The organism is Streptomyces sp. NPDC044984 (assembly GCF_040646935.1).
Lineage (GTDB): Bacteria > Actinomycetota > Actinomycetes > Streptomycetales > Streptomycetaceae > Streptomyces.
Map to the genome: position 1 here is coordinate 167,277 of NZ_JBEZBE010000008.1, position 56,704 is coordinate 223,980.

Genomic DNA, 56,704 nt, shown 5'->3' on the forward strand with positions numbered 1-56,704 from the left:
GCACCGAGCCCTGCACCACGGCCCCCGGATCGACGACCACGCCCGGCGACAGCACGGATCGGGTGACCTGGCCCCGGATCAGGCAGCCGGCGCTGATGATCGACTCGCTCGCCATGCCGCCCGCGTTGAAGCGGGCCGGCGAGAGCTGGCCGGAGTGGGTGTAGACGGGCCACTGCCGGTTGTAGAGGTTGAACGCGGGACGTTCGGCGATCAGGTCCATGTGCGCCTCGTAGTACGCGTCCAGCGTGCCGACGTCCCGCCAGTAGCCCTGGTCCCGGCTGGTCTCGCCGGGCACGTGGTTGGAGCTGAAGTCGTACAGCGCGGCCTCGCCCCGCTCGGTGAGCTGGGGCAGGATCGAACCGCCCATGTCGTGCACCGAGTTCCCGTCCTCGGCGTCCCGGTGGAGGGCCTCGACGAGCGCCTTGGTGGTGAAGACGTAGTTGCCCATGGAGGCGAACACGCACTCGGGGTCGTCGTCGAGTCCGGGCGGGTCGGCGGGCTTCTCCAGGAAGCGGTCCACGGACCGTCCGTCCGAGCCCGGGGTGATCACGCCGAAGGCGGAGGACTCCGAGCGCGGCACCCGGATCCCGGCCACCGTGACACCGGCCCCGCTCTCGATGTGCTGGGCGAGCATCTGGCGCGGATCCATGCGGTACACGTGGTCGGCGCCGAACACCGCCACGTACTCCGGCCGTTCGTCGTGGATCAGGTTCAGCGACTGCAGGATCGCGTCGGCGCTGCCCAGGTACCAGCGCGGGCCGAGGCGCTGCTGGGCGGGGACGGGGGTGACGTAGTTGCCGAGCAGGCTGGACATCCGCCACGTGGTGGTGATGTGCCGGTCCAGCGAGTGCGACTTGTACTGCGTGAGCACGCAGATGCGCAGGATGTCGCCGTTGACCAGGTTGGACAGCACGAAGTCGACCAGACGGTAGGTGCCGCCGAAGGTGACCGCCGGTTTGGCGCGGTCCGCCGTGAGGGGCATCAGGCGCTTGCCCTCGCCGCCCGCCAGCACGATTCCCAGGACCGAAGGACCTCCACGACGCATGGCCGCTCCCCTCACGCCGGATTTCCCCAAGACTGCCCCGGACGGGCGGTACTAAGCCTGTTCGAGGATCTCCTCGTACAGCAGGGCCGTACGGCGGGCCACCGCGTCCCAGCCGAACTCGGTGACGGCCCGCTCCCTCCCCGCCGCGCCCATCCGCCGGGCCGTGGCCGGGTCGCCGAGGACCGAGTCGAGCGCCCGCGCGAGGCCCGTCTCGAAGTCGTCGTCCGCTTCCACCAGCACCCCCGTCGAGCCGTCCGCCACGACCTCGGGAATCCCGCCGACCCGGGAGGCGACCACCGCCGTGCCGCACGCCATGGCCTCCAGGTTGACGATGCCGAGCGGCTCGTACACCGAGGGGCAGACGAACACCGCCGCGTGTGTCAGCAGCTGGATCACCTCGGGCCGCGGCAGCATCCGGGGGATCCAGTGCACTCCCTCGCGGACCCGGCTCAGTTCCTCGTACAGCTCGCGGAACTCCCGGTCGATCCCGGGCGTGTCCGGGGCACCGGCGCAGAGCACGACCTGGGCGGCCGGGTCGATGCCGCGCACCGCCCGCAGCAGCTGGGGCACGCCCTTCTGCCGGGTGATCCGGCCGACGAACAGCACGTACGGGCGGGAACGGTCGAGGCCGATCCGGTCCAGGGCGCCGGTGCCGGGGTCGGGGCGGTACAGGTCCGTGTCGATGCCGTTGTGCACGACGTGCACCCGGGCGGGGTCGAGGGCCGGATAGGAGGCGAGGATGTCCTCGCGCATGGCACCGGAGACGGCGATCACGCCGTCGGCCGCCTCGACGGCGGTGCGCTCGGCCCAGCTCGACAGGGCGTAGCCGCCACCGAGCTGCTCGGCCTTCCAGGGGCGCAGCGGCTCCAGGGAGTGGGCGGTCATCACGTGCGGGATGCCGTACAGCAGTTTGGCCAGGTGACCGCCGAGGCCCGCGTACCAGGTGTGGGAGTGGACCAGCTCGCGGTCCTGGAGCGCGGCGGCCATGGCGAGGTCCACGGAGAAGGTGCGCAGCGCGTCGTTGGCGCCGTCGAGCGCGCTCCAGGGGCGGTGGCGCAGCACGCCGTCCGCCTTGCCCTCGCCCCAGCAGTGCACCTCCAGGTCCACCAGGGGCCGCAGCTCCCGGGCGAGGAACTCCACGTGGACTCCCGCGCCGCCGTACACGTCCGGGGGGTACTCCCGGGTCAGCAGTCCCACTCGCACCCGTGAACCCCCTGTCTGAGCGGACGTCGACCTTCATGGTCACCCAGACGGGGCGCGTGGGGAAGAGCGGGGCGGTTGTGCGAAGCAGCAGTCGCCGCAGACGCCCCCGCCGGGCACCCGGTAGTACAGGCAGCAGCTGCGGCGCCGGAAGGAGGTGCCCGTGAGGGTTCCGGTCCCGGCGAGCCGGGGGTGCGTGAGGAGTTCGGCCGTCAGGGAAGCGGCGCGAACGGCGACGTCCGTACGGCCGTGGCGGCGCCCCCAGCGGTCCAGTTCCCGGGCGGCGCCCGCGAGCGCGGAGGCCGCGTTGCCGCGCAGCAGGCCCGGTGCGAGGCGGTGGCGGGAGCGCAGGGCCGCGGCGAGGGGTTCGAGGTGGCCGTGCAGCACCAGCTCCGCGATCGTCGCCGCGTCGCCGGGCAGCGGCCGCACTCCGGTCAGCCACAGGTCGTCGGGGGCGCTGCCCTCCGGGTCCCAGCGCAGCAGCGGCGGGGAGAGGTCCGGGACGGCGCCGTGGAGGGCGGCGGACCCCAGGGCCACGGACCACAGGCGGGCGGCGATCCCCTGCTGGGCCACCGAGGCGGCGACCCGCGCCTCGGGGGTGCGCAGGGCGCCGGCGACCCGGCGGACCCGCGAGGCCAGGGGGTCGCCCTGAACGTCCGGGGGCCGCGGCCCGTATGCCTGGGCGAGCGTGGGTAGGGGACGGCCGGCCGTTCCCGCCGTGCGCAGGACGAAGAAACCACCGAGGCGGTGAAGGGCGGTGAGAGACGGATCGAGGTCCACGACGTGCAGTACTACCAAGGCCCCTAGGGGTGGCGACCAGGGGCCCTCCACCCCGGGGCACCCACCCTGGGGATGACGGGGGCGTCGTCGTACTCCATCGGCAGTAGGACTCATTGAGTGCTCAGGGACGACGACGGGAACACTTTGACACGGCATCGTGTTGGTCATGGAAGCCGACCGTTCGCCGCGCCGGGTGCACCGCCCCGGCCTCGCGCAGAGGAGCAGCCGATGAGCGCCCTCGCGTTGTCCGTGCTGCTGTCGTTCGTCTCCGCCGTGGCGTACGCCGGAGGAGCGATCGTGCAGGAGCAGGTCGCGGTGGACTCACCCGGCGCGCAGCAGTACGCGCCGCTGCGCCGGCCGGGCTGGTGGGCGGCGGTCGCGCTCAACGGCCTCGGCGGAGTGCTCCACGTGGTGGCGCTCGCCTACGGCCCGTTGAGCCTCGTCCAGCCCCTGGGCGCGCTGACCATCGTCTTCGCCCTGCCCATGGCCGCGCTGTTCGTCGGCCGGAAGGCCGGGGCGACCGCGTGGCGCGGTGCCATCATGGCGACGGTGGGCCTCGCGGGGCTGCTCTCCCTGGTCGGCGCGTCCGACGCGCAGTCGCTGGACACCGCGCAGCGGGTGGCGGCGGCGCTGGGCACGGCCGGGGCGGTCGTGGCGCTGATGATCGCGGCCCGCGCCGTGCACCGTCATCCCGCGGTGCGCAGCATCCTGCTGGCCACCGCGTCCGGTGTCGCGTTCGGCATGTCCTCCGTCTTCACCAAGACCGTCGCGGTCGACTGGACCGGCGGGGTCTCGGCGGCGGACCTGCCGTCCCTGGCGGTGATCGGCGTCCTGGCCACGGCCGGCATGCTGCTCTCCCAGGCCTCCTACCGGGGCGCCGGCCTCGCGGCCCCGCTGGCCACGCTGACGGTGGTGAACCCGATGGTGGCGGCCGCGGTCGGCATCACGATGTTCGGCGAGACCTTCCGCTACGGCACGACGGGCACGGCGCTCGCGCTGAGCTGCGGCGTGGTGGCGGCCGGTGGTCTGATCCTGCTCACGACGGAGCGGCTGGCACGCGAGCACCAGGAGGCGCGGACGGCGGAGGCCCCCGTACCCGGGCCCGCGCCCGAGGCGGTTCCCGCGCGGGCCGACGAGCAGCCGCCCGCCGATCCCGACGACCCCGCCGAGCGGCTGCTGGCCGCACTGGAACTCCCCGAGGACGTACGGCTGCCGGTCCCCGTGCCGACACCGGGCGGCGCGCCGGACGACGCGGATTCCGCCCCGGTGCCACTGGTGTCGTACGCGCCCTTCTACGGCGGCCCGTACGTACCGGTGGCGGTGGCGGACCGGCACAGGACGCGGGTCAGATCCTGACGCCGCCCGCCCTCAGGTAGGCGACCGGGTCGATGTCCGACCCGAAACCGGGCCCCGTCCGCACCTCGAAGTGCAGATGCGGGCCCGAACTGTTCCCGGTCGAACCGGAACGGCCGATGCGCTGGCCCGCGCCGACGGACTGCCCGCTCTTCACGGAGATCGCCGACAGGTGCGCGTACTGGCTGTAGCGGCCGTCGGCGTGCCGGACCACCACCTGGTAGCCGAACGACCCCTCCCAGCCCGCGCTGACGACGGTGCCGGCCCCGACCGACCTCACGGACGTGCCGGTGGGGACGGGGAAGTCGACGCCCGTGTGGTAGCCCTTCGACCAGGCGGATCCGGCCTTGTGGTACGGCGTGCCGAGCGCGGCGCTGACCGGGGCGACCAGATCACCGGCGGCCTTGGTGGCGCGGTCCGCCCGGTCCTCGGTGCGCTGAGGGGGTGCCTTCTTCTCGGTCCTCTTCTCGGTCTTCTTCTCGGTCTTCTTCTCGGTCTTTTCGGCTTTCCCGGCCTTCTTCTCTGCCGACTTGGCCGGTTTCCCGGCCGCCTTCGTCGTCCCGTCGGGCAGGGCGAGCCGCTGGCCCGGAATGATCAGGTCGGGATCGCCGCCTATGGTGGAGCGGTTGGCGTCGTACAGCTTCCGCCAGCCGCCGCCGACCCGTTCGCCCGACGCGATGCCGGAGAGGGTGTCACCGCGGACGACGGTGTACATCTCGGCGCGGCCCGCGCGGGACTGGGGTGTGGTGTGCGGTTTGACGTCCTCGACGGAGGACCCACCGGTCTTCTTGCCGCTCTTGTTGTTCTTGCCGCTCTTTTCGTTTCCGTCCGGCTTGTCGGTGGCCGGCTGGATGTCGGGGGTGTCGCCGCCCCGCGTCAGTCCGGCCCGTACCGAGCACACCGGCCAGGCGCCGGGTCCCTGTCCGTCGAGCACCTTCTCGGCGACGGCGATCTGCTCGTCCTTGGTGGCCAGATCCGCACGCGGCGCGTACCGGGTGCCGCCGTACGCCTCCCAGGTCGACCGGGTGAACTGGAGCCCGCCGTAGTGCCCGTTGCCGGTGTTGATGTCCCAGTCGTTGGTGGACTCGCAGGCGGCGACCTTGTCCCAGGTCTCCACGTCGGCCGCCTGGGCGGCGCCCGTGCCCAGCAGCGGGAGCGCCATTCCGGCGCCGCCCGCGGTGACGGTGAGCGAGGCCCGGTTGATCCTGTTCGGCTGATACCGGCGGTGCCGGCCGCGCACGGCCATGGAAATCCCCCTCGACAATGCGTCAGGAGGGGCAAAAGTAAGCGGTGCGAACCAGCCGTGACAAGACGGCTATCGGCCGCGCGGATGCGCCAAGTGGCCGGGATTTTTCGCCCGTTGCGCCCCCCTTGGCGCTCCGTGGGGAGCGTGCGCGGGCGGTTGTCTCCATCCGCGGGGGCACGCGGGTGCGTGCGCCCGCTGAGTGCGCGAGGGGCATCCGCGCGTATGTGCCTGGGCGGTGTCGTACGGCCCGCGCGTGCACGCGCGAGTGCGGCACGTCAGGATGGTCGCTGGCAGGACTGGCGGGCATCGACCGGCAGCACCGACACCCGGCAGTACCGATACCGAGGTCACTAGGAGCCACCCCAATGAGCAGTTCAGCGCAGATCGGCGTCACGGGACTCGCGGTCATGGGCCGCAACCTCGCGCGCAACTTCGCCCGCAACGGCTACACGGTCGCGGTGCACAACCGGACGGCGGCACGCACGCACGCGCTGGTGGAGGAGTTCGGGCACGAGGGCGGCTTCGTGGCGGCCGAGACGGCCAAGGATTTCGTGGCGGCGCTGGAGCGACCGCGGCGGCTGGTCGTCATGGTGAAGGCCGGCGAGCCGACGGACGCGGTGATCGAGGAGTTCGCCCCGCTCCTCGAGCCCGGTGACATGATCATCGACGGTGGCAACGCGCACTTCGCGGACACCCGCCGTCGGGAGAAGGCGCTGCGCGAGCAGGGCATCCACTTCGTCGGCATGGGCGTCTCCGGCGGCGAGGAGGGCGCGCTGCACGGGCCGAGCATCATGCCGGGCGGCCCGAAGGAGTCGTACGACTCCCTCGGCCCGATGCTGGAGAAGATCTCCGCGAAGGCGAAGGACGGCTCCCCCTGCGTCACGCACGTCGGCCCGGACGGCGCCGGCCACTTCGTGAAGATGGTGCACAACGGCATCGAGTACGCCGACATGCAGCTGATCGGCGAGGCGTACCAGCTGCTGCGCGATGTCGCCGGGTACTCCCCCGCGCAGATCGCGGAGATCTTCCGCACCTGGAACACCGGCCGGCTGGACTCCTATCTGATCGAGATCACGGCCGAGGTGCTGTCGCACGTGGACGCGGCCACGGGCGAGCCGTTCGTGGACGTGGTGGTGGACCAGGCGGAGCAGAAGGGCACGGGCCGCTGGACCGTGCAGATCGCGCTCGACCTGGGCGTGCCGGTGTCCGGCATCGCCGAGGCCGTCTTCGCGCGCTCCCTGTCCGGTCACGCGGCGCTGCGCGAGGCCTCGCGCTCCCTGGCCGGCCCGAAGGCCGCGCCGCTGGGCGAGTCGGAGGCGGCGGCGTTCGCCGACCGGGTGGAGCAGGCGCTGTACGCGTCGAAGATCGTGTCGTACACGCAGGGCTTCCACGAGATCGCGGCCGGCAGCGAGGAGTACGGCTGGGACATCGACCTCGGCGCGGTCTCCGCCCTCTGGCGTGGCGGCTGCATCATCCGCGCGGCCTTCCTGGACCGCATCCGCGCCGCCTACGGCGCCCGCGCGGACCTGCCGAGCCTGCTGTCGGACGAGACGTTCGCCCGCGAGATCGCCGACGCCCAGGACGACTGGCGCGAGGTGCTGGTCGCCGCGACCCGCCAGGGCGTGCCGACCCCCGGCTTCGCCGCGGCCCTCGCCTACTACGACGCCCTGCGCGCCGAGCGCCTGCCGGCCGCTCTCACCCAGGGCCAGCGGGACTACTTCGGCGCGCACACCTACCGGCGCACGGACCGCGACGGCTCGTTCCACACGCTGTGGGGCGGGGACCGGTCGGAGGTCTCGGCGTAGGACGCCTGCGACAGGGCGGTGGACGGCCGGTCGGCCGTCCACCGCCCTGCTTCCTTTCCCGCCCGTGTCAGCTCAGCGGTGGGCCGGGCTCCGGGTTCGGCACCGGTTCGGGGCCCGGCGGGATCGGCGAGGGGGACGGCTCGGGGGGACCCGGGTGCGGCGGGGGCGGCTGCGGTCCCGGTCCCGGGGGCTGCGGGGTCGGCTCCGGACCGGGCCCCGGCGGCGGGGGCGGCGGAGTGGGGTCCGGACCCGGGGTGGGCCCCGGAGTCGGGCCCGGCGGAACGGGGTCCGGGTACGGGTTCGTCATGGCGCGTGTCCTCCGGCCTCTCGCTCGACGTCGGCTCTGGACTACTCCCCCGCCTACCCGACGGCCGCCGCTCCAGTCACCCGCCCGCGTGACGGCGCGGGGCCGGGTGGCGCAGACGGACCGCCGCGGCGAGCCCCGCACGGGGACCGGACAGCACGGGCACCCGGGTCGTGGTGAGCCGCTCGGCCGGCGCCATGGAGGCCCGGGCGAGGACGATCACGTCGGCACCGGTGACCGCGTCGGCGGCGTCCGCGGCCCGGCGTGCGTGTCCCGCCGGGTCGCCCGCCTCGAAGCGTGCCCACGCGTCCTCGACCGGCACGGTCCGCACCTCGACGGACCGTCCGGCGCGAGCGGCTTCCTCCCCGGCCGGCGTCACCGTCGGCCGCAGCGTGCTCTCCGGGCGGCGAGGACGACGACACGCGGCCCTGCGACCACGGCCGCCATCGGCCGGTCGACGCGCAGCACCGGGAGACCGGCCCCGGAGGCGGCCGCCTCCGCGGCCCCGCCGATGGTCGAGCAGGTGCACAGCACGGCCCGGCGCCACGGCCGACGGCCTCACGCACCCTCGCCCGTACGTCGTCGGCGACCGCCGCGGGGCCGTCGGCGCGGGCGCGCTCCAGCAGCTCCCCGGCGACGAGATGCCGCAGCTCCGGCCCGGGACGGTCCTCGTCGCGCAGCGCGTCGAAGACGGGCACGTGCACGGGCGAGGTGTGCAGCGGTGCGAGCACGTGGAGCTCAGAACCGCCCGGGATGCGCCGCCAGCCACTCCTTCGCCGCCCGGATCAGCTCCGGCCCGGCCGCCGGGGCCTGGTCGGGGCGGCGCTCGGCCCACTTGGCGACGTACGGGCAGAGCGGGGCGACGGCGCTGTCCTCACGGGCGGCGACGGCGTAGAGCTCGCGGGCGAGGGAGCCCGCGATGCCCTTGCCCTCGTGGGCGGGCTCGACGATGGTGTGCACGGGCACGAGCGCGCGCTCGGGGTCGTCGAGCGGGAAGTACTCGATCCGCCCGACGACCTCGCCGTCCGCCACCGCCTCGAGCCGGCCCGCCGCCCGGTCGTCACGGATCTCGATGTCACCCACGGCCACGTCACGCTCCTGCCTCGGTCTGCGCCGGTCAGGCCGTGGTGACGGCCCCCGGGCTGCGCTCCTGGTCCGACCCCGGCACCGGCTCGGACGGGTCGGCGCCCAGGGCCACGATGCGGTTGTCGCCGTCCACGTGCACCACCCGGGGTTCCAGCGCCCGCGCCTCGGCGTCGGTCACCTGAGCGTAACTGATGATGATCACCAGATCACCGGGCTGGACGAGATGGGCGGCGGCCCCGTTGATCCCGATCACCCCGGACCCGCGCTCGCCCTCGATGACGTACGTCTCCAGCCGGGCCCCGTTGGTGATGTCGACGATGTGCACCAGCTCCCCGGGCAGCAGATCGGCGGCGTCGAGCAGCTCGGCGTCGATCGTCACGGATCCGACGTAGTGCAGGTCGGCCTGGGTGACGGTGGCGCGGTGGATCTTGGACTTGAACATGGTGCGCAGCATGTTGGACTCCTGGAGGACGGCTCCCTGCCTGCTTTGTGCAGGTCAAGGGCGGTGTCGACAGTACACCGGAACACGCCGGTCGAGAATTGTGAGGAACATCGCTCCGCTCGGGCGAGACGGCTTCACGCCTGGGCTTTCGCGCCGCACCGGTGCCTGTTCAAGCAATCCTTCAGGAAAGGCCGGCGGCTCATGCTGACCGGATGCTGACTTGCCTGACGACGCTTCAGGTAGACAGGCGCTGCCTCGAGCACTGGGCCATCCTCGGCACCGGGTCCCGAAAATGTTCAAGCCACCCCGCCGCCTCGCGCCACCAGGTACCAGTGTCTGACTGCCCGTGTAGAACTGGCGCTCTCGGAGAGCACACGGGAGGACCTTGCTCAGTAGCAGGCAGACAAGGCACGGGTACGGCGGCTGCGGTTCTTGCGCACGAACCTGTACGAGCAGCCTGGCCTCTTCGTGCCCGACCGGATCGAGCGGCAGGGCGATTGGCCGGGCGCTGCGCAGATTGCCGAAACTCGTTGAGTCAGGCCGGGAGGAGTGGTGATCAGCGTGGAGGACTGGGCGGAGATCCGCCGGCTTCACCGGGCCGAGCGGATGCCGGTGCGGGCGACCGCGAGGAAGCCGGGGATCTCGAGGAACATCGTCTGCAGGGCGATCGCGGACGACGCGCCGCCGAAGTACAGCGGGCGCCGAAGGGCTCGATCGTGGACGCGGTCGAGCCGCAGGTCCGTGAACCGCTCGAGCAGTGACCCGATATGCCGGCGACGGTGATCGTTGAGCGGATCGGCTGGGACTGCAGCCTGACCGTGCTCAAGGACCGGGTCCGAGATCTGCGGCCGGCCTATCGGCCCGCGGATCCGGCTTCGCGGACAGTCTTTGGGAGCGAGAGCGGGAGCGGGATGCAGTGTTTGACCGTTACCGCAGCCCAGCTTCGCCGTGAGTCCACTGCGGGGCATCGCTCAGCTGCCCCGCGCGATGCCCCCTTCTCAGGCGTTCTCGTTATGGATCCGCGCACCCAGATCCTCCGCCCACTCCAGTGCCCACGCCTTGAGTTCGTCGATCTGCCGGGAGGTGAGCCCGTACGCGGTGTAGTCCTCGTCCTCGTACCACTCCGCGCCGACGAGCCGGTCCCGGAGTCCTTCGAGGCCGAACTCGTCGTGGGCACGACGACGGCCCAGGGATTCGAGGTCGGCGGTGGAGCGGTGGCGGGAGGCAGCTTGGACGTCGATGAGGTCACGGACGGTGCCGCGGTCGGCGAGGGCACGGACCTTGGTGCCGATCACGTCGTCGAGGGAAAGAACGGGGCCGTAGGGGGTCTGAGCAGGAGGGGCCCAGAACGCCTCCTTGAGGACGTCGACCTCGCACTCCTCGCCGGTGTCCGGATCGGTGACGAGGAAACGGCCGCTGAGCGGATCGGTCTGGACGTGCGTGGTCCGCCATCCGCGCGCGCTGAGGCCTGCTGTGAGTGAGGCGACGATCTCCTGCATCGGAGCGGGGTTCTCGGTGGCGACGTCGAGGTCGCGGCTGAAGCGTTCGACCAGGCCGTGGGCCTGCACGGCGTATCCGCCGGTGAGGACCAGAGGGTAGGGGGAGCCGATGTCGAGGATGTCGGCGAGGAGACGCTCGTGGAGCGGAGTGAGCCTCACGCGGTGGTCGCATCGGCCGGAGCGGTGCGGAGCAGTTCGGGGAAGGCGTCCTCCCACACCTCGCGGATGTAGGGGCTGATCAAGCGCCGCAGCACGGGCCACTGCTCGGTGAGCAGCCGGTGCTGCAGGAGTGCCACCAGGTCCTCGCGCAGTCCTTCGGCGAGGACGGTCCGGTAGAGCGTCATGCGGGACTTCGGACGGTCCAGGCTGTAGCTGGTCCGCCCGGACCAGACGATGTGGAGCGGCAGGTCCACGTTGCCCTCGACGGGGCCGGCCAGCTCCTGCAAGCGCTCGGGCAGTCGGCTGCGGTAGCGGTCCCGCAGCACCTCGGCGCGGGGGGCGGTGATCGTCGAGTCCATGTATCCAGTATCGCTGCTGGGAGGCGGCGGCATGGCGGAAACGGAGCTCCCCTGCCGTATGTACGGGTCGGGCGTCGCCCGCCCCTCCCCCGGACGCTCATCATGGCCTAACCCGTACAACCCCAGGTGGCGTAGCAACCGGCTGCCCTGCCGACCTGGGACCAGCCCCGCTCGCGGGCGCGGGTGATCGTGGCACAGCAGGTCACGCGGAGGACCGCCGCGATGGAGTCGGCTGCGGCTTCCGTCTCGGCGTCGGGAATGACGACGGTCTCGAGGAGGCCCACGGCGCCGGCGCAGCGGACGAGAGGGCACCCGGCGGGCGACGGTCAGGGCATCCCGCGGGTAGCGGGACCGGTCGGCCGCCCGCACCGACGGCCTGATGCCCTGCTCGCGGACCGCGGCTGCGACCATGACAAGTACCGCCGTCTTGTGCGGGCTCTCGGCATCACACCGGTGATCGCCGAGCGTGGCGAGGACCACGGCAGTGGCCTGGACGTCATCCGGTGGGTGGTCGAGCGCACGATCGCCTCCCTTTTCGCCACAACTTCCAGATAGTCCGTTTCTCCGGTCCTCCCTGCCGCGCATGTCGCGTTCCCATGTCGGAGAAGGAAACGGGAAACAGCATCGATCGTCTTGTCCGCCCCGGCCAGACTGCCGCACGCTACGTGCAGCGCCGACTCGGCCGATGGCGGGAGGGGTTGGAGGTTTCCGTGCCACAGCCGTCCACCGGGTTCGGCGAGGAGTTGAGGAAGCGGCGTCTGGAAGCAGGGCTCAGCCTTACCGCCCTGTCCGGCTCCGTGCACTACAGCAAGGCGCAGTTGAGCAAGGTGGAGCGGGGTCTGAAGGCCCCCAGCCGTGACCTCGCCCGCCTGTGTGACGCCGCCCTCGGGGCCGGCGGGGCCCTGCTGTCCCTGCTCGCACCAGAGACCACCGACCCGCCCGTCGATCCGGCGCCGGGCTTTGTCCACGAGGAGGACTGGATCATGCAGTTGTCGCCGGACGGCCCGAACACCTTCCAGCCCTTAAGCCGACGGGATGCCATAGGCGCCGGTGCCGCTTCGCTGATGGCATGGCGGTCCGACAGCGCGGGCCCGGCCTCGCCAGCCGCGGGCGCGGACATGGTGGAAGCCTCCCGCTCGCTGTTCACCCACTACCGCAGACTCGGCCAGACGGTGGCGCCCGGTCTACTCCTGCCCGTTCTGATCGCACAGACCCACACCCTGCGGGAACTGTCCGCCCACTGTGACAGCAGCACCCGTCGCCACCTGCTGGCCCTTGGGTCCCGGTACGCCGAATACGTCGGCTGGCTGGTGCAGGAGACCGGGGACGAGCAGGCGGCTCTGTGGTGGACGCAGCGCGCGGTCGATCTGGCGGCCGCCGGCGGCGACCGGGCACTGGCGGGTTACGCGCTGGTCCGCCGGGCCCTGATCACGCTGTACCGGGACGACGCCGAGCAGACAGTCGCTCTGGCCCGTCGCGCGCAGAGCAGGGCCCTGCCCCCGCGGATACGCGGGCTCGCTGCACAGCGCGAAGCCCAGGGCCACGCCCTGGCGGGTGACCGCCGGGCTTGTCTGGACGCGCTGGACCGCGCGCGTGCGCTTCTTTCTCTCCAGGACGAAGGGACCGACGAGCCGGTGATCGGCACCATGCACCTTCCCGATCCGGTCGGCATGGTCACCGGCTGGTGCCTGGTCGATCTCGGACAGCCGCGGGAGGCGAGCGAGGAACTGGACCGACAACTCGCCCTGGTCGGCGAGGACGCGGTTCGCACCCAGGTCAGGTACGGCGTCCGCCGCGCACTCGCCTACGCGTCGGCCGGCGAGATCGACCACGCCTGCGACCTGGCGGCGCCCCTGCTCGACGGAGTGGAGGCCGTGGGTTCCGCCACGGTCACGACCGACCTGAGACGGCTCACCCGCGCCCTGGCGCGCCACGCGAACCATTCCTCCGTACGCCGGCTGGGACCGCGACTCGGCACGTTGTCGCGCCCCTCCACCATCTGAAGGAGTCACTGGCATGCCCCACGTGTTCATCAACTACCGCACCGGCGACGGCGAGCGGACCGCGGCCCTCCTCGACCAGGAGCTGTCACGTCGCTTCGGCCAGGACCGTGTCTTCCGCGCGTCCAGGTCCATCACCCCAGGGGAGGCCTACTCCGAGGTTCTCCTGACCGCGTTACGCCACAGCTGCGTGCTGCTGGCCGTCATAGGACCGGACTGGGCGAACTTCCGCAGTCGGTTGCAAGATCCCGACGACTGGGTGCGCAAGGAGATCGAGGCCGCGTTCGAGTGCGGGCTCGTCGTCGTTCCCGTGCTGGACGGCCGCAAGACCGACCGGCTGGACAAAGCGGCCATGCCCCCCGAGCTGGCGCGGCTCGCCGATCTGCAGTCCGTACCGTTCGACAGCACCCACGACACCGAGGCCGGCGTCCGGCGTATCGGCGATTTGGTCGCCGAGCTGGTGCCCGAGCTGCGGGACCTGATCGAGCCCAGCGAGCCGTCGCCGACGTCGACCAGCGTGCACAACTCGATCGAGGACGTGAGTGGAACGTCCGTCCAAGCGGGCGACTTCAGCGGTGACGTCGGCGGCACGATCGTGAAGAACTCCCACGGCACGGTCCACACGGGCAGCGGCAGCATCTACAACAACTCACGCCATGTGTCGGGCGACCGCTACATCTCGGGCACCGGGACGACGTACACCGAGGGCGACCACCACGGGGACGTCCACCAGCGGTTCGGGGAGCCGGAGCGGCCCCAGGACGACCGACGGTGAGCACAGAACACACCACCCGGGTCGAGAGCACGCGGGGCGTCACGCACACGGGCGACGGCCACATCTACGTCAACCTCGGCTCCGCTGCCCACGAACCCCGAAAGCCGGTCTTCCGGCAGCTTCCCGATGACCAACTGCGGTGGACCCGGAGGGTGTTAGTCGCTCCGGTCAACATGGGAAGGGCACGCGACACGCTCGAGGAGACGGGCACCGTCATCCTCGACGGTGCTCCCGGCAGCGGCCGCTCGGCCACGGCTCGCGTACTGTTGCGCGAACACCACCGTCCCGGCGGTGCCTTCCGCGAACTCCTGCCCGCCGAGCGGGACGAGCTGCCGCTGTACGACCCGGCTTTCGTCGACCCGGGCGACCGGCTGCTGCTCGATCTGTCCACCGCGGAGGCCGGTCTGTGGCATGCGGCCCGGGGCGGCCTTCCCGCCCTGCGCCAGACGGTGCGCGAGCGGCGGGCCCATCTCGTCGTCGTCATACCGCACGAAGGGGCTCTCGATCCCGACCTGCAGCACTTCCGTGTCGAGATCGGACCGCCAGCTTTCCCCATGGAGGTTCTCAGACGACACCTGCGCGCCCACGGCGTGCCGTGTGAGCAGTTTCTCCGGAGCGACGTCACTGTCGACGAGTTCCTGAGCGAACGCAAACCCATGCGGGAGATCGCCGACTTCGCCGACCGCATACGCCGTGCCCGCGAAACGGCCGGGCCCGGCGAGGGATTCCCCGAGTGGTGCGCGGCCGCGAAACGTGCGCGCGCCGGGCGCCGCGCCGAAGTCGCCGACCGCGTCGCCGGTTTGCCCGGTTCCTCCCAACGCGCCCTGATGGTCGCCGTGTCCATGCTCCACGGCGCGCACGCCGACGTCGTCCACCGGGCGGCCGCACTTCTGCTGAGCACGGTCGGGGCCCCCGAGGAGGAGACTCCGCTCCTCCAGCGCAAGGACCTCGCCCAGCGGCTGTCGGAGATCTCGGCCCGCCCCGGGCCGGACGGTCGCGTGCGGTTCACCGAGCTGGACTACGACTCCGCCGTCCGCGCCCACTTCTGGGACCACATGCCCGACCTGCGGCCGCACCTCGGCGCGTGGGCCGCGCGGGTCGTCGAGTCGAGCGACCCGCATCTCGTGCCGGATGTCCGCGACGGCCTGGTGGCCCGGCTGGCGGGTGAGTATCTGCGAACCGGGCGGCCCGACGCGCTCGCCGCGCTCGCCGAGCGGTGGAGCGCACAGGGAGCGGGCAGAGCCCGGTCGGAGGCCGCGGTCCAGGCGCTCACCTGCGGTCTCGCGGACCCTGCCCATGGCAGGGACTTCCGCGAGCGGATCTACCAGTGGTGCGCGTACCGCCGGCTGACCGGTGAGTTCGCCCAGGTGCTGGTCCAGGTCTGCGCCGACGTCCTCGCGCTGGACCATCCGGATCACGCCCTGATCCGGCTGCACCATCTCGCCCGGCGTGAGCGCGGCACGGCCCATGCGCTGCAGGCCCTGTGCCACCTGGTGGCCGGCAGCCGACGGCTACGCCGAAGGCTGCTCGACCGGCTGGCACGCGGCGACCTCGCACCGACCGACCTGGCCATCTTTCTGCGTGTCAGCGATCCGGAGCCGCTCACGGACCGCTCCGTCACCACTCGCGCCCTGGTCGACGAGGACGGGGTACGACGCTCGCTGATCACATGCTGGCGTGCCGTGCTGACCCACGCGGTGTCGCGGCCGGAAGGCCGACGCGTGGCACCACGGGCAGAGATACAGAGCTGGCTGCACTGGGCGGCCGAGGGCGCCGGTGACCGGGGGGAGGTCCTCCTCGACCTGCTGGTCGCTGCCGCCGACCGATGCGGGGAGGACCGGGGCGCGGCGTTCGCCGCGTTGTACGCGTCCGCACGCCAGGCGGAGTTCACTTCTCCGGGCGCCGGCGCCCACTCCACCGAGACGACCGATCTGTTGCTCCACAAAATCGGCGTGGCACAGAACCTCGGTCCTGCCGCCCCGTCGGCATCGGCCAGAAGGGGGCGATCATGACGACCGGACGCAAGACGACGGCCGTGTTCCTCACTGTTATGTGCGGCCTGCTGCTGACCATCGTCGGCCTGGTGCAGCGATGGCCCGGCTGGACCTGGCCGGCGCTGGCCGCGCTTCTTCTCGTGCTGCCCGCGGTGACCTTCCGGGTGGCCTCGCAGCGCCGCGGCCCGGTGACGGTCAGCTTCGAGGAGCAGCTCACGGCTGCCCCGGTGGAGCGAACCGAGTACCGCGTCAACCGAGTCGCGCTCCCGAGCCTCTGGGACGACTACCACTTCGTCTTCTCAGCGACCGTACGGTGGTGCTTCGCCGACGGTCCGGGGCGCGGCACGGTCGTCAACCCGGCCGGCCTCGCCGTCGACGCGGTCCTCAGCCGGGCCCGCGCGATTGCCGAGAAGCGGGAACCCGGCCACGCCTCGCTCCTTCAGCACGAACTCGGTGGCGCCCTCAGCCGCATGTGCCCGGATTCCACGGGCCACCTCCGGGCGATGGCGGAGGACATCAACCTCACGTTGCCCGACGAGGACCAGGAGCGTCTGAATCGGCTCGCCGGCGTGCGCAAGGACGAGGCGGTCTGGGAGCACCAGCGCAAGTACGAGCAGAGCAAGCGCCGGTATCTGGGCGAGGACGCCCTCAAGGACACCGGCAGCGCCGTCGTGTGGTGGCTCACCAGGAACGACGAGCACGTGGCCAAGACCGTGGCCGACCTCCCCTTGCTGGCGCAGCTGACCTCCGCCGCCAACGACGCCGACATCCCCGAGCGCCTGCTCGAGATGCTGCCGAACCGGCCAGGAGGACCCTGGACGCCGGACATCGGCACGGAGGCCGCCGATCTCCCAGCCCGTGAGCCCTCGGCTGCAGACCACCTGTCGGGGTTCTTCGAAGCTATGGGCTTCACGGAGGACGACGACCGGCGGGCGATGCTGGCCCGACAGTTCTCGCAGCTCGTCGAGCAGCACAACCGCCACGAGACAGCGGAGGACCTCCTACGCCGATTCGATCCGCCGACACCTCCCGCTCCCGAGACCGGAGCGGAACCGGCGTCCGACCCCGGGCCGCCGACCGACACGGTCTGACCGTCGACCGGAAGATTTCATCCCTGCGCATCCAGGAGGACGCGATGGACGCAGAACTGGCCGCGATGGCGGCATCGGGGGCCACCACCCTGGTCTCCCTCATGGTCACCGATTCCTGGACTCACGCCCGCGCACTGATGGGCCGGTTCCTGGCACGTGCGGGCGCGGACACCGTCGCGATCACCGGCCTGGACGACGCGCGTGCGCGGCTGCTCCTCACGGGCACCGCGGCGGACGGGCGCGCCGCGTCCGGCATCGCGGCCGAGTGGCAGACTCGTCTCTGCGGGCTGGTGGAAGCCGGGGCGCTCACCGGCGAGGAACTGAGTGCTCTCGGGGCGTCGCTGCGCCGACTGGCGGCCGCAGCGGGCCGCCCAGCAACGGTGCACAACACCGTCTCCGGCGGCACCCAGCACGGCCCGATCGTCCAGGCCGGCAACGTCACCGGCCTGGCCTTCCCGCCGGATCCGTCCCCGCGCCGGGAATAGTCGCAGGGCAGGGCAGCAGGCCCCCTGCCGCAGTGCAGGTCAGCAAGCCGGAAACCGTCCGGCCCGATGCTGACCGTTTGCTGACCTGGAGGCCGCGATCAGGGCTCTGACCTGCGTAAACACCCAAACGCTAGATCTTGGACTTGAACAGAGTACGCAGCACTTTGGACTCCTGTAAGACGGCTCCCTGCCTGCTTTGTGCAGGTCAAGGGCGTTCTCGACCTTACACCGACATCTCCGTTCGATGTTTGTGAGGAACATCGCTCCGGTCAGGCGAGACGGCTTCCTCCCTGGGCTTTCGCGCCGTGGCCGACACCTGTTCAGGCAATCCTCCGGGAACGCCCGGCTACTCATGCTGACCGGATGCTGACTTACCTGATGAGCCATCAGGCACTCAAGAGCCCCCTCTACATACGGACGACGTACGTCCACGCACCACCGCCCGCCCGAGGCCCCTCAGCAGCGTGGAACTCGCGAGCGAGGCGGGGCCAAGGCGCCCACACCGGTCCGCCCAGGCCGAAGTCCAGGTCACGCGCCTCTGCGCACTTGCGTGCGCCACTCCTCCCTTCCGTACGGTCCGGCCGATGGTGAACCGCCCTCGCCCACTGTGAAGGAGAGCTGTTGAAGCCGACCGAGGAAGTGCTCCAGGACCTGACCCAGCCCTCGAATGTCCCCGTCCACTCCGACGACGCGCTCGTCGGGAAGGTGAAGGCCGCCATCGCGGCGGACGACAAGAAACGGAAGGAGAACGAGGACGAGCCGCTCCGCCGGAAGCCCACCCTCGTCCCGATCCCGCAGACGGAGCTGCCCCGGCAGTTCGAAGTGACCCTCTGGGACGTGCTCCACACCCTCGCCCGGGCTACTGCCCTGTCGTGGCGCGGTGCGGGCCGGGGGCTGGCGGAGCACTGGGGCTCACTCAAGTACGCCCAGGCCCTGACCGGTGGTCGCGACTCCTTCCTCGGTCTCACCGACGAAGGCCACCGCATCGCGGACCACTACAAGTCGCTGCAGTCCAGCGAGCTCGGCATCGGCTTCGCCCTCACGCTCGCCGAGCACATGCTGCGCAGCCGTTTCCCCGACCATTCGGTCACGATCGTCCCCGCCGACACGGCGTTACGCGCGGGCTGGGCCCTCACCAGCAGAGACAAGGGCGAGAAGGTGAAGTACCGCTACCGCCCCCAGTACTTCGCCGAGGTCTGGCGGCCGGGCGGGCCGTCCCTCTCCATCCCCCTCGCCTGCAAGGGCAACCACGGCGACTCCGCCACCTCCGCCGAGCAGCTGGCCTCCGCCTCGGCCCACGCCGAAGCGGTCCACATCGGCGCGTGGAACGAGACCCCCGGCCTGCTGTTCAGCACGCAACTCCCGACGGACGGCGGAACGATGACCGTCCACGCCCTCCAAGCACCCGGCAGCGGAGGTCGGCTGTCCCCGGCGGAAGGCCGTGAGCCGAACCTGAACGCCCCACCGTTCCAGGCGAACATGATGCCGGACATCCACCCGCCGGCCGAGGGCCTGGTGGCACCGGAGCCTGTACGGGGCTGCCACGTGCAGCCGAAGGACTACGCCTGGTTCCAGGAGTCCCTGGCCCACACCACCGCGGCGGGCCTCATGGCCTTCACCGGCTCCGGCCACGCCACCGCCCGCCACCTGACCGACCGGCAGGGCCGCAAACGCTTCACCGGCCTCGAACACGCGGCCAGCATGAGCATCCAGGACGCCGCCCACATCCTCTTCGGCAACGAGTACGTCGGCACCGACCACGTCTTCCGCCTCAACGGCCCCCGCGTCGAGGCGTTCTCCGGCGTGGACAAGGAAGTCTTCCGACTCCTCACCAGAGGCGACAGCGAGGAGTACCGCGCTCTCGTCCACGCGAGCCGCGGCGTCCGCCCCCGCCTCACCTTCGATAAGAACTGGGGCGGCCCCGTCTCCGTCCACGCCGACGGCTCCGTCTTCGCCCTGCGACTGCTGCCGGGGCAGGACGAGGAGCCTCGCCCGGGCTCGGGCCGGTGGACCCGCCCCTGAGGACAAGGTCGTGGCCGGAGCTCGCCCTGCCAGGCGCCCTGCACGTATTGGGCCTCCGATACCGCGTGAACCTGCCCATTCCTGGAATGTCGCAGCGCCGTGCCGACGTCAGCTTCACTCGAAGGCGGACCGCGGTGTTCGTGGCCAAGGCTGTTTCTGGCACGCGTGCCAGAAACACCTACGCGCTCCGAAGCACAACGCCGAGTGGTGGAGCCAGATGCTCCGGGCAACACCCCCCGAAACGGGGAAACCGATGCACATCTCCTGCCCCTGGATTGGCTGCCGCTGCGCATCCGGGAGCACGAAAGCGTGGATGGTGCCGTTGGCAAAGTAGCGGCAGCCCTTGCCACCCGTGACCATCCTCTGGCCCTGCGGCTGCAGAACCCGAAGCGCTCCATGGAACCAGGCCCCTGAGCAATCCGATCGAACGGCCCGGATTCACTTGCGTGCTGTGAGCTCGGCGAGCAGGGCCACAACCGTGGCGGCTCCCACGACGGCGGCACCCGCTTCTGGTGCGTACAGAGCCAGGATGGTCACGAGCACACCGACCAGCAGGTCGTCCCGGCGCCGGGTTGGCGCCGGGTGTGCGGCCCCGGACGGAGGCCCGGCCCGGCTGCTGACCGTCACGGTCGCGCCGGGCTCCGGGGCCACTCCGTCCGTGTGCCGTCTGCTGTCCGCTCAGGGGCAGGGCATGCTCATGTAGAGCGCCTGCTCGCCTTCGGAGGGGGTGCCGTCATAGAGGGCGGTGTCCAGCCCGCAGAAGGCGAAGCCCATCCGCCGGTACGCGTGAATCGCGGGTGCGTTGATGTTGGTGACCTCCAGCCAGAGGTGTCCGGCGCCCTGCTCGCGGGCGAACTCCACCGCGACCCCCATCAGCGCCCGGCCGACGCCCCGTCCCCGGTGCTCCGGGGCGATCTCGATGTCCTCCACGGTCAGCCGGCGGTTCCACCCGGAGTACGAGACGGTGACGAACCCGGCCAGGTCGCCGGCGGCTCCGTGGGCGACGAAGGTATGGGAGTCCGCGTCGTCGCCGTCGTACTCGTCCTCGGGAAACACCTTGGTCAGGGGCGGGTCCACCTTGACCTCCCGCAAGGCGAACCCGTCGTCGGCGACGGTCACCTGGAAGACCGTGCCGGTGGTGAAAGAGCCGTCCAGGGCCTCGATGGCCTCGGCGTCCTCGGGGACGGCGGTGCGGTACCGGTAAGCGGTGTTGTCAACGGTGGTCACGGCACGACGTTAAGGCCGCTCGGACCACGACAGGACGGCTTTGGACGTCGTTTCTTTTGGCGCTTCACAGGTCGAGCTATGCAGGGATACTGCTGTGGTGCTGTTGACGTGTTAGGTGGGGGAACGGAAGAGGATCAGGCAACGCCAGGGTCGTCGACGTCCACACCCGACCAGCCGCAGGCCGGCGTCGGCTTCACGCGCGACCAGGCCGCGCCGGGCAACGAGGCGTTCCAGCGGCACACCGTGCGGGACGTCACACCGACGTGTAGGCGGCGGACATCCGCCACGTGCCCGCCCACCGCGGCACGCTGCGCGCATCCTTGCCACGAGGGGTGAGCGTGAGCGTGCCGGCTGCCCCGGGCCTGCCGTGCGAGTCCCCCGCCGCTGCCCCGGGTCGTCGTCCTGCGGGACCACCGCACCCGATGCCGGCCCGGCATGCCAACATCGTCCGCATGACCGACAGCTACCCACACGACAGCCATGAAGACGCCGTCCACACGGTGGCCGAACTGCTGGAAGCCGACTTCGGAGACTGGGAGTTGGCCTCAGTGCAGGAATGGGCGGCTGCCCGCCCCGGCTGGGAGTGCGGCGGGGCAGGCGACGGCCGGGTGACGCTCGTCTCGGGCCGTGCGGGTATCTCGTTGGCCCTTGAGGCGGGCAAGCTCGGCTTCGAGTCCACCCGGTACACCACCGGCCAGGTCCACCTGCTGACCCACGCCTACCGGTCCCGGCCGGGAGGCGCCGCCGGCGACCGGATAGCCGGGCTGGCTCGTGCCCTCGCCGCGGTTGGGAACCCGGTGCGCTACGAAGACTGCGGCGGCGCCCCCGGTCTGCGCTGGCGCGGCGAGCGCCACACCCTGATCTTCCAGAGCAGCCGACGTGCCAGCTGGCTGGCCCTGCATCCCGTCCCGCCCCGCCACGCCGACGCCGCGGACACGGCCGAGTCACTGCACGACACCGGCAAGCCCGGCGAGCGAGCACGGGTGCTGTCCTACGAGCCGGGAGCCACCCTCGCCCAGCGCAGGACCGCCTTCGGCGACCTCTTCGACGCCGTCGTCGGCCGCATCGGCAGCCCCACCCTGTTCGGCGGCTCCGCCGAAGGGCCGAACATCCGCTGGCGCAACGAGCGGCGACTGCTGATCCTCAGCGGCGACCGCCACGGAGCCCTGCTCGAGGTGCACGACACCGGGGAACTGGAAGAAGAGGAACACCGCGCCTTCAAGTGGGGCGGGTCGTGGAGTGCCGACGAGCCGTCGGACTTCCATTCTCTGCCCTACCTGTGGCAGCTCGACCGCGGCGGTTCCGGCTGGGGGCCCGACGTATACCCCGGCGGTCGGCTGGCCCTGGGTCCGGACCACCTCCAGGACGCTCTCGGGCTGATGCTCCACTCGTTCGTGGAACACCTCCCCGCCCAGGTCGGCGAGAACTGGGCCGGCTTCGTGATCACCCACCGCGGCCGGGACACCGTGCAGATCGCCTTCGAGCCGGACAGCGGTCTGCGGCTCTTTCGTTACGACCGTGCCGAGCACGACTCCGCCGAAAAGACCGCGGCGATGCACGAGATCGGCTGGCAGCAACGCGAACGCTGGCGGTGGGCGGCCGTGTTCCCTCAGGACGGCGAGGACTCCGCGGCACGGGCCGCCCGCCTCATCGTCACCCAACTGCGGTCGGACGGCGTGAACAACCCGGGCGAGGAGTGCGCCCTGCGCGACGTCACGTGCAACGACATGGGCACCTTCGACCTCTACGGGACGGGCATCGGCCGCTGAAGGCGGCAGGCGCCACTGCCGAGGCCGGGAGGGCAGGGCTGGGCGGTCCGAGGCCCAGGGGCGACGGAGCAGGGCCGTGGTGCCGGTACTCGGCCACCGCCTCTCCCCCTTCTCCGCTCCGTGTTCTACGGATGGGCCGCTTCGTCCAGGGGGCCGGGCGCTGCGGTGGCAGTTCCATGCCGACGTGAACACGAGCATCCGGACCGGGACTTGACGCCCCCTGAGCGGGGGCAGGCCGGGGGCCCGCCCTTCTCAGCGCCGGCGACGACTGGCGAGTACCGCGAGAGTGAGCATGCCCGTCACCACGGGTAGTCCGGCCAGCAGGGTGACGGGGTGAAGCACCGTATCGGCGTACGGGTTCGGCTCGGGGTCGAGGCGTGTCGGGATCTCGCCCATGGCCAGCGCGGTGAAGAAGATCACGACCCCTAGGAAGAAGCCCAGCAGCCCCACGAGAACGGTCATCTGCAGCATCGAGGCGAGTCCCTGCCACCTTCGGCCGTCCGTCCCACCCGTCTCGCCCTCGGCCCAGCGGACTTCGCGGACGGGTCTCCAGTACCTCCCGTACACGAAGAACAAGGTGACGCAGCCGCTTGAGCTCGTCCCGCTCGACCGAGGTCAGCTCGCCGGGCCGGCCCTGGCCGCGGTCGGCCTCCGCCTGCTTCACCCAGCCCCGCAGACCCTCAGCACTCACGCCGAGATCCCGGGCGACCTCGGTCACCGTCTTGTCGGAGGCCAGCGCCAACTCGACGGCATCACGCTTGAACTCCTCCGTGTACTGCTTGCTGCGGTTGCTCTTGCTCAACCTGAACTACTTCCCCTGAGACCCATCCGTCCCAGTGTTCACGTGTTCAGGTCAACGGGGGAGCTTCACCTCCCGCCCCGCCGAGGTCGTGGTCCGCTGGGTTCCCGGCCGTTGGGAGGGCGATCTCGTGAGGGGCACCCGGCCCTCGGCCGTCGCCGCGCTCGTCGAGCGCACCAGCCGCTACACGGCCATCGTTGCGCTGCCGGACGGCATCAGGGCTGAACAGGTCACCCCGCACCTCACCAGGAGTCTCCTCAGTATCCCGCCGCAGCTGCGGCGGACGCTCACCGGGGACCGGGGCCGGGAGACGGCCAAGCACCAGGCCATCACCGCCGAGACCGGAATGCCGGTCCACCTCTGCAAGCCGCGCGACCCGTGACAGCGCGGCACCGACGAGAACACCAACCGGCTGCTGAGGCAGTACCTGTCCAAGGGCACGGACCTCCGCACGTTCGGCCAGGCCGACCTGGACGCCATCGCCCACGAGCTCAACCATCGTCCGCGTAAGACCCACAGCTACCGCACTCCGGCAGAGGATTACTCCGACCTTCTGAACAGCAGTGATGCATGACCGCTCGAACTCGTCTTGCGGTTCGTCATATCTCATGACCACGGCCAGGTGCGTCCGGGGCGATTGATCCCGCATGCCGCATGGGACGTGCGCTCCGGTCCTCGAAGGGAAAAGGCCGTCACCTCCGCTCGGACGACAGCCGCGGCGTCCGCCGTACGGGGCGGCGTTCAGGGCAGGAGTTGCTGCTCCATGGCGAAAACTGCCACTCCGGCCCGGGTCCGCCGCCCGGTCTTGTCGTAGATGTGCCCGAGGTGATGGCCCACGGTGCGGCTCGAAATGGATAGTTCGGCACCTATCTGCTGGTTGGTCAGCCCCCGGGCGGCCAGTCGCAGCACTTCGATCTCCCGCGCCGTGAGCCCCGCCGGACGGCGGGGCCGGGGCGGCCGTCCGCCCGCTGCCTGGATCACCAGGTCGCAGGCGGCGCGGTCCAGGGTGCCCGAGTCCGCCTCGCGCGTCAGGCGTCCGACGGCTTCGTCGACGCTGAGGGCCTCCCGGTGTGCGCGCGGTTCGGTCAGTGCGGCGAACACGTCGGCGGCGGCGAGGACGAGGGCCGCCACAGGGAGGCGGGCCCCCGCGTCACCACGGTGGTAGCCACTGCCGTCGAGGCGCTCATGGTGTGCGGCCGCGATCGGTGCCAGCGGAACGAGAGCGGGCACGCGTTCCAGCACTCGCTGGGTCCAGTACGTGTGCATCCTCACCCGCTCCGTCTCGGCGGTGCTCAACGGCCCGGGACGGTCCCACACATCGGCAGAGATCCCGGCCCGCCCGAGGTCGTGCAGCAGGGCCGCGCAGCGCAGCCGCGTCACCTCATCGGCAGCCAGGCCGGCCAGCCGACCGGCGCTCACCGCCAGACGCGCGACGTGTTCGCTGTGTCCGATCAGCCACTTGCTCTTGAGGTCCACGAACCTGCCGAGAACCGCGCACAGGTCGGGGACCTTCTCTGCGGACACCGTGATGTACGGCGGTGGTTCGCAGGCCACCACCGATGCGAGTGCGTCGGGCTCACGGAGCGGAGCGAACACCCTCACCGCGTCGGCCGCGAACGCATGCGCCAGATCAGGATCGAGATGGCCGCCGGCCCGACCGGCCACCTCCGAGACGGCGGCCGGCTCACCGCCTCGCGCATGGGCCAGGACGGCCTGTTCGGCCACGTGGACGACACGAGCGGCGAAAGAGAGACGCCCGCCCGTGATGCCGAGGGGGATTCCCCGCCCGTCCCACCGCTCGTACACGTCGTCCAGCGCCGCGAGGGTCTCCGGCCGCAGACCGAGACCCGCACCGAGTGCCCGGCCGGCCTCGCAACCGTTGCGCATGGCCTCCGCACCGACCGTGGGCAGCACCTCGGTCAGCGTGTCCGTCAGCCGCCGCCCCTCCTCGTGCGTCCAGCCCCCGGTCCGGACCAACTGCTCGGCCAGGGGGACGTCGCCGCCCGGATCGAGGTGCTTCATCGCACTCTGGAACGCCACCTCGTCGCCGAAGACCGCTGCGAGCTCGGGGGCGAACGACGTACAGCCGACCGAACGCAGCAACGCCGTCTCGTAGACCACCCGGCACGTCTCCCGGTCGACGGCGAGGACGTCGCGGGCGAACACGGTGGCGACCACACAGGTCCGCAGCCCTTTCTCGAAGGACATCCCCGCGGCCAAGTCCGTCGTCAGGGACAGCGCTGCCAGCACTTCGGCCAACCGAACCTCTTCCACCACCACAGGGTAACCACCCCGCCCTGGTGCCTCGGACGTATGCGCGCTCCGCCCCTCGCACGCGGGACGCGCAGCGGAAACCGTGAGGTGAGGGAAGCGAACACTCCCTGGGACACGAGCCGATCAGCGACATAGGTCGATCAGCCGATGTCCGCCGGCCGGTCCGCGAGGAGTATCTGCGGAGGCGGAGCGCGAGCCCGGCCGTCGCGCTCGGAACCACGTTCCGAGCGCGGCCTGACGGCGGGCTGTCACGCGTGGCAAGCCGCCCATCGCCAACAGCACGGAGCACGGAGGTTTTACATGATCACGCAGCAGCACCAGCACCAGCACGACGAGCACGCAACCGCGGGGAGCGCAGTGGTGGAGGCGTTGTACGGCTCCCTCGCCCAGGGTGACGTCACCGCGCTGCTCGCCGGACTCGACGAGCGGATCGAATGGGTCGTTCCGCCGGGTCTGCACTACGGAGGCACGTACCGGGGACGTGAGGAGGTCCTGAAGAACGTGTTCTCCCGTTTCGCCACCGAGTGGCAGGACTTCACCGTCACTCCCGAGGAGATCGTGGACGCCGACGGCCTCGTCGTCGCACTCGGCCACTACAGCGGCACGGGTCTGGCGTCCGGGAAGCCGATGAAGACACGCTTCGTGCACGTGTGGCGACTGCGGGACGGCGTCCCCGTGCACTTCGAGACCGTCCTCGACACCCACACCATGGTCGTCGCCATGTGAACCGGCTCTCCCGTCCGCGTCACACTCCGGGCGGCACCGCGGCGGCCACGGCACGCCGGGTGTCCTCGGTGATGAGGTCGAGGTTCAGAGCGGCCGCCGCCTTCAGTCCGGCGGCCGCCGAGCCGATGACGGTTTCTGTGAGGCTGGTGATGTTGCCGGCCGCGTACACGCCGGCCACGCTCGTCGCTCCCTGCGGGTCCGTCACCACGTAGCTGCCCGCGACCTGTCCGAAGAGCCGCAGTTCCGCGGTCTCCAGGTCCAGGCCGGCGAGTCCGTCGAGCCGGGCGGTGAAGCGCGGGGCGACCACCAGGTGGCGTACGGCCGACCGGCGCCCGTCGGCCAGTACGACGCCGTCGAGCCCGTCCGCGCCGACGTCGAGATGCGCCACCCGCCCCTCCACCACCCGCACGTCCCGCGCGGCGAGCCGGGCGCGCGCCGGGTCGTCGAGTCGCGGCCCGGTGTGGGTGAACAGGGTGATGTCGTCGCTCCACTGGCTCCACAGCAGCGCCTGCTCCACGCCGACCGGGCCGGTGGCCAGCACTCCGATCGCCCGGTCCCGCACCTCCCAGCCGTGGCAGTACGGGCAGTGGAGCACCTCTCGCGCCCAACGCTCGGCGACCCCCGGGACGTCGGGGAGTTCGTCCACCAGGCCGGTGGCCAGGAGCAGGCGGCGCGCCCGTACGACGGTGCCGTCGTCGAGTGCGACCTCGAAGTTCCCGTCCGCGGCGCGCTGCGCGGCGACGACCGATGCCTCGGCCGTGCGCGTCCCGAAACGGGTGACCTCCCGCCGGGCGAGGGCGAGGAAGTCGGCGGGAGCGATGCCCTCGTGGCCGAGGTAGTTGTGCATGCTGTGCGCGGGTGCGTTGCGCTGCCGTCCGGCGTCGATCAGCAGGACGGTGCGGCGAGCACGTCCGAGGGTGAGCGCCGCGTTCAGACCGGCCGCGCCGCCACCGACCACGACGGCGTCGTGGACCTGGCCGCCGTGTCCGTCGGCCGATCGTGACTCGGTGCTGCGGGTGTGTGTGGTCATGGTGTTCCCTTCTCCGGTCTTCCGGCGGTGATCGTGCACCCGGCCGCCGGCGGCACCCAAGGCGTCTTGCCGGTTTGGCAAGATGCGGGTGTGAACCACGATGACCTGCAGGAAGTACTGCGCGCGGTCGGAGGACGGCTGCGGACACTGCGGCAGCAGCGGCACGCGACACTGGACGACATCAGCGAGCGCAGCGGCATCTCCCCGAGCACGCTGTCGCGGCTGGAGTCCGGACAGCGCAAGTACACCCTCGATCTGCTGCTGCCGCTCGCCGCCGCCTACGGCCTGCCGCTCGACGAACTCGTCGGCGCGCCGCCGACCGGCGACCCGCGCGTCCACCTGCGCCCCGTCGCCGTACCCGGTCAGGATCAGACGGTCCTCCCCCTGGTCCGTCACTACGGCGGTCCCCACGCCCACAAGCACGTGCTGCCGACGGGGGCGACGACCGCCTCGGGCCAGGGCCTGCACACCCATCAGGGCCACAGCTGGATCTACGTCCTGCACGGACGGCTGCGCATCACCGCCGGCACCCGGCAGGTGGTCCTGGCGGCCGGGGAGGCAGCGGAGTTCGACACCCGGCTGCCCCATGCGTTGGGCAACGCGGGTGACCGGCCCGTCGAGTTCCTCAGTCTCTTCGGCCCCCAGGGCGAACGGATGCGCGTCGTCACGTCGTGGGAGTCGTGGAAGTCGTGGGAGTCGTCGGAGGAGATGCCCGGCGGCCGGGCGCCGGACAGCGTCGACAACCCCGGAGTGCGAGGGTGACAGCACGTCTTGCCAGGTCGGCAAGGTGGCTTGGCCGTGCCGTGCGCGACCACACATGATCCCGCTGCCCGGCACACCGACCGAACCCGTGGAGCACCCATGCCCGGCACACCGCCGCCCGTCGACCCGGAACTCGCCGCAGCGGTCGACCTCGACGCCCTGCGCATCACCCTTACCCACGAGGTCATCAAGAAGGTCCGGGCGGCATCCGCGCACACGCCGGACCTGGACGAGCTGCGGCGCGACGGTGTCTTCACCGTCGAGGAGCACCTCGCCCGTCCGGCCGACGACGCCGCCGGCCTACCCCTGCTGCTGTGCCGACCCACCGGGGTCGTGGGACGGCTCCCCGTCCTGTACTACCTGCACGGCGGCGGCATGGTCATGGGCCACGCCCGGCAGAACCTGGACTACGTCCTCGGGTGGGCGGAGGAACTCCGGGCGGCCGTGGTGTCGGTCGAGTACCGCCTGGCCCCGGAACACCCCTACCCCGCGGCGCTCGACGACGGCATGGCCGGCATCGATTGGATCGCCGCACACGCGGCGGAGCTGGGGATCGATCCCCGACGTGTTCTCGTCGTCGGGTTCAGTGGGGGCGGCGCCCTGGCCGCCGGCCTGACGCTGCGCCTGCGGGACGGGACGGGACTGCGCCCGGTGGGACAGATGCTGGTCTGCCCCATGCTCGACGACCGCAACGACACGCTCTCCGCCGTCCAGCTCGCGGAACGCGGCGGGTGGAACCGCGCCACGAACGAGGCCGCCTGGACCCATGTGCTCGGCGCGCGCCGGGGCACTTCTGACGTGCCCGCGTACGCCGCGCCCGCCCGCGCCGAGGATCTGTCCGGGCTGCCGCCGACGTACCTCGAAGCCGGTTCCGCCGAGACGTTCCGGGACGAGGTGGTCGCCTACGCCTCGGGGATCTGGGCGGCCGGCGGTGACGCCGAGCTGCATGTGTTCCCCGGCGGTTTCCACGGGTTCGACTTCCTCGTCCCCGAGGCCGCCGTGTCCCGCGACGCCCGGGACGCCCGGCTCAAGTGGCTGCGCCGGACCCTGATGGCCCTGTCCTAGGAGGACGCTCTCCGGCGGCAGGAGCGGGTCACCGGGCCGGGACCGGGCCGGGTGGCGGAGGGCTGCCGAAGACGCTGCGGATCCAGACTTCGGCGAGGGCGGCCACCCGCTGTTCGTCGGAGACGCGCGGCTCCATGCCGAGGAGGGCCGCGTAGAGGTTGCGCTCGCTCATCCAGACCAGCGTGGTGGCGAGCGTGGCCGCGTCGACGCCGGCCGGGGCCCGTCCGTTCGCACGCTCCTGCTCGATCCACGCGGTGGCGGGCCGGACGAACAGGTCGAGCAGATCGGTGTAGACCGCGCGCAGCTCGGCGTCGGAGGCCATGGCGTCGGACGCGGCGAGGACCACGGCGGCATGCTCGCGCCACAGGGCCAGGATCTCGGTGTAGTTGCCGGCGAAGGTCCGCTGGGGCGTGGGGTCCGCGTCCATGGTGGTGAAGCCGCGCAGGGCGATCTCCAGCTTGTCGTGCATGACGCGTTCCAGCAGCGCGGCCAGCAGGGAGTGCTTGGTGTCGAAGTAGAAGTAGAAGGTCGGCCGCGAGATGCCGGCCCTGGCGGCCAGCTCACCGACGGAGATGTCCGCGAAGGGCTTCTCGGCGATCAGCGCCTCGGCGGCGGTGAGCAGCGCTTCCAGACGACGGTCGCCCCGGCTGGCGGGACGCGTCCAGCTACGGGCCGGGGACTCGGCCCGGTCGTGGGTCGCGCTGATGTCGCTGTCGGGGCGTCGTGCCGCCACGCGGTGTTCCTTTCGTCTGCCGCTCGGACCGTTCCGGCCGTTCGGACCGTTCGGACGGTTCAGACCGCTTCGGCGTGGACGTGATCCATCGTATCGGCCACCTGCATTCAACAGGTGTTGGTTTAAGCTGACACTTGTTGGCGACAGGCGACTGGTCGGCGCCGCATCCCGGGCGGGTGTGGTGCGACGCGGTCGCGCCCCCTCCCGAAAGGCACTCGCATGGCAACCGTCCTGATCACCGGAGCCTCCGACGGACTCGGCCGCGCGCTGGCCGAGGACCTCGCCGCGGACGGACACCGTCTGCTGTTGCACGGCAGGAACCCGGTGCGGCTGGCGCGGGTCGCCGCCACGACCGGCGGGGAGGTCTTCACCGCCGACCTCTCCTCACTGGCCGCGGTGAAGCGCCTCGCGGCGGAGGTCACCGCCCGCCACAGCCGGCTCGACGTCCTCGTGAACAACGCCGGTGTGGGCTTCGAGGCCGGCGCCACCGTCCGCGACACCTCGGCCGACGGCTACGAGCTGCGGCTGGCCGTCAACTACCTGGCCCCGGTCCTCCTCACCCGCGAGCTGCTCCCCCTGCTGCGCCGGGCGGCACCCGCCCGTGTCGTCAACGTGGCCTCCGTCGGGCAGCAGTTGTTCGACTTCGACGATCCGCAGCATGAGCGCGACTTCACCCAGGCCGACGCCTACTGCCGCTCCAAACTGGCGCTGATCAGCCACACGGCGGACCTCGCCGCACGGCTGGCCGGGACCGGTGTCACGGTCAACGCCGTCCACCCGGCGACGTTCATGGCGACGACGATGACCAAGGCGTCCGGCCTGCCCGCGCAGGAGCCGCTGGAGAAGGGCGTCGCGGCCACCCGCCGCCTCGTGGACCACCCCGCTCTCGACACGGTGACCGGAGCCTACTTCCACAGCGAGGAGCAGACCCTTCCCTCGGAGCCCCAGGCACTCGACGCCGAGTACGTCGCCCGTCTGTCCGCGCTCACCAGTCGGCTGATCGACGACGTGACCGTCTGACGCGGGGCGCGCCCTCCCACTCCGCACCACTGCCCCACACCGCCCAACCCCCGCCTCACTCCACCCCATCGACAGTCGTCACGCACCAGGAGCACTCTCATGGCACACACCTTCACCAGCGCCGTCGTCCCCGCCACCGCGGACACCGTCTGGCAGACCGTCCGTCCCTTCGGCGGACTCGACGTCTGGCACCCGGCCGTCGAGTCCAGCGTCCTGGAGGAAGGCGGACCGACCACGGTCGGTTCCCTGCGACGGCTGCGGTTCGCGGACGGCGTCACCGTGGTGACCGAGCGCCTGACCGCCCTCGACGACACCGCCCGCACCTTCTCCTACGAACTGGTCGAGCATCCCTTCCCGGTACGCCGCAGCGTCTCGACCCTTCGCGTCACCCCCGTCACCGACACCGACGAGGCGCTCGTCGAGTGGTGGGCCGACTCCGTGGAGGACGCGGCGGACTCCGCCGGCGCCCGGGCTCTCGTGAGGGAGCTGTACGGCAGCGGCCTGTCCGCTCTGCAGCGGCGCTTCGCCCCGGTGCGGGACACCGTCACCGGCTGACCCCCGGCCCGCCGACGTTCCCCACCGCTCGCACCGCTCGCGGATGCGCGTCACCGGCATGGCCCGGACGGCCCGCCGGTGACGCGCATCCGTCATCCGTCGTCTCACTCCTTCGTCCCGATGGCGTCCACCGGACCGGCACGGAGCATCAGCCGGGTGGGCGGCATCGCACCCGCCACCGCCAGCAGCGCCGTCGACCCGACGATCGCGAGCCAGCCCGGCACCGGCACCGTCGGCCACGGTTCGCCGGCCAGCGCCAGCGCGACCAGGGCCGGCGGCGGGACCGGCAGCAGGGTGCCCAGGACGCCTCCGACGGCCGCCACCGTGAAGCTCTCCCTCCGTACCGTTCCCCGCACCTGCGAACGGCTGCTGCCGGTCAGCCTCAGCAGTGCGAACTCGCGGCGGCGGCTCGCGGTGTCCATCGCCTGGTGTTGACGACGGTGAGAGCGGTGCAGGCGATGATGACGCCGACCACCACGTAGTCGACCCAGGCCGTCGCCCGCTGTTCCGCCACCTGCGGGGGCAAGGCCCGATCACTTCTCAAAGACCCTGGCTCGGCGGGCAGCCGGAGATGCCCCTGCGGCACGGCTTGGCCGAGGTCATCTCGTCGTTCAGGGACCTGCGGGCGGCGGCGCGACTCGACGCAGTCGACTGAGCGGCGCGCGTCGGCCCGGGCCCTCTGTGCCGCTTCCCGTCCGGGCGGCTGCCGTGCAACCCGAGCCACCGCGTCCCGCCCGAGTGTGCGGGGGCTCGTGCGCCGGCGGTGCGGCGGACCGCCGTGCGCGGCCACTGATCCGGTGCGCTCCGGAAACCGGCATGCGCGTTAGCGTGATCCTCTGCCGCATGGAGTGTCCATGGGCCGGGTCGGCCCGCACGAGGGTCTGCGACGGAGAGTGACGGAACTGCGATGAGTGAACTGACGAAGCCAGAGGTCGACGTCCCGGAGGGTGCTGCGCCTGCCGAGCTGACCGTCCGGGACCTGGTCGTCGGGGACGGGGCCGAGGTGAAGCCGGGCACGGTGGTCAGGGTCCACTACGTCGGGGTGACCTTCGAGACGGGGAAGGAGTTCGACTCCTCCTGGGACCGTGACCAGCCGTTCAAGTTCGCCCTGGGCAGCGGCAGGGTCATCAAGGGCTGGGACCGGGGGTTGAGGGGGATGAAGGTCGGCGGTCGGCGTGAGATCGTCGTTCCCCCGCGTCTCGGCTACGGCAACCAGTCGCCCTCGCCGTTGATCCCGGCGGGCTCGACCCTGGTCTTCGTGGTGGACCTGCTCGACTCGTACTCCGCCGGCACAGGCGGCTGGAGCAACGCCCGCTGACCCGGACCGTTCCTGTTTCCGCGCCCTCGCCCCAGGCGTTCTCGTCGTGGATCCGCGCACCCAGATCCTCCGCCCACTCCAGTGCCCACGCCTTGAGTTCGTCGATCTGCCGGGAGGTGAGCCCGTACGCGGTGTAGTCCTCGTCCTCGTACCGGTCCGCGCCGACGAGCCGGTCCCGGAGGCCTTCGAGGCCGAACTCGTCGTGGGCACGACGACGGCCCAGGGATTCGAGGTCGGCGGTGGAGCGGTGGCGGGAGGCGGCCTGGACGTCGATGAGGTCGCGGACAGTGCCGCGGTCGGCGAGGACACGGACCTTGGTGCCGATCACGTCGTCGGGGGGAAAGAACGGGGCCGTAGGGGGTCTGGGCGGGCGGAGCCCAGAACGCCTCCTGGAGGACGTCGACCTCGCACTCCTCGCCGTGTCCGGATCGGTGACGAGGAACCGGCCGCTGAGCGGATCGGTCTGGACGTGTGTGGTCCGCCATCCGCGCGCGCTGAGCCCTGCGGTGAGTGAGGCGACGATCTCCTGCATCGGAGCGGGGTTCTCGGTGGCGACGTCGAGGTCGCGGCTGAAGCGTTCGACCAGGCCGTGCGCCTGCACGGCGTGTCCGCCGGTGATGACCGGAGGATAGGGGGAGCCGAGGTCGAGGATGTCGGCGAGGAGACGCTCGTGGAGCGGAATGAGCCTCACGCTGCGGTCGTGTCGGCCCGAGCGGTACGGAGCAGCTCGGGGAAGGCGTCCTCCCAGACCTCGCGGATGCAGGGACTGACCAAGCGACGATCACCCCCGCAGTGATCATGATGCTGACTGGCAGGAGTCCGTCACTCCCGGACCGCACCAACCCCACCTCCAGCCCTACGAGCTGCGGAATCAGGATGAAACGATCCCCTTGCCGACCGTACCGACCGCTCTCCGGCCGTCGTTCCCGAACGGTCCTCGGCCGACGGTCCCTCACTCGCACCTGAAACAATGGCGATCAGTCACAGCGGGGCGGCGCGATCGGTTGCGCACCGTGCTTGCCGCGGCTGGGGACGACGGTGCTCGGTGACGGTGTGGCTGAGGGCGGCGATGCCGTCGGAAGACGGGCTGAGGATACGGAGTGCTGCTGTTCATGCGGTTTCGAAAGAGCGCTGTCATCGCGGTTGTGTGTGCCTTGGTCGCTGGTGTCTCGGGGGACCGTGCCGGCACCTCCGCGCCCGCGGGAGGAGCTGTGGAGGACCTCCTGAACGGCAGGGACTGGGCTCACTTCGCCGGCGGGAAGCCCACGCGCACAGGGGTACGGATCACACCCCTCGACCGGCGCATCACACGCCAGGACGGTACCGGCGGACAGCCGAACCCACCGGTGAACCTGCGCGGTCCCCACATGGTGTTCCGAGGGGATGTCCGGATCGAAGCCGGCCTGCGGCGCAGGGACGACACGGGTGCCTACCTGCATCTGTACGGTGAGACGCCGGTCATCTACGACGAATGGCGCTACGAACGGCGCGGCGTGCGCATCGGCGTGGCCGGCGGGAGGCTCCGGATCGACCGCTGGGACGGGGACTCCGACAGACCTGCGATGACCCGGACCTTCGGGAGCGGCCTGGGGCTCGAAGTCCGCCTCGCCGTCGAAGTCCGCGCAGACAGGCTCGTGCTGGAGGCCGACGGCAGGGTCGTGGGAACCGTTCCCGCGCGGGACGTCTTCGGCAGTGGCCGCATCTGGTTCGGCGCGGACGCGGGAGCCCGCGGGAAGGGCTGGACCCTCAGCGATCTCCACGCGCGGTCACTGGGACGAGGCCGGATGTCCGTCGTGGACGCGCCCGGCCTGCGAGTGCCCCGGTCCAGCGATGCGATGCGTGATCTGGCGGCGGTTCTCCCACGCCCGATCCGCATGGGAACCGCCCTGGCCGCGGGCCCCTTGCTGACCGACAGCGCCTACCGCCGGACGGCGGGTGAGGAGTTCTCCATGCTGACGCCGGAGAACGACTTCAAGCCGCAGTTCGTCCAGCCTCGACGCGGTGTGTTCGCGTTCGCGGAAGGCGATACCTTGGTGGACTTCGCCGAGGCCAACAGGATGAAGGTGCACGGCCACACCCTCGTCTGGTTCGAAGCCCTGCCCGCATGGATGCGCGCCGAGATGACGCACGAGCAACGCAGGCGCGTCATGGTGGAGCACATACGCGCGGTAGCGGGCCACTTCCGGGGGAAGGTGGCGGAATGGGACGTGGTGAACGAGCCCATGTCCGACGAGGACGATGACTACTCCAACGGCAACCGGGGCGTGCGGCCACAGTTGTGGTTCGAAGCGATGGGTGAGCAGTACATCGACATCGCCTTCCATGCTGCCCGCGAGGCCGACCCGCACGCGGTGCTGTACCTCAACGAGTACGGGGTGGAGGAGGACGGTCCACGCTGGGATGCCCTCTACGCGTTGCTGATCCGGTTGAAGGAGCGGGGCGTTCCGATCGATGGCGTCGGTTTCCAGGACCACGAATACGCCGTCGGCGACCGTACCGACCCCGAGGTCTTCCGACGCAAGGTCCGGGCTTTGGCCGGGCTCGGCCTGAAGGCCCGGGTCTCGGAGGCGGACGTCCTCGTCGACGAGGACGAAGAGGACATCCAGGCCCGCCAGTTGGCGGGGAAACTCGCAGTCTGCGGTGAAGAACCCAACTGCACCTCGTTCTCGACCTGGGGTTTCACCGACAAGTACGGCTCCACGGCTGACCTGCGACACTATCCCCCGAGTCCGGGAAACGCCCTCCCCTGGGACGCGACGTACGAGGCGAAACCCGCCTACTGGGCACTGCGTGACGTCCTGGACGAGGCTCGCCGCTCAGGTGCTGGATAGGTACGGCGAACACCGCGAACGACCAGTGGGATCGTTTCATCCTGATTCCGCAGCTCGCGAGGCTGGTGTGGTCCGGGAGTGACGGACTCCTGCCGGTCAGCATCATGATCACTGCGGGGGTGATCGTCGGTCACCTCTGCACCGGTGTTCGCGAGGACGAGGTGGGCCCGCAGGAGGGTGGTCGCGTGGCGGGCGTTCGTGCGGACCTCGGTCAGGATGCGCCAGGACGTGAGGTGGGCGAACCCGTGCTCACCGGCGGCGCGTTCGCGGCTGATCAGCCGGTTCGCTTCCTTCTCGGCATCGGTGAGTTGGTGGTTCCCGGGGGGTCTTGCGGCCGGTGATGATCACGGGGTCGTCGTCGGGCTGGTCGTCCAGGCCGACGAAGCCGAGGTCGGCCAGGGCGCCGAGGCCGGCCTCGCGGAGACGCGCGGTGATCCTGTCGTGGCGGGCGGCGGTGATCTCGCTGGACCGGCCGGGCCGGGCGGAGGAGATCCAGATCAGGTTGCACCAAGGCACAGGGGCCGGCCGACAAGGTGCTCGAACGGGCCGCCCTCCTGCGGGACGGCTGCGAGGATCTCGTACGGGAAGGGCTGATCCGCGCGTACGCATGGAGCACTGACGCCCCGGGGCGCGCGGCCCTCTTCGCCGCGGGCCCGCACTGCGCGGCCGTGCAGCACCGCTGCAACGCCCGCGCCCTGGAGATGCTCTTCGCGCAGCAGAACGGCGTCCTCGACGGCGGCGACCGTTCGGGGCGACCTGAGGACCGCGTGGGCCAGCAGTCTCAGCGGCTCGGGTTCCGAGGCGAAGAACTCGGCGGGCGTGAGGAGCGTACGACCGTGCCGTCGCGGCGCCTGCTCGGGCATGTCGATGTCACCGTCCCAGGGAATCTCCGCAGACCAGCGCGAGCGCCACTCGGCGAGGTCCCGTGCGGGATCACTGGTGCGCGGCTGATGCCGTCTCCACCACCACAGGGCCATCTCCTCCCATGCGGCGGCGTTCCACGACCAGACGGCCGGCTCACCTCAGGTCGCCAGCCGCGAGCGGAGCGCTCGGGCCGCACCCGTCAGGTCGTGGCGGTGCCCGCCCGGAATCAGACGCTCGAGCAGGCGGACAGTCTCCGCCACGGAGCGGGCGCGCGCCTCGTCCGTGGCCACCCTGGCCACGGTGACCGCCGCGGCCAGGCGCCGCTCACCCAGATCGGCCGGCAGCAGCTCGTACAGATCCGGACCGGCGGTCTCGAGCACGTCGGCGAAGTCCTGGATCCTGCTTTCGATCCACTCCTCACGCGCCTGCCGGAACCCCACCACCGAGGGGCCGTCCGCGCGGCTGTCCATCATGTGTCCCCCTCCTCAAATCCTCACCCGTATACGAGGGATCATCTTAGGAAGACGCGCCGTGAGCATTCACAACCCGGCGCGCCGTCGTTGGGCATCGCACCGTCGGACCGGCAGCACCCCGGCCGGGCGGCCGTGCTCCCGGGCGCATGCGGTCAGGGCGAACACCCCGTGCCCGGTGACTTCCCCGTCCGCTCCGAGAGAGCCGAGATCGACCGACAGCCGGGCGGCGATGTCGACGGCGTAGCAGGTGTCGGAGATGGCGAGTTCTTCCTTCACCCGGCGTTGTCCGGCCCGGAACGCTTCGCTGCCCGAGGGGTCTGCGCCGTCGAAGGCATCGTCGGGGAAACCGTTCTGATACGGCAGTAGGTATCCGGTCTCGGCCGGGTGGCCCGGTTGCCGGGCGCCGACCTCGCCTGCGAGGTCGGCGCCGGTGAGTGCGTTGAGGAAGACCCCGTGCCGCGGGCGGCAGTCGGGCCATGGGTCGAACATTCCGAGCTCAAAGTCAGCGATCAGACACCCGCCTCTGCGTAGCTGGTGGGTGGTCGGCGGCGAGGACTCGGCTGCGACACACGCTGACCGTTTACTGACCGAAGGTGAGCCAGCAAGGCCCTGAACTGCACAAATACCCAAACGCTAGATTTTGAACTGAACAGAGTGCGCAGCACTTCGGACTCCTGAAAGACGGCTCCCTGCCTGCGCTTCCGCACGAACCAAGCTGTTGTGACGCCACCGACCAGGCGTCCGTTCGGACAGCCGTCCCGGAATGCGCGGAGACTGATGCTGATCGGATGCCGACTTTCCTGACGACACATCGGGCGCGTGTGGGACGCATGATGACTCGCTCGCCCACGGCGACTGACGCAATATCGGATCCGCCACCGAGGAGCCGCATTCACTATCGGCCTCGCCATGGGATCCCAAGTGGTCACACGTCCATGCTCCCGCACATCAGGGTTGTCGCCCCGCACCGGCGACGACCGCCAAGCGATCAAGGAGCATGGCTGTGACCGTTCCGGGCACCCCGCCGATCCGCTCGGTGAACCACGCCGCCCAACTGCCTGGCTCGGTCCTCCGTCACGGCATCGAGGGCGTCACCGTGGAGTCGGACGAGAAGCTGCGGCCGGTGGTCGACCGCGGCGAGCGCAACCCGATGATCCCGCGCGACCGCGGCCTGCTCGCGCTTGGCCCGGTCCTGCCCGCCGGATCCGCCATGGGCGACCTCCTCCTCGAAGAACGCCGGACTGGCCCTCTCGGCGACACCGCGACCGATCGACAGGACGAACGAGTCACCGTCACTGCCTGAAGCATCCCCCCACCCATTCGCCCGCAAGGAGCCGCACTCATGAGCGAGCCCACGACCGATACGACCCGCCCGGCACTCTCCGCAGGCCACGGGACCCTCACACGCCGCCGCTTCTGGCAGCTCGGCGCCGCCGCGGCGCTCACCGCCGGCGCGACGCCCCTGCTTCCGGGGCGCGCCGCAGCCGCGACCGCACAGGACTACTTCGACACGGCTGCCGAACTGGCCGGTGACAACCCGATCCTCACCAGCCTCATCAGCGCGCTCACCGCGGGCTTCCGCGTTCCGCGGCCCACTGCTCCCGCGCCCCTGAAGATCTTTGACGACGTCGCGGTGCTCAGCGCCGGCTGGGTGTCCGCCACGGCGATCCTCACCTCGGGCGGGATCATCCTCATCGACGCCCTGAACAATCCGACGGAGGCCCAGCGGTACATCGTCTCGGGTTTGCGCGCCCCGGGGGCCGACCCGTCGACGATCAAGTACGTCGTCGTCACCCACGGCCACGGCGACCACTTCGGCGGCGCCCAGTACCTCGCCGACACCTACGGCGCCCGCGTCATGATGGCCCCGGCCGACTGGAACACCCTCGCCGCCAGCCGGCCGGCCAACGCACCCACCCGCGACCTGGACATCACCGACGGCCAGAGCCTGACCCTGGGCGGGACCACCGTCCGGCTCCACCACACGCCGGGCCACACCCGCGGCAGCGTCTCACCGATCTTCCCCGTCCGCTGGCAGGGCGGCGCGCACACCGCAATGCTGTGGGGCGGCACCAACCCGCCCACCCCCACCGCGGACAAGCAGACCTACCTCAACTCGGTCCTTGGCTTCGCCTCCAAGATGAGCCAGGCCGGAGTCGACGTCGAACTGAGAAACCACGCGTTCTGCGACTACGGCCTGGAACGCATGGCACAGCTGCGCAGGACGCCGAACACCACTGCCAACCCGTTCGTCGTGGGCACCTCCGGCGCACAGCTCAGGACTCGCACCGAGCCGTTGCCGACCTTGCTGACGCACCGCCGTCGTCCGGCTCGTCGGGGCGGACCCGGCCCAGCATGAAACGAGTGGACCGAGGCCCGCCGCTTCATGGGCCACGATCTCCTCGCCACAGCCCGGCCCCACCCGATCGAGTCGGAAACCTACTGCACCGCCCTGCCCGCCGAACGCACCGCACAGCCTCGGGACCTGCCGGCTGCACCGCGTCCTCTCCTCGAGCAGCGGTAGCGGGCGCGCCGGTGACGTCGGCGGGGCCTGCCCGGCCGAGGCCGAGTGCGACGGGGTGATCAGTGTGCCCACCGGCACGAGGCGGGCGAGGAGGCCCGCGCGGTCGGCGCCGAGCCGGCGCGGTGCGTCGTACTTCTCGCGGGAGCTCAGGGCCGCTGCCGGAAGGGGGCGAGCGTGGCGCGCACGAGGTCGGCGGCGCCCCAGTCGGGGTCGAACTGGGCGATCACGGCCAGGTGTTGACGTAGTTGGAGGATCGGCATCCGTTCGCGCCAGTCGCGGTCGAGTCCGGTCAGCTCGGCGTACAGCTCGAAGAACACGTGCGCCTCGGGCGGCGGCGCCGTCGTCCACAGGTGGGCCAGGTCGACCTCGGCCCACGTGTACGACACGGCAGGGTCGATCAGCGCGGGCCGCCCGTCGGGGGCGGCCATGACGTTCAGTGCCCACAGATCGCCGTGCGTCAGGCACGCGGGCCTGACCGGAAGCAGCTCGGGCAGCCGGTCGCACAGCCGCTCCAGCGCCGCCCGGTCCGCGGCGTCGAGCGCCTCCCGGACACGTCGCTCGTCGAGCCAGCGCAGCAGACGGTGCCGGGCGAAGAACTCGAACCCGTCGTCGGCCCAGGTATTGACCTGTCGGCGACGGCCCAGCCAGTTGTCCCGGTGCCAGCCGAATCGGGGGTACCGCGTGGTGGTGTGCAGGTGGGCGAGCGCATGTGCGAGCTGTTCCCAGAAGGCCTCGGTGTCCGGCCGGGGCCGCAGCACGGACAGCACGAGCAGGTCGCGGTCCGTGAGGACGACCTCGGGCGTGGCGATGCCGCCCGCCTCGCGCAACACGGTGAGGCCTTCGGCCTCCGCGGCGAAGACGTCGTCCGACGGCGGCTCGCCGAACGCCTTGACGAACACCGACGTGCCGTCGACGCGGCGCGCGAGCCCCGCGGTCGCGGCGAGGCCTCCGGTGGCCGGCTCGATCGCGACGACGTCGGTCAGGTCGGCCGCGTGGAGGCGTTCGAGCAGGAAGGACCTCGCCTCGGTCACGGGTGTGCTCCTCACTGTCGGTCCCGCATCATGACATCAGGGGTGAGCCTGCGACGGCTCGTTCATCGGGCCTGGTGGGTCCGGACCCTCGACGCCGCCCTGCCGAACGCCTGCCTCGCCGCGGGTGACGGTGCCGCGAGCGGACGAGGGACCGGAACGCACGGGGCCCCCGTGCCGCCGGGGAAGGGCTCGACGCCTCGACGCACAGGCGTATGAGCCTCGTTGATCCTCCATCCTGCCGCACCCGGCCTGTCGCACTCCATGGTCGGGTGGGTCACGATGCCAGATCGGTACGACCTCGCCCTCGGCCACGACGCGGGGCCCGATGCCACTCTTCCGGGCGGCGCGGCCGAACCGCTCCACGACGTCGGGCTGTCCGACGCTGGCGGAAGGGTTGCCGAACAGTTCGCGGTGGATGACACAGGCCGCTGTGGCGCCAGGAGCCGCCGCGTCCTCCACCGCCCGCTCGGGTGTCAGGGTGACGGGCACGTTGGCCTCGTCACCCTCGAACCCGGCGACGGTTCCGTCGACGGGCAGGAACGCCACGTCGGACGGGCCATGGCCGCGGGCGATCCCACCGCACCCGTTCGTGATCACCGACAACTGCCACTACGTCAGTAACGATTGCACAACTTGCGAAAACTGTTGGTTGCCTCGCATTCATTTTCGGCGGTACACCTTGCTCCTGCTTCGCGGATGGCCCATTAGTTTGCGCAAACTATCAGTAGTCGGATCACTGACGACAGATCAGGGAGTTCCACGATGACGAGGAAGACCCGCCGCGCGACGGCTGCCGCGACCGGCGTGTGCATCGCACTCGCCGCTGCCGGCTGCGCCGGCGGTGACGACGGCAGCGGTTCGTCCGGCGGCCGGGGCACGGTGACCCTCTGGACGAACGCGATGGAAGGGCGCGGTGTGCAGTTCTGGAAGGACGCCGCGAAGGCGTACCACGAGCTGCATCCGGACGTCACGATCAAGATCCAGTCGGTCCAGAACGAGGACCTCGACGGCAAGTTGCAGAACGCGCTCAACTCGAACTCCGCGCCCGACATCTTCCTGCAGCGCGGTGGCGGCAAGATGCAGGCCATGGTCGACGCCGGCCAGATCCGGGCACTGGAACTGACCGACACCGACAGGGCGAACGTGGGCGACGCGGCCCTCGAGGGCGTCTCGATCGACGGCAAGGTCTACGCGATGCCGCTCGACACGCAGCCCGAGGGCATCTACTACAGCAAGGACCTGTTCGAGAAGGCCGGCATCGCCTCGCCGCCGACGACGATGGACGAGCTCGAGGACGCCGTCGCGAAGCTGAAGGCGATCAAGGTCGCGCCGATCGCGGTCGGCGCCAAGGACGCCTGGCCGGCCGCCCACTGGTACTACAACTTCGCCCTGCGCGAGTGCGGCCAGGAGACCATGCAGGAGGCCGCCAAGTCGCTCACGTTCGACGACCCGTGCTGGACCGAGGCCGGTGAGGACCTCGCCGGACTCCTGGAGACCGAACCCTTCCAGAAGGGTTTCCTGACGGCGACGTCGCAGCAGGGCGCCGGGTCCTCGGCGGGCATGATCGCCAACCACAAGGCGGCCATGGAGCTCATGGGCAACTGGAATCCCGGTGTGATCGCCGATCTGACCCCGGACAAGAAGCCGCTCCCCGACCTGGGCTGGTTCCCCTTCCCCGCCGTTCCCGGCGGCAAGGGCGACCCGTCCGCCATCATGGGCGGCGCCGGCGGATACTCGCTCTCCAAGAACGCGCCGGACGAGGCCCTGGGCTTCCTCCAGTTCGTCGTGACCAAGGAGCAGCAGGAGGCCTACGCCGAGGACTTCGACACCATTCCGGTGAACAAGCAGGCCCAGGGGGTCGTCACCGAGCCCTACAACATCTCGGCACTGCAGGCCTTCAACAAGGCCGCCTACTCGATGCAGTTCCTCGACACCGTGTACGGCCAGAACGTCGGCAACGCCATGAACATCGCCGTCGTGAACCTGATGGCCGGCAAGGGCTCCGCCGCCGACATCGTCAAGGACGTCAAGGCTGCCGCCGAGAAGGGCTGAGCAAGCAGACATGAGCGACACCCTGGGCACCGACACGGCCGACGGCCGCCGGCCGCAGGGCACGCCCGGAGCCGGGGACGCGGCCACGTCCGTGCCCCCGGCTCCGCCGCGAGCGGCTGCGCACCGCCGAGGCCGTGCCAGGACGCGACTGGAGATCGCGGTCCTGTCCGCACCGGCGGTCATCACGTTCCTGGCATTCGTGATCTTCCCGGTCGCGCTCGCCGCGTACTACGGTTTCTACCAGTGGAAAGGCTACGGAGAGCCCACCGACTGGGTCGGCCTGAACAACTACGAGCTGATCCTCACCGACCCCGCCTTCCACGACGTCCTGTGGCACAACGGCCTCATCCTGGTGCTCTCACTGGTCATCCAGGGTCCGCTGGCGATCGTCCTCGCGCTCCTGCTCAACCAGAGGATCCGCGGCCGCTCGGTCATCCGCGTCCTGGTCTTCGTGCCCTACATCATCTCCGAGATCATCGTCGGCACCGGCTGGAGCCTGATGCTCCAGAGCGACGGAGCCGTCAACGACCTGCTGCACCGGATCGGCCTGAGCTCCCTGGAGGCCGACTGGATCGCCGACCCGGACCTGGCGATCTGGACGCTGATGGCCATCATCACGTGGAAGTACATCGGCTTCGCGGTGATTCTGATGCTCGCCGGCCTGCAGTCGATCCCGGACGAGATCTTCGAGGCCGCGCAGATCGACGGCGCCTCCTACTGGCAGATCCAGCGCCGCATCACGCTGCCACTGCTGGGGCCGACGATCCGCATCTGGGCCTTCCTGTCGATCATCGGCTCGCTGCAGTTGTTCGACCTCGTCTACATCATCTGGGGCCAGTACGTCTCGGGCACCGCGGGCACCTCGACCATGGCGATCTACATGCTCGCCCAGGGCCGCAACGCGGGCAACTACGGCTACGGCAGCGCCGTCGCGGTCGTGATGTTCGTGATCTCGCTCGTCGTCGCGCTGATCTACCAGCGCTTCGTCCTGCGCCGCGACCTCAGGGGCGCCGTCACCGAAGGGACCGTGTGATGAGCGCGACGACCACCGCCTCCCGGATGTCCCCCGTGCCGGAGCCGAAGGCACCCGCCGGCCGCCGCGACAAGCCGCAGAAGTGGGGCAGCCCCGTCACCTACTTCGTCGCGCTGCTCTTCGTCGGCGTCTGCGTCGCGCCGGTGCTCCACATCGTGCTCGGCGGGTTCCGCACCAACGCGCAGATCACCACGGAACCGGCCGCCCTGCCGCGCCCCTGGGTCGTCGGCAACTACCTCGACATCCTGAAGTCGACGGTGTTCTGGGGCGAGTTCGCCAACTCCCTCATCGTCGCGATCACCAGCACCGTCGGCATCGTCGCCCTCGGTCTGATGGTGAGCTTCGTGATCGCACGCTACGACTTCAAGCTCAAGGGGGCGATGTACTCGCTGTTCGCCGCGGGCCTGATGTTCCCGATGGTCATCGCGATCACTCCGCTGTACCTCGTCGTCAAGGACCTCGGCCTCGTCGACAACCTGCTCGGCGTGATCGTCCCGCAGATCGCCTTCGGCCTGCCGACGACCGTCATCATCCTCGTGCCGTTCCTCAGGGCTATCCCGAACGAGATCGAGGAGGCCGCCGCGATCGACGGCATGAGCCGGCTCGGGTTCTTCTTCCGCATGGTGGTCCCGCTGTCGCTGCCCGGTGTGGTCACCGTCGGCATCCTCGGATTCGTCGGCAGCTGGAACAACTACCTCCTGCCCCTGTACGTCCTCAACTCGCAGGCGAACTACACCCTGCCGCTCGGCGTCCAGGTGTTCTCCTCGCAGTACTCCACGGACACCGCGAAGGTGCTCGCCTTCACCTCACTCGCCATGCTGCCCGCACTGGTCTTCTTCTCGGTCTTCGAGAAGCGCATCGTCGGCGGCCTCACCGGTGCCGTGAAGGGCTGACACCGGTACCAGGACCCGGACCGGGCCGTCCCGCGCCCGCCCCTGCCGTGCCTCACGGCAGGGGCGGGCCGCTGACCGCGACGGCACCACCCGGCCCGCGACACTCCCGCGCCATCCCCCGGAAAGGACCGTCGCGTTGCCCCGCGTCCACATCGAACTCGACAGGCAGGCCGTCGTCGCCCCTGTCCGGCGCCGCACCTTCGGCTCGTTCGTCGAGCACCTCGGCCGTTGCGTGTACACCGGGCTCTACGAGCCCGGACACCCGAGCGCGAACGACGACGGGTTCCGCATGGACGTCGTCGAACTCGTCAGGGAACTGGGCAGCACGACCATCCGCTACCCGGGCGGCAACTTCGTCTCCGGGTTCCGCTGGGAGGACTCCGTCGGCCCACGCGAGAAGCGCCCGGTACGCCGCGACCTCGCCTGGCGCTCGCTCGAGTCGAACCAGGTCGGCCTCGACGAGTTCGCCAGATGGCTCGAGCTCACCGGCTCCGAGCTGATGCTGGCGGTCAACGTGGCCACCCGCGGCATCCTGCCCGCCCTGGACCTGCTCGAGTACGCCAACCACCCGTCCGGCACGGCGCTGTCGGACCTGCGCGTCGCCAACAGCACGCCGGAACCGCACGACGTGCGCATGTGGTGCCTCGGCAACGAGATGGACGGCCCCTGGCAGACCGGATTCATGGCGGCGGACGACTACGGCAAGCTGGCCGCCCGCACCGCCGCCGCGATGAAGAGGGCCGACCCGGGCCTCGAACTCGTCGTCTGCGGCTCCTCCGGATCCGCCATGCCGACCTTCGGCCACTGGGAGCGCACCGTACTCGAGCACAGCTACGACCACGTCGACCACGTCTCGTGCCACGCGTACTACCAGGAGCACGACGGCGACCTCGGCTCCTTCCTCGCCTCGGCGGTCGACATGGACCACTTCATCGACGCCGTCGTCGCGACCGCCGACCACGTGGGGTACAAGAAGCGCTCCACCAAGAAGATCGACGTCTCCTTCGACGAGTGGAACGTCTGGTACCTCAAGGAGCACCAGGAGTCCGAGGAGATCCACGACGAGTGGCGCCACGCCCCCCGGCTCCTGGAGGACACCTACACGGTGGCGGACGCCGTCGTCGTCGGCAGTCCGCTGATGACGCTCCTGCGCCGCAGCGACCGCGTCACCCCGGCGTCCCTCGCACAGCTCGTCAACGTGATCGCTCCGATCATGACCGAGCCCGGCGGCCCGGCCTGGCGCCAGACGACCTTCCGCCCGTTCTCGATCACGAGCCGGCTCGCCGCCGGCGAGGTGATCCGGCCCCTGATCGAGACGCCCGCGTACGAAACGGCGCGCTACGGAGAGGTGGCCGTCGTCGACGCCGTCGCGACCGTCGACGAGGACCGGGCCGCGGTCTTCCTCGTCAACCGCGGCCTGGCGGAAGCCGCGCAGGTCACGATCGATGTGCGCAGCCTCGGCTCCTCGCGCGTCACCGAGGCGGTCACGCTCGCCGACCCCGACGTGTACGCGAAGAACACGCTCGCCCGGCAGGACCGGGTGGCCCCGGCCGCGAACACCGGCGCGGCACTCGCCGACGGGCTGCTCACCATCGAACTGCCGCCGACGTCGTGGACGGCGGTCGCCCTCCGGTGAGCGACGACACGAGCCCCGTTCAGGAGCCGGCTCCCCTCCGGCGCGGCGACCCGGCCCGTGAATCGCCGGGCCCGGTCGCCGAGCGCCGCGAGGTGACCTGTGCGCTGCGCGATGGAACACGGCTTCGGACCGTCCTGCTGGTTCCGGGGCGCGTCCGCCGACGATCTCGGCGGCGGAGACCTCACCGCGCAGCACGTGCGGTGGTTCGACACCACCCTGCGCGCGGGCGCGGCGGACATGCCGCCGGTACGTGTGTTCCTGATGGGCTCGAACCGGTGGATCGAACTGGACGAGTTCCCCCCGCGCGACACGCGGACGCTCGAGCTGTACCTGAACGCCGGGGGAACGCTCGCGACCGAGCCGGCCGAGAACGGTGAACGGCGGCTGATCAGCGATCCGGCATCCCCGGTGCCGACGTGCGGCGGTGCGGTACTCCTCTTCGCGCCGTTCGAGGCGGGGGCCGCCGACCAGGCGGCGATCGAGGCACGGCAGGACGTGGTCTCGTGGCGTACCGAGCCGCTCACCGAGGAACTCACGGTGATGGGCGCGGTCCGTGCCGTCGTCCACCTCACGACCACGGGAACGGACGCGGATGTGGTCGTGCGGCTGTGCGACGAGCACCCGGACGGCAGCAGCCGCGTCGTCACCGACGGCGTGCAGCAGGGGTCGGCGCGGTCCGTCGACCCGGTCACGGGCCTGGGCGACAGACGGCCGCTTGAGCCGGGCCGGGAGCAGGAGTTCGCCGTGGACCTCTGGTCGACGGCGCACACGTTCCTGCCGGGCCACCGGGTGCGCGTCGACATCGCACCGAGTTCGTCACCCCGCTGGGACGTCGGACGCAACGCCTTCGAGCCGGCCGGGGCGACCCCGCGGCCCACCGCGGCGGAGTACACGATCCGTCACGGCACCGCCCGTCCGAGCCGCCTCGTCCTCCAGGTCGTGACGACAACACCGCGATGAGACCGACCGGAACACGCCGGTCCGCGTCACCGGCGTGGTGCCGCGGTCGCCGGGGCGGGTCCGGTGGAGGCACGGACGACCAGCTCGGTGGCCAGCTTCATGCGGGCGGGGGGCCGGGCACCGCCGTCCTCGCCCCGGGAGAGCTGGATCAGGAGCTTGACCGCCGCGGCGCCCAACTCGGTGCTGGGCTGTCTGACGGTCGTCAGCCCGGGGGTGATGTACTGCGCCTCGGGCAGGTCGTCGAAGCCGATGACACTGATGTCCTCGGGAATCCGCAGGCCCCGTGCGCTCAATGCGTCGTAGACGCCGAGTGCCATGGAGTCCGCGCAGGCGAAGATCCCCGTGATCCCCGGGTCGCCGTCGAGCAGGGTGTGGGTGGCGGTCGCCGCCTTGGCACGGTTCCATCCGCCGTGGGCCACCGACACCGTGGCACTGCCGGCGGTCGCCGTGTCGGCCGCCCCTCGGAAACCGTCGACGCGGGCCCGGCTGAAGAGGTGGCGGGCATGGCCGGCGACCACCCCCATCCGCACATGGCCGAGGGACAGAAGGTGCTCGGCGGCCATACGGCCGCCTTCCCAGTTCGCCACGCCGACGCTCGCCACCCCTGACGGCGGTGTGCTCATCGGGTCGATCAGCACCACGGGGACGCCCGCGGCGAAGAGTGCGCCGAACTGCGCCGAGGCGGGGTCGACCAGCGTCCCGATCACGCCGAGGGTGCGCCTTCTCAGAACCCGCGACACCCAGTCGCCGTGCGGCTCGGCGAGCGTCAGTACGACATCGAGTCCCGCTGCTGCCGCTTCTCGCCCGACCCCGGCTATCAACAGGTTCGCCCATGACCCCTCGAAGTGGGTGACCACGAGGTCGAGCACGTGGGACAAGCCGCTCTCGTCCCGCACGCTCTCGCCCTTGGCTCCGGCCCGGCGGGTGTAGCCGACGGCTTGCACGGCTTCCATGACCTTCGCGCGCGTCTGCGCCGAGACGTCGGTTCCGCCTCGCAGCACCTTGGACACGGTGGGCACGCTCGTACCGGCGGTCTTGGCCACCAAGGACAGTGTGGGGCGCGATCCGGCTGGTCGGGGTGGCATGGGGACAGGTTAGCCCAACCGGTGAGGAGGCCTTCCGGGAGCCGGGGAGGCGCCTCGGCCGGGGTTCGAGCCGGCTGCGGACGGGTTCCCTCGGGGTGCGGCACCCGCCCGCACGCCGAGCGTCACACGGACGGCGCCGGGGCCGGGGTGTACTCGAACCAGTCGAAGGCGACCGCGCCCTCGGTGGCGTACATGCCGATCACCCGGCCGGTGAAGCCGCAGGCGACCTCGGTGGACAGGTAGCGCCCGTCCAGTTCGGCGAGCGGCCGGGCGTCCGGGGCGCCGGGGTCGCCGAGCCAGAAGGCGATGGTGTCGGGGCCCGTGGTCCCGCCGTCGGTGAGTTCGGGCGAAGCGGGCACGAGGCCGGCCGTCCGGATCGTCACGGTGAGGGGCAGCGGCCCGGCCGGGACCGGCCGGCGGGCCACGGTCTGGCGCAGCGGCCCGATCCGGGCGACGACGCCGATCTCCCCGTTCCCTGCCTCCAGTTCGTAGTGGTGGGCCTCGTCCAGGCGTACGCAGAGACCACCGCGTCCCCCACCCGGGTCGATCATGGCGGTGACGCGGCAGTCGTGGTGCTGCTGGCGGCGGCCGACGAAGGTGTACCCGGGGCGGTCGAGGGTGGGGCCGGTGGCGTTGAGGACCAGCCGGCCGGGGCGCTCGGTGAGCGACCAGGAGCCCTCCGGGCGGGCGAACGGCGAGATCCAGTGCGGCGCGAGAGCGGGCCCGTCGAAGTCGTCGCGGGCGGGCGGGGCCGGAACGGGATGCCAGGCACCGGCCGGGGCCGCGTGGCTCTCGGGAACGGGCGCGACGACGGGCCAGCCGTCCTCGTCCCACTCCACGGGGGTCAGGAACGTCTCGCGGCCGAGCACGTGCACGTCGGGCGTGAAGCCGCGGGGGCGGACGCCGAGCAGCACCATCCACCAACTGCCGTCGGGAGCCTCCACCAGGTCGGCGTGGCCGGTGTTCTGGATGGGGCGGGCGGTACCGCCGTGGGACAGCAGGGGGTTGGCGGGTGCGCCCTCCCAGGGGCCGCGCGGTGAGCGGCTGCGGGCCATGGACACGCTGTGGCCGCGTTCCGTGCCGCCTTCCGCGATCAGCAGGTACCACCGGTCGCCGATGCGGTAGAGGTGCGGCGCCTCGGGGAACTTCAGGCCGCTGCCCGACCACGTGGCGAAAGGCCCCTCCAGCACCTCGCCCTTGACCGGGTCGATCCTGGCCATGTTGACGCCCCCTTCGGGGCCGGAGAAGGCGCACCAGCAGGTGCCGTCCTCCTCCCACGCCAGGTCGGGGTCGATCCCGGGCAGGTCGATCCACACCGGGTCGCTCCACGGCCCCTCGGGCCGCTCGGCCGAGACGACGAAGTTGCCGCCACCGTCGATGTTGGTGTTGATGACCCAGTAGCGGCCGTCGTGGTGGCGGATCGTGGGGGCGTAGAGGCCTCCGGACGCCTTGGCTCCGGGGAGGGGCAGCGGCAGTTGCCCGGGCCGGTCGAGCACGTTGCCGATCTGCTTCCAGTGCACGAGGTCCTTGCTGTGGAAGAGCGGCAGCCCGGGGAAGTACTCGAAGCTGGAGCACACCAGGTAGTAGTCGTCACCGACCCGGCACACGCTCGGATCGGGGTGGAACCCGCTGATCACAGGGTTGTCGTACATATGCACGTACACGTCTTCCCTTCGAGCCGCCGGGCACCGTGGAAGCGAGCCTAAGGGCTGTCCCGCGATTGGTCTCGTGCGCGTGCCCGGACGTTTCCGGTAGTCGGGCGGTCATCCGATCAGCCGGCCTGACGAAGGCCGTACAGGTGGGCGATCCCCAGGAGCGCGTGGTGGACGTCGTTGCCCTTGAGCCGGCGGTCGCGAAGGATCTTCCATGGTCGCGCGAGCGCAGCCCGGTGGACGGGGGTGTCCAGGACGGTTCCGCTGCCGTGACCACTCCAGCCGCAGCAGGATCTTCTCAGTGCGGACCACGCCCTGACCGCTCACCCGGCCGGCGCGGCATGCCGCGTCGAGGCGACGCTCAGGTCGCCTCGCGCTTCGCGGCCGACGGAGAGGACGGTTGCTCGTCGCGGCTCTCCGAGGTGAAGGCGTCGCGGCGAGCGAGGGTCACCGACAGGGGCAGGCCCAGCCGCTCGGCTGCGCGTCGCCGGACGCGCACCTCAGCTCGGGTCCGGGGCCGGAAGGAGGGGAGTGGCGAGCAGCCACAACCAGGGCGGTGATCGTAGGTCAGCCCCTGCGCGAGCACGGTCGCAACGACGGACCATGCCTTCGTGTCGCGTCGCCGGGGCGCGGCAAAGTCGTAGCCGACGAAACAGACCGGTACGACGTGGTGATCCTCGGCAGCGGCATGGCCGGGGGCATGCTGGGCGCGGTGCTCGCGCGCAACGGGGTGAAGACCCTCATCCTGGACGCGGGCACCCACCCGCGTTTCGCGGTGGGCGAGTCGACCATCCCGTACACCTCGGGCATGGCACGGCTCATCGCGAAGCGTTACGACGTGCCCGAGCTGAAGGCCCTGTCGAACTACAAGGGGACCATCGAGGAGATCTCCCCCCACTGCGGCCAGAAGCAGAACTTCGGCTTCGTCTACCACCGCGAGGGGCAGCCGCAGGACCCGCAGGAGATCAACCAGCTGGTGGTCCCGATCGACCTGCGCACCGAGACCCACCTGTTTCGGCAGGACGTCGACGCGCACCTGTTCCACGTGGCGCTCACGTACGGCGCCGACGCGCGGCTCGCCACCCGGGTCACCGAGATCGACATCGACCCGGACGAGGGCGCGGTCCTGCGCACGGAGCACGGCGAGGAGTTCCGGGCCTCGTACGTGGTCGACGGCAGCGGGTTCCGCTCGCCGCTCGCGGAGAAGTTCGAGCTGCGCGAGACGCCCACGCGGGCCCGGACCCACTCACGCTGTCTCTTCACGCACATGATCGGGGTGAAGCCGTTCGACGACTCGCCCACCGCGCGGCGGCACGACCAGCCGAGCCCGTGGCACCACGGCACGCTGCACCACGTCTTCGACGGCGGCTGGCTCCGGGTGATCCCGTTCGACAACCACGCCGCGGCCCGCAACCCGCTGTGCAGCGTCGGCCTCACCCTGGACCCGCGGAAGCACCCGAAGGGCGACACGCCCCCGGAGCAGGAGTTCCAGGACTTCCTCGCACGGTTCCCCGAGATCGCTTGGCAGTTCGAGGGGGCGAAGGCGGTCCGCCCGTGCGTCTCCACCGGCCGCTCCAGTACTCGGCCAAGACGGTCGTCGGCGACCACTACTGCCTGACGTCCCACGCCGCCGGGTTCATCGACGCGCTGTACTCGCGGGGCCTGGCGAACACCCTGGAGCTCGTCAACGCACTGGGCTGGCGACTCATCGCCGCCTCCCGCGACGGCGACTGGTCCAAGGAGCGGTTCGCCCACGTGAAGGCGCTGCACCAGGGGCTGTTCGACTTCCACGACGACCTGGTCTACAGCTCGTTCGTCGGCTTCGGTCACTACGAGCTGTGGAACGCCGTCAACCGGACCTGGATGCTCGGGACGATGAGCGGCAACATGATGGTCGAGGACGCCTACTACCGGTTCAGCGAGACCGGCGACGCCGACGTCTTCCTCGAGGCCGAGCGGTCCGGGAACCCGGGTTCCCCCCTCCCGATCAGCGAGACCTTCGTCCGCATGGGCAAGCTCACCCGTGAGCTGTGCGAGGCGGTCGAGGCCGGGACCGTCGAGCCGGGTGCCGCCGCCGCGCGCATCCACGAGTACATCCAGAAGGAAGTGGACTTCATCGCGCACGCCGACAGGTTCGGGCTGCCGGAGAACCGCTGCTTCAACATGACGCGGGAGCGGATGGACGCGGCCGAGGAGTGGTCGCGCACCCAGGCCCCGCCGGAGATCGGCAAACGCATGCTCAATGCCGCCCGGGGCATGGCGCTCGCCAAGGAGGCGGAGGCCGGGACCGGCTCCAGGGACTACTGATCCCGGTCGCCCGAACCCGTCCCGCCGAGGCCGGACCCCCGGCCCGGCTCCTCCCCGCCGAACGACCTCGTGGGCACACCCCCTCCCCCACGGGGCCGTCCGGCGCCCCGGGTCCTCCCTGTCCGCATCCCCGTGACCGAGGCGAGTGAGGAACCATGTCGCACCAGCGGTACGAAGCCGATCTGCGCCACCTGTTCGCCGGATTCCCCACAGGTGTCTCCGTCGTGACGGCGCAGGCCCCGGACGGCACCCCCTGGGGGATGACGCGCACATCACTGTGCAGCGTCGCCCTCGACCCGCCCACCCTGCTCGTCCGTCTGCGCGCCGGCAGTCCCACCCTCGACGCCGTGCTGGACAGCGGGTCGCTGTCCGTGAACCTGCTCCACCAGCACGCCCGGTCCACCGCCGAGCTGTTCGGCTCGGGGGCCGCGGACCGGTTCGACCGGGTGCCGTGGGTACCGGCCCGGCACGGCGGTCCGCATCTGGTCGAGGCGGCGCACACGATCGCCGACTGCACGGTCACCGCCGAACAGGCCGTCGGCGACCACACGGTGGTGATGGCCCGCGCCACGCTGGTCACCTCGCTGCGCCGGCCGATGCCCCTGCTGTACGGCATGCGCCGGTACGGGTCCTGGGCGGAGGACGTGGAGAACGGGTTCCTGTCGTACGACTTCATCTCCTGAAGAGCGCGCCGGAGGGAACGGCAGACCATGGACGTCCCCGTGATCCATCCGTATCCGATGCCCGGCCCATCACCACGGCTGTGAGGGAAGCCATAATTCCGGCTCGAGACTCAACCGTGACCGAAGAGGGCGCGTGGCGCCCTCGAGCCCCGTGGGGCCGGGGTTTTCCCTTCGCCGGCGCCTCCCGGCCACCGCCTCGTCCTCCGCGAGGATCCCACGCCGGAGGAGCCGCTCGACAGGCCCGGCGCCCGGTGCGGGTCGATCCGTCCGCTCACCCCCGTCGAGACCCGGGAGATCGAGGTCCGCGACGCGGCGGACGAGCCCTTCGACCTCGACCGGTCCGAGGCCGGGTCAAGGCCCGGGGGCGGTGAGGATGCGGTTGAGCGCGCTGCCGGGGCGGCTCGTGAGGTCCTCCCAGGTTCCCTCTTCCGTGATGCGGCCCTCCTCGAGAACGGCGATGCGGTCGGCACGGCGGATGGTGGCCGGGCGGTGGGCGATGACGATCGTCGTCCGGCCCTCCTCCCGGAGCGCGGTGGCGAGTTCGGCGTCGCCGGTGTTGTCCAGGTGGGCGGTGGACTCGTCCAGGACGAGGACCCGCGGCCGGACCAGCAGGGCGCGGGCCAGGGCGATGCGGGCCCGCTGGCCCCCCGAGAGCGTGGCGCCCCGCTCACCGACGAGGGTGTCCATCGGGGCGATCCGGTCGACGCCGCACAGCCGTGCCGCCTCGGCCAGCGCCCGGTCGTCGGCCCCGGGTGCGGCGAGCCGCAGGTTCTCGGCGAGGGTGCCGTGGAAGAGGGGCGTGTCCTGTCCCACCAGCACCACCGCACGCCGCAGTTCCGCGTCGCTCACCTCCCGCACGTCCACGGGGTCGGCATGGGCGGGCACCAGCTGGACGGCGCCCGCGGAAGGGTCCCAGAACCGGGCCAGCAGGTGGGCGCAGGTCGACTTGCCGGCACCCGAGGCGCCGACCAGGGCGAGTGTCCGCCCCGCGGGGACCGTCAGCTCGACGCCGTCCAGCACGGGCCGTCCTCCGTAGTCGAACCTCAGCCCGTGCAGCCGGACGCCCAGCGGTCCGGGCGGCAGGGCGCGGGGGGCGGCGGGCGGCGGGGCGAGAGCCGGGGCCTTGACGGCCGCGTCGACGCGGGCGGCGGCGGCGCGCAGCGCCACGGCCTGGCTGAGGGCGCGGGCCGACTCCGCGACGGGGCCGAGGACGGACAGGGCCAGGGTCATCGCCGCCGGGGCCCACGCGCCGTGCAGCCGTCCGGAGGTCACCGACTGCGCCGCCGCCGCGACCACGCCGAGGACCGCGGCCACGATGAGGAGGTCGCGGACCGCGGCCGCGACGGCCTCCCAGGTGGCCTCGGCGCGTTGGGCGTCGCCCACCTGCCGCCCTCGCCCGGCGAGCTTGCGGCGGTGCTCCGCCAGGGCGCCGAAGGCGAGCAGTTCGTGCAGCCCGTCGACGGCCTCCACCGTGTCGGCCGACAGCTTCGCCATGGCGGTGCGGGTACGGGTGCCGCGCGCCGCGCGGGCGCGTGCGTCGGCGAAGGGGGCCGCGGCGAGCAGGGCCGCGACCGGCAGCACGGCCGTCAGCAGCCACGGCTCGACCGTGGCGAGGACCACGGCCCCGCCGGTGAGGACCGTCCCCGCCGCCAGCAGTTGGGCTGTCGTGTGGGCGTAGAAGAACTCCAGTGCCTCCACGTCGGCCAGGGCGGTGGCGGCGAGGTCGCCGCTGCGCCGGCCCGCGACCCTGGCGGGCGCGCTGCGGGCGAGTCCGTCGAAGACGCGTACCCGCAGGGCGGCCAGTACCCGGTAGGCCAGGTCGTGCGAGAGGTCCATCTCCCGCCAGGTCGTCCACGCGCGGACGAGGACGAGGGCGACGAGCGCGGTGACGCCGGCGGCCGAGGGGGTGTGCCCTTCGATGACGGCGGTGCCCACGGTGTGTGCGGCGAGGGTCAGCAGCGCGACGAGGGAGCCCTGTTCGAGGAGCGCGGCGGCGCAGGTGCGGGCCGTCATGGCGCGGTGCTCGGCGAGGGCCGGGAGGAGGGCGCGCAGTGCGCCTCGCGCGGGTACGTCCGCGGGGGTGGCGGTGTCGGTGTCGGTGGTGACGGCGGTGGTCATGCGGCGCGTTCTCCTCGGTGGGCGTGGCCGGCCTCGACGAGCCTCGTGTAGACGCCGCCGGCCCCGGCCAGGTCGGCGTGCCCGCCGACGGCGTCCACCCGGCCCTCGTCGAGGACGACGATGCGGTCGGCGTGCCGGACGGCGTCCAGCCGGTGTGCGACCACCAGGACGGTCCGGCCGCCGGCGGCGTTCAGCAGTTCCCGGACGATGTCCGCCTCGCGGCGTTCGTCGACGGCGCTCGTGGCCTCGTCCAGGACGAGTACCGGGGCGTCGGCCAGCAGGGCCCGCGCGAGGGCGAGCCGCTGGCGCTGCCCGCCCGAGAGGGTGGCGCCGCGTTCGCCGAGGACGGTGGCGTAGCCGTCGGGGAGGGCGGTGATCTCGTCGTGGACGCCGGCGACGCGTGCCGCACGGGTCAGGTCGTCGTCCGTGGCGTCCGGCCGGGCCAGGCGCAGGTTGTCGGCGATGGTGGCGTGGAAGAGGTACGTCTCCTGGGAGACGACGGCGATGCCCTGCCGCAGCGAGTCGAGCGCGTACGCGGTCGTGGGGCGCCCGTCGAGGGTGATCCGGCCCGCCTGCGGGTCGTGGTGGCGCAGGAGCAGGGCCAGCAGCGTGGACTTGCCCGCGCCGGACGGGCCGACGATCGCGGTCGTCCGTCCCGCCTCGGCGGTGAAGGAGACGCCGTCCAGCGCGGGCGCCGGCGCTCCGTCGTAGGTGAAGCGGACGTCGTGGAAGCGCAGTTCGGGCGGTTCCTGCCGGTGCGCGGGTGCCGTTCCGGTGTCGGGGACGGCCGGCTCGGCGGTGCGCAGGGCCGCGAGGCCGTCCGCGGCCGACGCCCCCAGGTATCCGGCGTGCCACTCGCGGGCCAGGTCGCGGACCGGCCGGAAGCACTCGGAGGCCAGCAGCAGCATCAGGTAGGTGCCGGTCGCCGTGGTGGCTCCGGTGACGGCCGACCAGCACGCCAGGAGCGCCGCGGCGGCGGTGCCGCCCTGGATGGCCAGGTCGGTGATGCCGGTGTCGACCAGGGACACCCGCAGTTTGGCGACGGTCGCCCGGTGCAGCGCCGCGGACCGCTCCTCCAGGCGTGCGCGGGTGCGCCCGACCGCGCCGGCGGCGCGCAGGGCGGGCATGCCCTGCAGGGCCTCCAGGTAGTCGGCGCCCAGCCCTTCGTAGGTGTCCCAGTGCTCCTTGCCGCGGGCGGCGAGGAGCCGGTCCCAGGCGCGCGGCCCGGCCAGGGCGAGGAGCAGCGCGGGGACGAGGCCGAGCAGGGCCCGCGGTTCGACCACGGCCAGGGCGGTCAGGACGAGGGGCGGCACGGTGAGGGTGATCAGGAGCTGGGGCAGGTAGCGGGAGACGTAGGCGTCGACGCCCTCCACCCCGTCGACGAGAGTGGTGCGGACGGCGCCGGCCCGCGCGGTGGTCAGGTGAGCGGGACCCAGCCGGCCCAGGTGGACGAGGAGTTCGTCCCGCAGGGCCACCCTGACCCGGGCCCCGGCACGGGTGGCGGTGCGCCGCTGCCACACGGCGAGCCCGGCGCGCGCGGCGACGACGGCGAGCACCGCGGCCAGCAGCCACGGGAGCCGTCCGGTGTCGCCGCGGGCCAGGCCCGCGAGCGCGAGGGCCAGCAGCGCGGCCTGTGCCA

The 56,704-nt window shown here is 71.4% G+C and carries 49 protein-coding genes and 8 pseudogenes (2 of these 57 only partly in view); 30 read left to right on the forward strand and 27 right to left on the reverse strand.

Features of this window, described 5'->3' with window-relative positions; genetic code table 11:
• The 3 genes in view from glgC to AB0A94_RS11625 are tightly spaced (at most 51 nt apart) and all read right to left on the reverse strand, a layout consistent with a single transcriptional unit that may run on beyond the window.
• Nucleotides 1-1,045 carry the 5' portion of a glucose-1-phosphate adenylyltransferase gene (gene glgC, locus AB0A94_RS11615; RefSeq protein WP_361742434.1) on the reverse strand. It extends 176 nt beyond the left edge of the window, so 1,045 of the gene's 1,221 nt are visible here — the first part of the coding sequence; its start codon is at nt 1,043-1,045; its stop codon lies off the left edge, out of view.
• A gap of 51 nt (nt 1,046-1,096) precedes the next feature.
• Nucleotides 1,097-2,248: a glycogen synthase gene (glgA, locus tag AB0A94_RS11620; RefSeq protein ID WP_361742437.1), complete on the reverse strand. Its 1,152-nt coding sequence runs from the start codon at nt 2,246-2,248 to the stop codon at nt 1,097-1,099.
• A 39-nt stretch (nt 2,249-2,287) separates the two neighbouring features.
• Nucleotides 2,288-3,043 carry a (2Fe-2S)-binding protein gene (locus AB0A94_RS11625; RefSeq protein ID WP_361742440.1) on the reverse strand — a complete coding sequence of 252 codons (756 nt, stop codon included), beginning with the start codon at nt 3,041-3,043 and terminating at the stop codon, nt 2,288-2,290.
• Nucleotides 3,044-3,253: 210 nt separating this feature from the next.
• On the opposite strand from AB0A94_RS11625, the gene AB0A94_RS11630 reads away from it, so the two are divergent.
• Entirely contained in the window at nt 3,254-4,381 is a 1,128-nt protein-coding gene (locus AB0A94_RS11630; protein ID WP_361742443.1) for a DMT family transporter, read from the forward strand.
• Here AB0A94_RS11630 and AB0A94_RS11635 read toward each other — a convergent pair.
• Complete coding sequence (locus tag AB0A94_RS11635) at nt 4,371-5,624, reverse strand: transglycosylase family protein (protein ID WP_361742445.1); 1,254 nt, start codon at nt 5,622-5,624, stop codon at nt 4,371-4,373. The two genes, AB0A94_RS11630 and AB0A94_RS11635, sit on opposite strands and share 11 nt — an antisense overlap.
• A gap of 365 nt (nt 5,625-5,989) precedes the next feature.
• Here AB0A94_RS11635 and gndA point away from each other — a divergent pair, with 365 nt between their 5' ends.
• Nucleotides 5,990-7,429 carry an NADP-dependent phosphogluconate dehydrogenase gene (gndA, locus tag AB0A94_RS11640; RefSeq protein WP_361742448.1) on the forward strand — a complete coding sequence of 480 codons (1,440 nt, stop codon included), beginning with the start codon at nt 5,990-5,992 and terminating at the stop codon, nt 7,427-7,429.
• A gap of 383 nt (nt 7,430-7,812) precedes the next feature.
• Here gndA and AB0A94_RS11645 read toward each other — a convergent pair.
• The 3 genes and pseudogenes from AB0A94_RS11645 to panD all read right to left on the reverse strand — a co-directional run bounded on the left by AB0A94_RS11645 (nt 7,813) and on the right by panD (nt 9,273).
• Nucleotides 7,813-8,464 (reverse strand): annotated as a pseudogene (locus tag AB0A94_RS11645) (arylsulfatase).
• Nucleotides 8,465-8,471: 7 nt separating this feature from the next.
• A pseudogene (locus AB0A94_RS11650) lies at nt 8,472-8,825 on the reverse strand (GNAT family N-acetyltransferase); the annotation flags it as partial.
• A gap of 25 nt (nt 8,826-8,850) precedes the next feature.
• Entirely contained in the window at nt 8,851-9,273 is a 423-nt protein-coding gene (gene panD / locus AB0A94_RS11655) for an aspartate 1-decarboxylase (protein WP_361742451.1), read from the reverse strand.
• 540 nt (nt 9,274-9,813) lie between these two features.
• Between panD and AB0A94_RS11660 the strand changes: the two are divergent.
• A pseudogene (locus AB0A94_RS11660) lies at nt 9,814-10,151 on the forward strand (IS21 family transposase); the annotation flags it as partial.
• Between the two features lie 108 nt (nt 10,152-10,259).
• Here the strand turns inward: AB0A94_RS11660 and AB0A94_RS11665 are convergent.
• Nucleotides 10,260-10,919: a nucleotidyl transferase AbiEii/AbiGii toxin family protein gene (locus AB0A94_RS11665; protein WP_361742454.1), complete on the reverse strand. Its 660-nt coding sequence runs from the start codon at nt 10,917-10,919 to the stop codon at nt 10,260-10,262.
• Complete coding sequence (locus AB0A94_RS11670; protein ID WP_361742457.1) at nt 10,916-11,278, reverse strand: hypothetical protein; 363 nt, start codon at nt 11,276-11,278, stop codon at nt 10,916-10,918. The genes AB0A94_RS11665 and AB0A94_RS11670 overlap by 4 nt, the downstream gene beginning before the upstream one ends.
• 333 nt (nt 11,279-11,611) lie before the next feature.
• Between AB0A94_RS11670 and AB0A94_RS11675 the strand changes: the two are divergent.
• The 7 genes and pseudogenes from AB0A94_RS11675 to AB0A94_RS11705 form a co-directional block, all read left to right on the forward strand.
• A pseudogene (locus tag AB0A94_RS11675) lies at nt 11,612-11,818 on the forward strand (IS5/IS1182 family transposase); the annotation flags it as partial.
• A gap of 170 nt (nt 11,819-11,988) precedes the next feature.
• Nucleotides 11,989-13,281 carry a helix-turn-helix transcriptional regulator gene (locus tag AB0A94_RS11680; RefSeq protein ID WP_361742460.1) on the forward strand — a complete coding sequence of 431 codons (1,293 nt, stop codon included), beginning with the start codon at nt 11,989-11,991 and terminating at the stop codon, nt 13,279-13,281.
• Between the two features lie 13 nt (nt 13,282-13,294).
• Nucleotides 13,295-14,053: a toll/interleukin-1 receptor domain-containing protein gene (locus tag AB0A94_RS11685; RefSeq protein WP_361742463.1), complete on the forward strand. Its 759-nt coding sequence runs from the start codon at nt 13,295-13,297 to the stop codon at nt 14,051-14,053.
• On the forward strand, nt 14,050-16,065 hold the full coding sequence (locus tag AB0A94_RS11690) for a hypothetical protein (protein ID WP_361742466.1): 2,016 nt from the start codon (nt 14,050-14,052) through the stop codon (nt 16,063-16,065). The genes AB0A94_RS11685 and AB0A94_RS11690 overlap by 4 nt, the downstream gene beginning before the upstream one ends.
• On the forward strand, nt 16,062-17,138 hold the full coding sequence (locus AB0A94_RS11695) for a hypothetical protein (protein WP_361742469.1): 1,077 nt from the start codon (nt 16,062-16,064) through the stop codon (nt 17,136-17,138). The genes AB0A94_RS11690 and AB0A94_RS11695 overlap by 4 nt, the downstream gene beginning before the upstream one ends.
• 44 nt (nt 17,139-17,182) lie before the next feature.
• A complete protein-coding gene (locus AB0A94_RS11700; RefSeq protein WP_314219856.1) occupies nt 17,183-17,623 on the forward strand; it encodes a hypothetical protein in 441 nt (146 codons plus the stop codon).
• 621 nt (nt 17,624-18,244) lie between these two features.
• Entirely contained in the window at nt 18,245-19,645 is a 1,401-nt protein-coding gene (locus tag AB0A94_RS11705) for a hypothetical protein (RefSeq protein ID WP_361742472.1), read from the forward strand.
• Nucleotides 19,646-20,323: 678 nt separating this feature from the next.
• Here the strand turns inward: AB0A94_RS11705 and AB0A94_RS11710 are convergent.
• Entirely contained in the window at nt 20,324-20,872 is a 549-nt protein-coding gene (locus tag AB0A94_RS11710; RefSeq protein WP_361742475.1) for a GNAT family N-acetyltransferase, read from the reverse strand.
• Between the two features lie 452 nt (nt 20,873-21,324).
• Here AB0A94_RS11710 and AB0A94_RS11715 point away from each other — a divergent pair, with 452 nt between their 5' ends.
• Nucleotides 21,325-22,641 (forward strand): hypothetical protein, encoded by a 1,317-nt coding sequence (locus AB0A94_RS11715; protein WP_361742478.1) that lies wholly within the window; start codon nt 21,325-21,327, stop codon nt 22,639-22,641.
• Between the two features lie 252 nt (nt 22,642-22,893).
• Here AB0A94_RS11715 and AB0A94_RS11720 read toward each other — a convergent pair whose 3' ends face one another.
• A complete protein-coding gene (locus tag AB0A94_RS11720) occupies nt 22,894-23,112 on the reverse strand; it encodes a hypothetical protein (protein WP_361742663.1) in 219 nt (72 codons plus the stop codon).
• 115 nt (nt 23,113-23,227) lie between these two features.
• Nucleotides 23,228-23,443, reverse strand: a pseudogene (locus AB0A94_RS11725) (transposase); the annotation flags it as partial.
• 88 nt (nt 23,444-23,531) lie between these two features.
• On the opposite strand from AB0A94_RS11725, the gene AB0A94_RS11730 reads away from it, so the two are divergent.
• The gene (locus AB0A94_RS11730) at nt 23,532-23,822 is read left to right on the forward strand and encodes a DDE-type integrase/transposase/recombinase (protein WP_361742481.1); all 291 of its coding nucleotides are present in this window, start codon (nt 23,532-23,534) and stop codon (nt 23,820-23,822) included.
• Nucleotides 23,823-24,181: 359 nt separating this feature from the next.
• On the opposite strand, the gene AB0A94_RS11735 is transcribed toward AB0A94_RS11730, so the two are convergent.
• Complete coding sequence (locus AB0A94_RS11735) at nt 24,182-25,714, reverse strand: HD domain-containing phosphohydrolase (RefSeq protein ID WP_361742484.1); 1,533 nt, start codon at nt 25,712-25,714, stop codon at nt 24,182-24,184.
• Between the two features lie 300 nt (nt 25,715-26,014).
• On the opposite strand from AB0A94_RS11735, the gene AB0A94_RS11740 reads away from it, so the two are divergent.
• Entirely contained in the window at nt 26,015-26,440 is a 426-nt protein-coding gene (locus tag AB0A94_RS11740; RefSeq protein ID WP_361742487.1) for a nuclear transport factor 2 family protein, read from the forward strand.
• A 19-nt stretch (nt 26,441-26,459) separates the two neighbouring features.
• Here AB0A94_RS11740 and AB0A94_RS11745 read toward each other — a convergent pair whose 3' ends face one another.
• Nucleotides 26,460-27,470, reverse strand: a complete 1,011-nt coding sequence (locus AB0A94_RS11745; RefSeq protein ID WP_361742489.1) for an NAD(P)/FAD-dependent oxidoreductase — start codon at nt 27,468-27,470, stop codon at nt 26,460-26,462.
• A gap of 90 nt (nt 27,471-27,560) precedes the next feature.
• Here AB0A94_RS11745 and AB0A94_RS11750 point away from each other — a divergent pair, with 90 nt between their 5' ends.
• Both AB0A94_RS11750 and AB0A94_RS11755 read left to right on the forward strand, forming a co-directional pair.
• Entirely contained in the window at nt 27,561-28,232 is a 672-nt protein-coding gene (locus AB0A94_RS11750; protein ID WP_361742492.1) for an XRE family transcriptional regulator, read from the forward strand.
• A gap of 99 nt (nt 28,233-28,331) precedes the next feature.
• A complete protein-coding gene (locus tag AB0A94_RS11755) occupies nt 28,332-29,297 on the forward strand; it encodes an alpha/beta hydrolase (RefSeq protein WP_361742495.1) in 966 nt (321 codons plus the stop codon).
• A 28-nt stretch (nt 29,298-29,325) separates the two neighbouring features.
• Here the strand turns inward: AB0A94_RS11755 and AB0A94_RS11760 are convergent, their stop codons facing one another.
• A complete protein-coding gene (locus AB0A94_RS11760; RefSeq protein ID WP_361742498.1) occupies nt 29,326-30,030 on the reverse strand; it encodes a helix-turn-helix domain-containing protein in 705 nt (234 codons plus the stop codon).
• Nucleotides 30,031-30,249: 219 nt separating this feature from the next.
• Between AB0A94_RS11760 and AB0A94_RS11765 the strand changes: the two genes are divergently transcribed.
• Together AB0A94_RS11765 and AB0A94_RS11770 are read left to right on the forward strand one after the other, a co-directional pair.
• Nucleotides 30,250-31,050 (forward strand): SDR family NAD(P)-dependent oxidoreductase, encoded by an 801-nt coding sequence (locus tag AB0A94_RS11765; RefSeq protein ID WP_361742501.1) that lies wholly within the window; start codon nt 30,250-30,252, stop codon nt 31,048-31,050.
• Between the two features lie 99 nt (nt 31,051-31,149).
• Nucleotides 31,150-31,605 carry an SRPBCC family protein gene (locus AB0A94_RS11770; RefSeq protein ID WP_361742504.1) on the forward strand — a complete coding sequence of 152 codons (456 nt, stop codon included), beginning with the start codon at nt 31,150-31,152 and terminating at the stop codon, nt 31,603-31,605.
• A gap of 104 nt (nt 31,606-31,709) precedes the next feature.
• On the opposite strand, the gene AB0A94_RS11775 is transcribed toward AB0A94_RS11770, so the two are convergent.
• A complete protein-coding gene (locus tag AB0A94_RS11775) occupies nt 31,710-32,027 on the reverse strand; it encodes an ABC transporter permease (RefSeq protein WP_361742507.1) in 318 nt (105 codons plus the stop codon).
• Complete coding sequence (locus tag AB0A94_RS11780; protein WP_361742509.1) at nt 31,988-32,131, reverse strand: hypothetical protein; 144 nt, start codon at nt 32,129-32,131, stop codon at nt 31,988-31,990. Before AB0A94_RS11780 ends, AB0A94_RS11775 begins: the two co-directional genes overlap by 40 nt.
• A 381-nt stretch (nt 32,132-32,512) precedes the next feature.
• Here AB0A94_RS11780 and AB0A94_RS11785 point away from each other — a divergent pair, with 381 nt between their 5' ends.
• Entirely contained in the window at nt 32,513-32,923 is a 411-nt protein-coding gene (locus tag AB0A94_RS11785; protein ID WP_302181264.1) for an FKBP-type peptidyl-prolyl cis-trans isomerase, read from the forward strand.
• A 70-nt stretch (nt 32,924-32,993) separates the two neighbouring features.
• Here the strand turns inward: AB0A94_RS11785 and AB0A94_RS11790 are convergent.
• Nucleotides 32,994-33,455: pseudogene (locus AB0A94_RS11790) on the reverse strand (nucleotidyl transferase AbiEii/AbiGii toxin family protein); the annotation flags it as partial.
• A 679-nt stretch (nt 33,456-34,134) separates the two neighbouring features.
• Here AB0A94_RS11790 and AB0A94_RS11795 point away from each other — a divergent pair.
• Nucleotides 34,135-35,754, forward strand: coding sequence for an endo-1,4-beta-xylanase (locus AB0A94_RS11795; protein ID WP_361742512.1), 1,620 nt, complete (start codon nt 34,135-34,137; stop codon nt 35,752-35,754).
• A 249-nt stretch (nt 35,755-36,003) separates the two neighbouring features.
• On the opposite strand, the gene AB0A94_RS11800 is transcribed toward AB0A94_RS11795, so the two are convergent.
• Nucleotides 36,004-36,270: a hypothetical protein gene (locus AB0A94_RS11800; RefSeq protein WP_361742515.1), complete on the reverse strand. Its 267-nt coding sequence runs from the start codon at nt 36,268-36,270 to the stop codon at nt 36,004-36,006.
• Between the two features lie 23 nt (nt 36,271-36,293).
• Here AB0A94_RS11800 and AB0A94_RS11805 point away from each other — a divergent pair.
• Nucleotides 36,294-36,440: pseudogene (locus AB0A94_RS11805) on the forward strand (aldo/keto reductase); the annotation flags it as partial.
• Between the two features lie 336 nt (nt 36,441-36,776).
• Here AB0A94_RS11805 and AB0A94_RS11810 read toward each other — a convergent pair.
• A complete protein-coding gene (locus tag AB0A94_RS11810; RefSeq protein WP_361742666.1) occupies nt 36,777-37,091 on the reverse strand; it encodes a hypothetical protein in 315 nt (104 codons plus the stop codon).
• Between the two features lie 66 nt (nt 37,092-37,157).
• Nucleotides 37,158-37,580, reverse strand: coding sequence for a hypothetical protein (locus AB0A94_RS11815; RefSeq protein ID WP_361742669.1), 423 nt, complete (start codon nt 37,578-37,580; stop codon nt 37,158-37,160).
• A gap of 514 nt (nt 37,581-38,094) precedes the next feature.
• Between AB0A94_RS11815 and AB0A94_RS11820 the strand changes: the two genes are divergently transcribed.
• Nucleotides 38,095-38,394, forward strand: a complete 300-nt coding sequence (locus AB0A94_RS11820; RefSeq protein ID WP_361742518.1) for a hypothetical protein — start codon at nt 38,095-38,097, stop codon at nt 38,392-38,394.
• Between the two features lie 39 nt (nt 38,395-38,433).
• Nucleotides 38,434-39,450 (forward strand): MBL fold metallo-hydrolase, encoded by a 1,017-nt coding sequence (locus AB0A94_RS11825; protein ID WP_361742521.1) that lies wholly within the window; start codon nt 38,434-38,436, stop codon nt 39,448-39,450.
• A 311-nt stretch (nt 39,451-39,761) separates the two neighbouring features.
• On the opposite strand, the gene AB0A94_RS11830 is transcribed toward AB0A94_RS11825, so the two are convergent.
• Nucleotides 39,762-40,646, reverse strand: a complete 885-nt coding sequence (locus AB0A94_RS11830) for a fructosamine kinase family protein (protein WP_361742523.1) — start codon at nt 40,644-40,646, stop codon at nt 39,762-39,764.
• Between the two features lie 762 nt (nt 40,647-41,408).
• Here AB0A94_RS11830 and AB0A94_RS11835 point away from each other — a divergent pair.
• From AB0A94_RS11835 to AB0A94_RS11855, 5 genes are all read left to right on the forward strand, one after another.
• Nucleotides 41,409-42,698 carry an extracellular solute-binding protein gene (locus tag AB0A94_RS11835; RefSeq protein ID WP_361742526.1) on the forward strand — a complete coding sequence of 430 codons (1,290 nt, stop codon included), beginning with the start codon at nt 41,409-41,411 and terminating at the stop codon, nt 42,696-42,698.
• Between the two features lie 10 nt (nt 42,699-42,708).
• Nucleotides 42,709-43,731 carry a sugar ABC transporter permease gene (locus tag AB0A94_RS11840; RefSeq protein WP_361742529.1) on the forward strand — a complete coding sequence of 341 codons (1,023 nt, stop codon included), beginning with the start codon at nt 42,709-42,711 and terminating at the stop codon, nt 43,729-43,731.
• Nucleotides 43,731-44,624 carry a carbohydrate ABC transporter permease gene (locus AB0A94_RS11845; RefSeq protein WP_361742532.1) on the forward strand — a complete coding sequence of 298 codons (894 nt, stop codon included), beginning with the start codon at nt 43,731-43,733 and terminating at the stop codon, nt 44,622-44,624. Before AB0A94_RS11840 ends, AB0A94_RS11845 begins: the two co-directional genes overlap by 1 nt.
• Nucleotides 44,625-44,760: 136 nt before the next feature.
• Nucleotides 44,761-46,260 carry an alpha-L-arabinofuranosidase C-terminal domain-containing protein gene (locus AB0A94_RS11850; RefSeq protein WP_361742535.1) on the forward strand — a complete coding sequence of 500 codons (1,500 nt, stop codon included), beginning with the start codon at nt 44,761-44,763 and terminating at the stop codon, nt 46,258-46,260.
• Nucleotides 46,261-46,359: 99 nt separating this feature from the next.
• Nucleotides 46,360-47,220, forward strand: a complete 861-nt coding sequence (locus tag AB0A94_RS11855) for a CocE/NonD family hydrolase (RefSeq protein WP_361742538.1) — start codon at nt 46,360-46,362, stop codon at nt 47,218-47,220.
• Nucleotides 47,221-47,246: 26 nt separating this feature from the next.
• Here the strand turns inward: AB0A94_RS11855 and AB0A94_RS11860 are convergent, their stop codons facing one another.
• The 3 genes and pseudogenes from AB0A94_RS11860 to AB0A94_RS11870 form a co-directional block, all read right to left on the reverse strand.
• Nucleotides 47,247-48,263, reverse strand: a complete 1,017-nt coding sequence (locus tag AB0A94_RS11860; protein WP_361742541.1) for a LacI family DNA-binding transcriptional regulator — start codon at nt 48,261-48,263, stop codon at nt 47,247-47,249.
• A gap of 164 nt (nt 48,264-48,427) precedes the next feature.
• Nucleotides 48,428-49,957, reverse strand: a complete 1,530-nt coding sequence (locus AB0A94_RS11865; protein ID WP_361742660.1) for a glycoside hydrolase family 43 protein — start codon at nt 49,955-49,957, stop codon at nt 48,428-48,430.
• Between the two features lie 119 nt (nt 49,958-50,076).
• Nucleotides 50,077-50,178 (reverse strand): annotated as a pseudogene (locus tag AB0A94_RS11870) (IS5/IS1182 family transposase); the annotation flags it as partial.
• Between the two features lie 446 nt (nt 50,179-50,624).
• Here AB0A94_RS11870 and AB0A94_RS11875 point away from each other — a divergent pair.
• The 3 genes from AB0A94_RS11875 to AB0A94_RS11885 all read left to right on the forward strand — a co-directional run bounded on the left by AB0A94_RS11875 (nt 50,625) and on the right by AB0A94_RS11885 (nt 52,947).
• Nucleotides 50,625-51,575: a hypothetical protein gene (locus AB0A94_RS11875; RefSeq protein ID WP_361742544.1), complete on the forward strand. Its 951-nt coding sequence runs from the start codon at nt 50,625-50,627 to the stop codon at nt 51,573-51,575.
• A complete protein-coding gene (locus AB0A94_RS11880) occupies nt 51,512-52,264 on the forward strand; it encodes a hypothetical protein (protein ID WP_361742547.1) in 753 nt (250 codons plus the stop codon). Before AB0A94_RS11875 ends, AB0A94_RS11880 begins: the two co-directional genes overlap by 64 nt.
• Before the next feature lie 155 nt (nt 52,265-52,419).
• The gene (locus AB0A94_RS11885) at nt 52,420-52,947 is read left to right on the forward strand and encodes a flavin reductase family protein (RefSeq protein ID WP_361742550.1); all 528 of its coding nucleotides are present in this window, start codon (nt 52,420-52,422) and stop codon (nt 52,945-52,947) included.
• Between the two features lie 351 nt (nt 52,948-53,298).
• On the opposite strand, the gene AB0A94_RS11890 is transcribed toward AB0A94_RS11885, so the two are convergent.
• Nucleotides 53,299-55,065 carry an ABC transporter ATP-binding protein gene (locus AB0A94_RS11890; protein ID WP_361742553.1) on the reverse strand — a complete coding sequence of 589 codons (1,767 nt, stop codon included), beginning with the start codon at nt 55,063-55,065 and terminating at the stop codon, nt 53,299-53,301.
• Nucleotides 55,062-56,704, reverse strand: the 3' portion of a protein-coding gene (locus AB0A94_RS11895) for an ABC transporter ATP-binding protein (protein WP_361742556.1). Its footprint extends 97 nt past the window's final position; only the last 1,643 of its 1,740 coding nucleotides appear in the window; its start codon lies off the right edge, out of view — the gene reads right to left on this strand; its stop codon occupies nt 55,062-55,064. The genes AB0A94_RS11890 and AB0A94_RS11895 overlap by 4 nt, the downstream gene beginning before the upstream one ends.

Excerpts from the sequence above, each read along its gene's own strand:
- AB0A94_RS11630 (WP_361742443.1), top strand. The coding sequence starts at position 3,254 with ATGAGCGCCCTCGCGTTGTCCGTGCTGCTGTCGTTCGTCTCCGCCGTG.
- AB0A94_RS11835 (WP_361742526.1), top strand. The coding sequence starts at position 41,409 with ATGACGAGGAAGACCCGCCGCGCGACGGCTGCCGCGACCGGCGTGTGC.
- AB0A94_RS11745 (WP_361742489.1), bottom strand. The coding sequence starts at position 27,470 with ATGACCACACACACCCGCAGCACCGAGTCACGATCGGCCGACGGACAC.
- AB0A94_RS11845 (WP_361742532.1), top strand. The coding sequence starts at position 43,731 with ATGAGCGCGACGACCACCGCCTCCCGGATGTCCCCCGTGCCGGAGCCG.
- AB0A94_RS11810 (WP_361742666.1), bottom strand. The coding sequence starts at position 37,091 with ATGATGGACAGCCGCGCGGACGGCCCCTCGGTGGTGGGGTTCCGGCAG.
- AB0A94_RS11670 (WP_361742457.1), bottom strand. The coding sequence starts at position 11,278 with ATGGACTCGACGATCACCGCCCCCCGCGCCGAGGTGCTGCGGGACCGC.
- gndA (WP_361742448.1), top strand. The coding sequence starts at position 5,990 with ATGAGCAGTTCAGCGCAGATCGGCGTCACGGGACTCGCGGTCATGGGC.
- AB0A94_RS11865 (WP_361742660.1), bottom strand. The coding sequence starts at position 49,957 with ATGTACGACAACCCTGTGATCAGCGGGTTCCACCCCGATCCGAGCGTG.
- AB0A94_RS11840 (WP_361742529.1), top strand. The coding sequence starts at position 42,709 with ATGAGCGACACCCTGGGCACCGACACGGCCGACGGCCGCCGGCCGCAG.
- AB0A94_RS11785 (WP_302181264.1), top strand. The coding sequence starts at position 32,513 with ATGAGTGAACTGACGAAGCCAGAGGTCGACGTCCCGGAGGGTGCTGCG.
- panD (WP_361742451.1), bottom strand. The coding sequence starts at position 9,273 with ATGCTGCGCACCATGTTCAAGTCCAAGATCCACCGCGCCACCGTCACC.
- AB0A94_RS11635 (WP_361742445.1), bottom strand. The coding sequence starts at position 5,624 with ATGGCCGTGCGCGGCCGGCACCGCCGGTATCAGCCGAACAGGATCAAC.
- AB0A94_RS11890 (WP_361742553.1), bottom strand. The coding sequence starts at position 55,065 with ATGACCACCGCCGTCACCACCGACACCGACACCGCCACCCCCGCGGAC.
- AB0A94_RS11775 (WP_361742507.1), bottom strand. The coding sequence starts at position 32,027 with ATGGACACCGCGAGCCGCCGCCGCGAGTTCGCACTGCTGAGGCTGACC.
- AB0A94_RS11770 (WP_361742504.1), top strand. The coding sequence starts at position 31,150 with ATGGCACACACCTTCACCAGCGCCGTCGTCCCCGCCACCGCGGACACC.
- AB0A94_RS11695 (WP_361742469.1), top strand. The coding sequence starts at position 16,062 with ATGACGACCGGACGCAAGACGACGGCCGTGTTCCTCACTGTTATGTGC.
- AB0A94_RS11700 (WP_314219856.1), top strand. The coding sequence starts at position 17,183 with ATGGACGCAGAACTGGCCGCGATGGCGGCATCGGGGGCCACCACCCTG.
- AB0A94_RS11720 (WP_361742663.1), bottom strand. The coding sequence starts at position 23,112 with ATGCTGCAGATGACCGTTCTCGTGGGGCTGCTGGGCTTCTTCCTAGGG.
- AB0A94_RS11755 (WP_361742495.1), top strand. The coding sequence starts at position 28,332 with ATGCCCGGCACACCGCCGCCCGTCGACCCGGAACTCGCCGCAGCGGTC.
- AB0A94_RS11685 (WP_361742463.1), top strand. The coding sequence starts at position 13,295 with ATGCCCCACGTGTTCATCAACTACCGCACCGGCGACGGCGAGCGGACC.
- AB0A94_RS11740 (WP_361742487.1), top strand. The coding sequence starts at position 26,015 with ATGATCACGCAGCAGCACCAGCACCAGCACGACGAGCACGCAACCGCG.
- AB0A94_RS11815 (WP_361742669.1), bottom strand. The coding sequence starts at position 37,580 with ATGTTCGACCCATGGCCCGACTGCCGCCCGCGGCACGGGGTCTTCCTC.
- AB0A94_RS11765 (WP_361742501.1), top strand. The coding sequence starts at position 30,250 with ATGGCAACCGTCCTGATCACCGGAGCCTCCGACGGACTCGGCCGCGCG.
- AB0A94_RS11715 (WP_361742478.1), top strand. The coding sequence starts at position 21,325 with ATGACCGACAGCTACCCACACGACAGCCATGAAGACGCCGTCCACACG.
- AB0A94_RS11885 (WP_361742550.1), top strand. The coding sequence starts at position 52,420 with ATGTCGCACCAGCGGTACGAAGCCGATCTGCGCCACCTGTTCGCCGGA.
- AB0A94_RS11825 (WP_361742521.1), top strand. The coding sequence starts at position 38,434 with ATGAGCGAGCCCACGACCGATACGACCCGCCCGGCACTCTCCGCAGGC.